48 protein-coding genes (2 of these 48 running past the window's edge) are annotated in these 57671 nt (G+C 52.0%); 7 read left to right on the forward strand and 41 right to left on the reverse strand.

The features are described from left to right. From NNL21_RS24915 to NNL21_RS24970, 12 genes are all read right to left on the reverse strand, one after another. Positions 1-115 carry the 5' portion of an ABC transporter ATP-binding protein gene (locus NNL21_RS24915; RefSeq protein WP_204820128.1) on the reverse strand. The gene continues 851 nt to the left of window position 1, outside the view, so only the first 115 of its 966 coding nucleotides appear in the window; the start codon lies at positions 113-115; its stop codon lies off the left edge, out of view. A gap of 5 nt (positions 116-120) precedes the next feature. Further along, on the reverse strand, positions 121-1116 hold the full coding sequence (locus NNL21_RS24920; protein ID WP_204820129.1) for an ABC transporter ATP-binding protein: 996 nt from the start codon (positions 1114-1116) through the stop codon (positions 121-123). A 16-nt stretch (positions 1117-1132) separates the two neighbouring features. Continuing rightward, positions 1133-2077: an ABC transporter permease gene (locus NNL21_RS24925; RefSeq protein ID WP_204820130.1), complete on the reverse strand. Its 945-nt coding sequence runs from the start codon at positions 2075-2077 to the stop codon at positions 1133-1135. Then, positions 2064-3011 carry an ABC transporter permease gene (locus NNL21_RS24930; protein ID WP_204820131.1) on the reverse strand — a complete coding sequence of 316 codons (948 nt, stop codon included), beginning with the start codon at positions 3009-3011 and terminating at the stop codon, positions 2064-2066. Before NNL21_RS24930 ends, NNL21_RS24925 begins: the two co-directional genes overlap by 14 nt. 105 nt (positions 3012-3116) lie before the next feature. Next, on the reverse strand, positions 3117-4742 hold the full coding sequence (locus tag NNL21_RS24935) for a peptide ABC transporter substrate-binding protein (protein ID WP_204820132.1): 1626 nt from the start codon (positions 4740-4742) through the stop codon (positions 3117-3119). Positions 4743-5645: 903 nt separating this feature from the next. Continuing rightward, positions 5646-6665: a LacI family DNA-binding transcriptional regulator gene (locus NNL21_RS24940; RefSeq protein ID WP_204820133.1), complete on the reverse strand. Its 1020-nt coding sequence runs from the start codon at positions 6663-6665 to the stop codon at positions 5646-5648. A gap of 35 nt (positions 6666-6700) precedes the next feature. After that, positions 6701-8815: a TIM-barrel domain-containing protein gene (locus NNL21_RS24945; protein WP_204820134.1), complete on the reverse strand. Its 2115-nt coding sequence runs from the start codon at positions 8813-8815 to the stop codon at positions 6701-6703. A 264-nt stretch (positions 8816-9079) separates the two neighbouring features. Further along, the gene (locus NNL21_RS24950) at positions 9080-9847 is read right to left on the reverse strand and encodes an SDR family NAD(P)-dependent oxidoreductase (RefSeq protein ID WP_204820135.1); all 768 of its coding nucleotides are present in this window, start codon (positions 9845-9847) and stop codon (positions 9080-9082) included. Positions 9848-9957: 110 nt separating this feature from the next. Next, the gene (locus NNL21_RS24955) at positions 9958-10635 is read right to left on the reverse strand and encodes an RraA family protein (protein ID WP_204820136.1); all 678 of its coding nucleotides are present in this window, start codon (positions 10633-10635) and stop codon (positions 9958-9960) included. Between the two features lie 62 nt (positions 10636-10697). Beyond that, positions 10698-11525, reverse strand: a complete 828-nt coding sequence (locus NNL21_RS24960; protein ID WP_256555464.1) for a carbohydrate ABC transporter permease — start codon at positions 11523-11525, stop codon at positions 10698-10700. A gap of 2 nt (positions 11526-11527) precedes the next feature. Then, the gene (locus tag NNL21_RS24965) at positions 11528-12406 is read right to left on the reverse strand and encodes a carbohydrate ABC transporter permease (protein WP_204820138.1); all 879 of its coding nucleotides are present in this window, start codon (positions 12404-12406) and stop codon (positions 11528-11530) included. Between the two features lie 83 nt (positions 12407-12489). Then, positions 12490-13794, reverse strand: a complete 1305-nt coding sequence (locus NNL21_RS24970) for an ABC transporter substrate-binding protein (protein ID WP_204820139.1) — start codon at positions 13792-13794, stop codon at positions 12490-12492. A gap of 414 nt (positions 13795-14208) precedes the next feature. Between NNL21_RS24970 and NNL21_RS24975 the strand changes: the two genes are divergently transcribed. After that, complete coding sequence (locus NNL21_RS24975) at positions 14209-14982, forward strand: IclR family transcriptional regulator (protein ID WP_204820140.1); 774 nt, start codon at positions 14209-14211, stop codon at positions 14980-14982. Between the two features lie 464 nt (positions 14983-15446). Here NNL21_RS24975 and NNL21_RS24980 read toward each other — a convergent pair whose 3' ends face one another. Beyond that, a complete protein-coding gene (locus tag NNL21_RS24980; RefSeq protein ID WP_256555465.1) occupies positions 15447-16091 on the reverse strand; it encodes a molybdenum cofactor guanylyltransferase in 645 nt (214 codons plus the stop codon). A gap of 202 nt (positions 16092-16293) precedes the next feature. Continuing rightward, positions 16294-17955: a glutamine--tRNA ligase/YqeY domain fusion protein gene (locus NNL21_RS24985; RefSeq protein WP_204820220.1), complete on the reverse strand. Its 1662-nt coding sequence runs from the start codon at positions 17953-17955 to the stop codon at positions 16294-16296. A 784-nt stretch (positions 17956-18739) separates the two neighbouring features. On the opposite strand from NNL21_RS24985, the gene NNL21_RS24990 reads away from it, so the two are divergent. The 3 genes from NNL21_RS24990 to NNL21_RS25000 are packed head-to-tail and all read left to right on the forward strand — an operon-like array spanning position 18740 to position 22888. Beyond that, positions 18740-19237, forward strand: a complete 498-nt coding sequence (locus tag NNL21_RS24990; protein WP_204820142.1) for a MarR family winged helix-turn-helix transcriptional regulator — start codon at positions 18740-18742, stop codon at positions 19235-19237. A 16-nt stretch (positions 19238-19253) separates the two neighbouring features. Then, positions 19254-20984: an ABC transporter ATP-binding protein gene (locus NNL21_RS24995; RefSeq protein ID WP_204820143.1), complete on the forward strand. Its 1731-nt coding sequence runs from the start codon at positions 19254-19256 to the stop codon at positions 20982-20984. Continuing rightward, on the forward strand, positions 20981-22888 hold the full coding sequence (locus tag NNL21_RS25000) for an ABC transporter ATP-binding protein (protein ID WP_204820144.1): 1908 nt from the start codon (positions 20981-20983) through the stop codon (positions 22886-22888). Before NNL21_RS24995 ends, NNL21_RS25000 begins: the two co-directional genes overlap by 4 nt. 388 nt (positions 22889-23276) lie before the next feature. Here the strand turns inward: NNL21_RS25000 and NNL21_RS25005 are convergent, their stop codons facing one another. The 14 genes from NNL21_RS25005 to NNL21_RS25070 all read right to left on the reverse strand — a co-directional run bounded on the left by NNL21_RS25005 (position 23277) and on the right by NNL21_RS25070 (position 38940). Next, a complete protein-coding gene (locus tag NNL21_RS25005) occupies positions 23277-24647 on the reverse strand; it encodes a sodium-dependent transporter (RefSeq protein WP_204820145.1) in 1371 nt (456 codons plus the stop codon). Between the two features lie 221 nt (positions 24648-24868). Beyond that, on the reverse strand, positions 24869-26044 hold the full coding sequence (locus NNL21_RS25010) for a GNAT family N-acetyltransferase (protein WP_204820221.1): 1176 nt from the start codon (positions 26042-26044) through the stop codon (positions 24869-24871). 115 nt (positions 26045-26159) lie between these two features. Beyond that, positions 26160-26927, reverse strand: a complete 768-nt coding sequence (locus tag NNL21_RS25015; RefSeq protein ID WP_204820146.1) for a MerR family transcriptional regulator — start codon at positions 26925-26927, stop codon at positions 26160-26162. Positions 26928-27457: 530 nt separating this feature from the next. Continuing rightward, the gene (gene glpK, locus NNL21_RS25020) at positions 27458-28951 is read right to left on the reverse strand and encodes a glycerol kinase GlpK (RefSeq protein WP_204820147.1); all 1494 of its coding nucleotides are present in this window, start codon (positions 28949-28951) and stop codon (positions 27458-27460) included. 33 nt (positions 28952-28984) lie between these two features. After that, a complete protein-coding gene (locus tag NNL21_RS25025; RefSeq protein ID WP_204820148.1) occupies positions 28985-30646 on the reverse strand; it encodes a glycerol-3-phosphate dehydrogenase/oxidase in 1662 nt (553 codons plus the stop codon). A 201-nt stretch (positions 30647-30847) separates the two neighbouring features. Beyond that, complete coding sequence (locus tag NNL21_RS25030) at positions 30848-31411, reverse strand: glycerol-3-phosphate responsive antiterminator (protein ID WP_204820149.1); 564 nt, start codon at positions 31409-31411, stop codon at positions 30848-30850. Between the two features lie 65 nt (positions 31412-31476). Next, a complete protein-coding gene (locus NNL21_RS25035; RefSeq protein ID WP_204820150.1) occupies positions 31477-32793 on the reverse strand; it encodes a deoxyguanosinetriphosphate triphosphohydrolase family protein in 1317 nt (438 codons plus the stop codon). Between the two features lie 41 nt (positions 32794-32834). After that, positions 32835-33884 (reverse strand): adenosine deaminase, encoded by a 1050-nt coding sequence (gene add / locus NNL21_RS25040; protein ID WP_204820151.1) that lies wholly within the window; start codon positions 33882-33884, stop codon positions 32835-32837. A gap of 216 nt (positions 33885-34100) precedes the next feature. Further along, a complete protein-coding gene (locus NNL21_RS25045) occupies positions 34101-34649 on the reverse strand; it encodes a glutathione peroxidase (RefSeq protein ID WP_204820152.1) in 549 nt (182 codons plus the stop codon). Between the two features lie 224 nt (positions 34650-34873). After that, positions 34874-35329, reverse strand: coding sequence for a MarR family winged helix-turn-helix transcriptional regulator (locus NNL21_RS25050; protein ID WP_204820153.1), 456 nt, complete (start codon positions 35327-35329; stop codon positions 34874-34876). A 150-nt stretch (positions 35330-35479) separates the two neighbouring features. After that, positions 35480-36235, reverse strand: coding sequence for an SDR family NAD(P)-dependent oxidoreductase (locus tag NNL21_RS25055; RefSeq protein ID WP_204820154.1), 756 nt, complete (start codon positions 36233-36235; stop codon positions 35480-35482). Next, the gene (locus NNL21_RS25060) at positions 36232-37254 is read right to left on the reverse strand and encodes a zinc-dependent alcohol dehydrogenase (protein WP_204820155.1); all 1023 of its coding nucleotides are present in this window, start codon (positions 37252-37254) and stop codon (positions 36232-36234) included. Before NNL21_RS25060 ends, NNL21_RS25055 begins: the two co-directional genes overlap by 4 nt. 48 nt (positions 37255-37302) lie before the next feature. After that, complete coding sequence (locus NNL21_RS25065) at positions 37303-38271, reverse strand: C-terminal binding protein (protein WP_204820156.1); 969 nt, start codon at positions 38269-38271, stop codon at positions 37303-37305. Positions 38272-38295: 24 nt separating this feature from the next. Further along, positions 38296-38940 (reverse strand): cyclase family protein, encoded by a 645-nt coding sequence (locus NNL21_RS25070; RefSeq protein ID WP_204820157.1) that lies wholly within the window; start codon positions 38938-38940, stop codon positions 38296-38298. A gap of 323 nt (positions 38941-39263) precedes the next feature. On the opposite strand from NNL21_RS25070, the gene NNL21_RS25075 reads away from it, so the two are divergent. Further along, positions 39264-40370: a GntR family transcriptional regulator gene (locus NNL21_RS25075; protein ID WP_204820158.1), complete on the forward strand. Its 1107-nt coding sequence runs from the start codon at positions 39264-39266 to the stop codon at positions 40368-40370. A 164-nt stretch (positions 40371-40534) separates the two neighbouring features. Here NNL21_RS25075 and NNL21_RS25080 read toward each other — a convergent pair whose 3' ends face one another. The 6 genes from NNL21_RS25080 to NNL21_RS25105 all read right to left on the reverse strand — a co-directional run bounded on the left by NNL21_RS25080 (position 40535) and on the right by NNL21_RS25105 (position 45212). Continuing rightward, positions 40535-41044: a CcdC family protein gene (locus tag NNL21_RS25080; RefSeq protein WP_204820159.1), complete on the reverse strand. Its 510-nt coding sequence runs from the start codon at positions 41042-41044 to the stop codon at positions 40535-40537. 160 nt (positions 41045-41204) lie between these two features. After that, positions 41205-42539, reverse strand: a complete 1335-nt coding sequence (locus NNL21_RS25085) for a DUF2252 domain-containing protein (RefSeq protein WP_204820160.1) — start codon at positions 42537-42539, stop codon at positions 41205-41207. A gap of 191 nt (positions 42540-42730) precedes the next feature. After that, positions 42731-43519 (reverse strand): delta-lactam-biosynthetic de-N-acetylase, encoded by a 789-nt coding sequence (gene pdaA, locus NNL21_RS25090; protein ID WP_204820161.1) that lies wholly within the window; start codon positions 43517-43519, stop codon positions 42731-42733. A gap of 182 nt (positions 43520-43701) precedes the next feature. Continuing rightward, on the reverse strand, positions 43702-44184 hold the full coding sequence (locus NNL21_RS25095; protein ID WP_204820162.1) for a NanQ anomerase/TabA/YiaL family protein: 483 nt from the start codon (positions 44182-44184) through the stop codon (positions 43702-43704). Positions 44185-44351: 167 nt separating this feature from the next. Beyond that, positions 44352-44567, reverse strand: a complete 216-nt coding sequence (locus tag NNL21_RS25100) for a YwbE family protein (RefSeq protein WP_204820163.1) — start codon at positions 44565-44567, stop codon at positions 44352-44354. Between the two features lie 129 nt (positions 44568-44696). Continuing rightward, positions 44697-45212, reverse strand: coding sequence for a GyrI-like domain-containing protein (locus NNL21_RS25105; RefSeq protein ID WP_204820164.1), 516 nt, complete (start codon positions 45210-45212; stop codon positions 44697-44699). A gap of 293 nt (positions 45213-45505) precedes the next feature. Here NNL21_RS25105 and NNL21_RS25110 point away from each other — a divergent pair, with 293 nt between their 5' ends. Continuing rightward, positions 45506-47077 carry an ABC-F family ATP-binding cassette domain-containing protein gene (locus NNL21_RS25110; RefSeq protein ID WP_204820165.1) on the forward strand — a complete coding sequence of 524 codons (1572 nt, stop codon included), beginning with the start codon at positions 45506-45508 and terminating at the stop codon, positions 47075-47077. 45 nt (positions 47078-47122) lie between these two features. After that, the gene (locus tag NNL21_RS25115; protein WP_204820166.1) at positions 47123-48268 is read left to right on the forward strand and encodes a WD40/YVTN/BNR-like repeat-containing protein; all 1146 of its coding nucleotides are present in this window, start codon (positions 47123-47125) and stop codon (positions 48266-48268) included. A gap of 81 nt (positions 48269-48349) precedes the next feature. Here NNL21_RS25115 and NNL21_RS25120 read toward each other — a convergent pair whose 3' ends face one another. The 7 genes from NNL21_RS25120 to uvrA all read right to left on the reverse strand — a co-directional run. Next, positions 48350-50479 carry a hypothetical protein gene (locus tag NNL21_RS25120; RefSeq protein WP_204820167.1) on the reverse strand — a complete coding sequence of 710 codons (2130 nt, stop codon included), beginning with the start codon at positions 50477-50479 and terminating at the stop codon, positions 48350-48352. 63 nt (positions 50480-50542) lie between these two features. Beyond that, positions 50543-51454: a carbohydrate ABC transporter permease gene (locus tag NNL21_RS25125; RefSeq protein WP_204820168.1), complete on the reverse strand. Its 912-nt coding sequence runs from the start codon at positions 51452-51454 to the stop codon at positions 50543-50545. Positions 51455-51524: 70 nt separating this feature from the next. Further along, positions 51525-52898 (reverse strand): ABC transporter substrate-binding protein, encoded by a 1374-nt coding sequence (locus tag NNL21_RS25130; protein ID WP_204820169.1) that lies wholly within the window; start codon positions 52896-52898, stop codon positions 51525-51527. Positions 52899-52960: 62 nt separating this feature from the next. After that, positions 52961-54178: a beta-galactosidase gene (locus NNL21_RS25135; RefSeq protein WP_204820170.1), complete on the reverse strand. Its 1218-nt coding sequence runs from the start codon at positions 54176-54178 to the stop codon at positions 52961-52963. Positions 54179-54219: 41 nt separating this feature from the next. Then, positions 54220-55053 carry a carbohydrate ABC transporter permease gene (locus tag NNL21_RS25140; RefSeq protein ID WP_204820171.1) on the reverse strand — a complete coding sequence of 278 codons (834 nt, stop codon included), beginning with the start codon at positions 55051-55053 and terminating at the stop codon, positions 54220-54222. Between the two features lie 119 nt (positions 55054-55172). After that, complete coding sequence (locus NNL21_RS25145; protein WP_204820172.1) at positions 55173-56399, reverse strand: ROK family transcriptional regulator; 1227 nt, start codon at positions 56397-56399, stop codon at positions 55173-55175. A 262-nt stretch (positions 56400-56661) separates the two neighbouring features. Next, positions 56662-57671, reverse strand: the 3' end of a protein-coding gene (gene uvrA, locus NNL21_RS25150) for an excinuclease ABC subunit UvrA (RefSeq protein WP_256555460.1). The gene runs 1909 nt beyond the window's last position; the window shows 1010 of its 2919 coding nt (coding positions 1910-2919); its start codon lies off the right edge, out of view; its stop codon occupies positions 56662-56664.

Genomic DNA, 57671 nt, shown 5'->3' on the forward strand with positions numbered 1-57671 from the left:
CTTTATATATGCCGAGCGTCAAATCATTAACTGCCTTAAGTGTTTGCCCATCAGCTACTTGAAAATGTTTACTTAGCCCTTCGATTTCCACCAAGGGCGCGGAGTTTCCATTCATGCCATTCACTCCTCTCTATACGAGCTATGGTGAAGCCAGCACCGGGATGCATGGGTCTCGCTGTGCGTGATCATCTTCGAATCTACTTCGGTACATATTTTCATCGCAAAGTCGCAGCGATCACAGAACGCACAGCCGATAGGCGGATTCGCCATGTTCGGCGGTGTACCGTCAATCGGAATGAGAGGCTCATCCTTCGGTTGATCCAAACGAGGAAGCGAACGGAGCAGTCCGCGCGTGTACGGATGCTTCGGATTCTTAAAGATCTCATCCTTCGTCCCTTCCTCGACTACCTTCCCTGCGTACATGACAATAACACGGTCACACATATCAGCCACAATGCCAAGGTCATGCGTAATCAAAATAATCGACGTACCCAGCCGTTCTTGCAGATCCTTCATCAATTCCAATATTTGCGCCTGAATCGTTACGTCCAAAGCCGTGGTCGGCTCATCCGCGATCAGGAGCGTAGGATCACAAGCTAGGGCAATCGCAATCATCGCCCGCTGCCGCATCCCGCCCGAGAATTCATGGGGATATTGGGAGAAGCGCTGATCCGGGCTCGGCAATCCGACTAGTCGGAGCATCTCGATCGCACGCAGACGGGCCTGTTTCTTGTCCATGTTCTGGTGCTTGATCAGGACTTCCGTAATTTGCCGGCCGATCGTCATCGTCGGATTGAGCGAGGTCATCGGATCCTGGAAGATCATCCCCATTTCTTTCCCACGGATCGCTTCCATTTCCTTCTCAGACTTCTTCAAGATATTTTGGCCGTTAAATTGGATCGTACCGCCCTTCACCATTCCAGGCGGTGAAGGAATAAGCCGCATGATCGACTGGGCGGTGACGCTCTTACCGCTGCCAGACTCGCCGACAATCGCAAGCGCCTCGCCCTTCTTCAGGTCGAACGTGACATTGCGTACCCCCTGAACCTCCCCGCTGCGCGTACGAAACGCAACCTGGAGCTCTTTAACGGATAATACTGTATCGTTATCATTCATCGACATTCACCTCCGTTTAAACCTTCATTTTCGGATCGAATGCATCCCGAAGACCGTCGCCGAAAATGTTGAAAGCCAGCATTGTGATCGTCAGCATACCGGCCGGGAATAACAACTGCCACGGGTACATCTTCCAGCTCGACAAAGCGTCGTTAATCATAACGCCCCATGATGCAGCCGGGGATTGCACGCCAAGACCGAGGAAGCTGAGGAATGCTTCAGCGAATATCGCTGATGGTACGGATAGAGCGACCGTCACGATAATCGGACCGAGCGAATTCGGGACCAAGTGACGGAGCAAAATATGAAAGCCGCCTGCGCCCATTGACCGCGAGGCGAGCACGTATTCTTGATTTTTGAGCTGCATAATTTGTCCCCGTACAATCCAGGACATGTTAATCCAGCCGGTGATGGACATCGCCAGAACGATGGTCCACATATTAGAGCCCAATACGACACTGACCAGAATAACGACCAGCAGATATGGGATCGCATAAAGCACTTCGGAGAAGCGATTAAGGAACTCATCGACTTTCCCGCCGAAGTAGCCCATGATGCCGCCCATCAAGACGCCGATCAGCAAATCGGCAAGTGCCGCTGCCAAACCGACCGTGAGCGAAATCTGCGCGCCTTTCCAAGTCCTCGAGAACATATCCCGTCCAAGGTTATCCGTACCGAACCAATACTCGGAGGACGGCGCTTGATTCGTAGCATCCAAATTCGTCGTGTAGTAATCATACTGTGAAATGAGCGGACCGATAATGGCCATTATTATAACGACTGCCAGAACATATAAGCCGAACATCGCCCAGTGATTCGTCCGCAGCCGATACCAAATCTCCTGCCCGGCCGAACGACTTCGGGTGACACCTACTTCTGTTACCTTTGCTTGCTTTTCAATACGAGCAAACTGGGCGGAATCGATGTGCCCATCCTGAGTATTCATTTCAGCCGGCTGCATGGCCTCCGCCTCCTTTTTTCATCATTTTGATCCGAGGATCGATTAATGCATAAGCGATATCGGTAAGGAACCTTGCAAACATGAGAATGGCCGCATAGAACAGCGTGATCCCCATAATGAGCGTGTAATCCCGGTTCGATACACTCATGGTAAAGAATTTGCCAAGACCCGCTATTCCGAAAATCGATTCGACAACGACGGAGCCCGTAATAATATTCGCCGTCATGGGGCCAACATAAGACACGACAGGCAGCAGCCCGTTGCGCAGGGCATGACGAATCAGGATAGTTAATGAACCGATTCCCTTCGCCTTGGCTGTCCGGATATAATCGGCCGATAACACCTCAAGCATCGTAGACCGGGTTAACCTTGCGATAAAGGCAATCGGCAGTACCGAGAGCGCAATGGTCGGCAGAACGAAGTCGGAAGGGTCATTCAAGCCTGCGACATCGAAGAACCTAAACTTATTGGCAAAATAATATTGAATAATCGTCCCTAATACGAAGTTCGGCACCGCGATCCCGAGTGTTGCAAAGAGCATAGCGAGCTTATCAATCAGCTTGCGGTGATACAGAGCCGCAATCAGGCCTACCGCGATACCTACGATAATCGATACTACGATCGCGACAAGACCAAGCTGCAGCGAGTACGTAAAAGAACGGGCAATAATATCGCTAACGCTCTGATACTGCTGCCGCATCGACATCCCCAAGTCCAAATGAATCAGATTGTTCAAATAAACGAGGTATTGCTCCCACATCGGCTTGTCAAATCCATAAAACTTGATGAGGTTCTGCCTCACCACGTCCGGTACGTTCTTTTCCTGCATGAACGGATCGCCTGGAATAGCTTTCATCAGGAAAAACGTGGCGGTCGCCAGTACGAACAGCGACAGCACGATATTGACCGTTTTTCGAAGCAAAAACCGGATCATGACCCACCACCTCCCATAAAGATATCAAAATTGAAAATACGTAGGCCGTCGTCAGACGTCACCTACGTATTTCCGTTTCACTTGTGTAAAAACCGGACCTAAAGGCTATTCCTCCATGTAGGCTCTCGTGTAGTCAATATCACCTTTATAATCCATCTCAATACCCTTCACATGAGGTTTTACCAAATGCGGGCTGGTGTAGTAGTACAGCGGGATAATCGCCATGTTGTCTTGAATCAGAATTTTCTCCGCTTTGGCCATAGCATCGACACGAGTCTTCTGATCGGAAGTCGTGCTTGCTTCTTTGATCAGCTTATCGAATTCAGCATTTTTGAAGCCAACGTCATTGTTGCCTCCGCCAGTCAACCACATGTCAAGGAAGGTCATGCCGTCATTGTAGTCCGCACCCCAGCCGGAACGCGCGATATCATAAGCAAGGGACGTACGGTTCTGCAGGAATACTTTCCATTCGACAGTCTGTGTCTTAACGGTAATACCCAAATTCTTGTTCCACATATCCGCAATGGCTTCCGCTACTTGCTTATGAAGCCCTTCATTGAAAGAAACCTCGAAGACCGGCATTGCGGTCATGCCTTCTTCTGCCAAGCCTTCAGCAAGAAGCTTCTTCGCTTCCACTGCATCTTCTTTGAACAGGTTGCCGTCTACTTCTTCACGGAAGTCTTTATCCGTACCGCGAATACCAGGCGGTACATAGGCATAAGCCGGTGTTTGACCACCTTTAACTACCTTCTCAACCAATGCTTTGCGGTCAATGGACATCGCCAGCGCCTTACGCACCTTCACGTTGTTAAATGGCTTTTTCGTGTTGTTTACCACGTAGTAATACGTGCTGGCCGTTGCCGGTGCCGAAAGCTCCGGATTTTTATCAGCCAAGAATTTAGCTAATTGCTCTGTTGGAATGTTGCCCGTCGGCAAGCCGCTCCAGTCGATCTCACCCGTTTCATACATGTTCGCTTCTGTATTCGGATCTTCAATCATAACAAAATGTACTTTCTGCAGCTTGATCTCATCTTTCAAGTAGTAGTTCTCGCTTGGTACAAGATCAATCGAATCATTGTGCTGCCAGGATTCCAGCTTGAAAGGACCGTTGGAAACGAATGACGAAGCTTCAGCAGCCCATTTCGGATTTTCCTTCACGGACTTGTGAACCGGGAAGTAGGTGTAGAATGAAGTCAGATTAAGGAAGTAAGGCGTTGGGTTCTCCAGCTCAACTTCGAGCCTGGAATCGTCAAGTGCTTTCACGCCGACCTCTTCCACTTTCACGCCGCTGTCTGGCGTGTTGTATTTCTCTGCATTCTTAATATAGTAGAGCTGGTAAGCATATGGAGCTGGCGGACTCATCACAGGGTCCAACGTACGCTTCCAGGAGTATTCAAAGTCATGGGCGGTTACAGGATCTCCGTTGGACCATTTTGCATCCTTCCGGATATGAAACGTATATTTCTTGCCGTCGTCCGAGATGTCCCATTTCTCAGCCATGCCCGCTACCGTTTCACCTTTCTCGTTACGGGTAAGACCTTCGAAGAGACCTGTCATAACAGTAGAAGACACTTGGTCTTGAATTAGTGCTGGATCCAACGTTGGCGGCTCTGCCGTCAAATTCATGCGGAAGGTTTGATCACCACCGCTTCCACCATCTGAGCCGCAGGCGCTAAGAACAGCTACCATGGCGACAACTGCAGCTAACAAGAATGTTAACTTAACTTTCATTAATATGACACCCCTCATTCAAGTTGTAGGCCGTATCAATCAGCCTAATATAATAGTCACAATATTTTTCATAAATAACAAATTAATTACCATTAATTATGAAAATTAATTGTTGCTATTTCAAATAAACTAAGCGCAGCTCGAAAAACGACGTGATCACATCGGTTTGAAACCGCTCTTTTTCCACACTCTATAATTATTATAATCCGAATTCAGCCATTTTCCCTTAGGTAATTCGAACCAACCTTTATAATATCAAATTATTAATACCTTTGAATGGAATATTGTGTAAGTGCAATCTGTGAAAACGTTTGAAATCACTGGAGATAAGCATTTATCATTCCCCATTTTTTTTCAGTTTGAAACCAAAAATTAAAACTCCCGAAAAATAAATTCAAGACTCTAGTCACTTGAAAAACAAAAATTCGTTATTATACTTTATTGCTTTTATACGTCTTTGCTTTAATGCTTTCATGCGATTATACTTTTATTTATCAGTGCTTTAGTGCTTTTATGTAATTATGCTTTTTTGTCCTCCATTTCTAACCGCTTCATTCATCAGGAACAACGTCATGATTTCTATCCCAATTTTTTCCTCCCTTACAGAGCTGCGGGTTCCGCGTGTACCGCCAAATGATTGCAATATAATTACTACACCGCCTTATAATTTGAAATAATTGGGATTTATTAATAGAAACTTTCAAATTTAATTATTATTCTAGATGATTCATCGTTTTTACACATACTCAATCATTAAACCTGATACAAGTGTGACATTTATTAGGACAAAGCGGACTGTCCGAACATAAAAAAGCAGCCCGCCCTCATTCCAGGACACGCTGCTCGTTTTTGCCTACCCGCTGCCGCTTCTCGCAATCTCGTCTGTTCTTAAACCCAGTATCATCATTGATTCCCTGTATGTACCCGCTTGCTTGTCGAGCCCCTTACAACCAATTCCGGAACGAGGATGATCCGCTGCTTCTGATTCTTGAGTCCGCGTATCTCTTGAATGAGCAGATCGATCACATGACGTCCCATGTCGCGCATCGGCTGCGCAACGGTCGTCAGCGGCGGTTCTACAATGGAGGCTAGAATCGTATTATCGAACCCTACTACCGATAAATCCCGCGGCAGCTGCATCCCGCGTTCCCGGGCTGCCTGAATCGCACCGATCGCCAGCAGATCATTGCAGGCAAATATGGCCGTTGGCGAATGGATGGAATCAAGCAGCTCTCCAGACTTCAATTTGCCGCCTTGGATGGTGAAGTCACTTTCTTTGACCAGCGCATCGTCATACTCCAGTCCATTCTCTTCAAGCGCACTCCTGTACCCCCGGACGCGCTCGCTGCTGCTCATCACATTCATATCCTCGGCTATGACAGCAATTCGCCGATGCCCCAATTCAATGAGGTGCTCCGCTGCCAGATAGCCTCCAATAAAGTCGTCGACAATAACGGTATCGACTGCGAGAGTAGGCATGTCCCGGGCAATTAACGCAACTGGAATATTGAGCTTCAGGATATCCTTCACGGTAGAATGATTAGTGGTCACAGTTGACAAGATGATTCCATCCACACTCTTCTGCTTCAACAAGGAGATATAATCAACTTCCTTAGCCGGATCATTATCTGTACTGCACATGACCAGATTGAACCCAAGCTCATGACCCCGATCTTCCGCGCTTCGCGCCACTTCCGCGAAGAAGGGATTGGCCAGATCGGGGATAAGCATCCCGATGGTGAAGGTACTCTTGCCCGTTAGCGCTGAAGCGATCACACTCGGCTGGTAACCCATTTCCTCCATCACTTCCACGACGCGCCGCCGCGTCCCTTCGCTGATCCGTCCGGTTTTGTTGAGCACCTTCGAGACGGTCGCAATTGACACGCCCGCTTTGGATGCAACATTGTATATCGTAGGCTTCACTTGGCAGCCTTCCTCTCCATCCCTATCGTGATCGACTATTTATGCATGAACTCCCAGCTGATTTCACTGTAGGCGAAGCCTTCCGTTTCCATCCCTGCACCCATCTTTACATTGGAATCCCGAACACTTCCTTGCCAGGACCCATCCTTCAACCGATTGGCTGCTAGCGTCCGCCAACGATGACCCCCCGCTTCATATGCGAAGGATTGTCCATCATCGTCATACAGCTCGAAGCGACCTTCACTATTGCCATAATGGCGTACAGTTAGCGGTACCGCCTCACCCGCAGCTGGAACATGAGGAAGCTCCGGCATTAGAGGAACAATCGCGCCGCATCGCATGAAGACCGGAATACGGTCAAGACCTGCCGTTATGAGGGCAACCCTACCCCCCTCATAAAGTTCACCCGTCTCAAAATCATACCAGTCCCCTTCAGGCAGAATGACCTCTCGCCCGCTTTCCCCCGCAAACAGCGGCGCAACAAGCATATCATCACCCACCATGAACTGATCGTCCATCTCCCGCGCCATCATCGCTTTATAGGCTATGTCATCGTCACCAGCAGCCACAGTTCTCTCACCGGATAACCCAAACGCAAGCTGCATCGAGCGAATCGGCGGCACACCTTCAAAATAATAGTTGGCAAACAACGTATACAAATAAGGAATCAACCGCATTCTCAGCTTCAAGTACTTGCGTATTATCGGCTCCACTTCCGGATACGTCCATGGCTTAACACCAGATGACCACGCATTCAACATTGCCAGCGGAGAGAAGCAAACGACCTGCATGCGCCGGACGAATTCCTCCGCACTGCGTGTTTCACGTACCTCGGGCGTCCACAATAGACCACTGAAGCCGGAATTACATAATGCACGCACGAACTGCCGATGATCATATAGATCGCTATACAGCACATAGGGCATCGGCGCACTCCCCGCATTGGATGCCCTGACGAGCCCATATGTGCGTCTCCCCCGCTGCCGATAGAGCTCGTCCGTCATTTGCTGAAACAACAGGCCGTATACTTGCCTCATCTGCTCTCCGTCCAGTCCAGACGGAAATTCAGCATGGGCCGGGAACATCCATGAGGACCCCGTCAATTCACTGCCGTCGCATTCATCCAGCTTATAGCCGGCTGCACCGGCATCCACATGCTCATCCCGGTGCTGCTCCATATAAATCTCTCTTGCTTCTTGCACCGTGTAGTCCGGCGCCACTCCACCCCATACCGTATAAGAGCCCGACAACGGCGCAAGCTTGGGATAGATATCTGCAGAAGGAGCGACATAAGGATTTTCCCATAGGTTGATTTGAAAACCGCGTAAGCTCATCTCCGCCATAAACCGGCGGGGGTCAGGGAAGCGAATCTTGGACCATTCATAGGTGACGGGGTAACTTGAAGAATGCCAGCCCGGCTCCAGTCCAATTACGTCACAAGGAAAATCCCTTAGGCGGAATTGCTCCGCCTCCTCCATCACCTGCTCAGCCGTATATCCGCTTGGCACGCGATGCCAGAAGCCCAGGCCCCATCTTGGAGGAAGTGTTCCACCGCCGCAATACAGGTTGTATCTACGCACGACATTCATCATCGTGTCCCCGGCAAACAGCAGAATCTCCACACCGTCACCCGACACGACGATTTCAGTCAAGTCAGATACCGGAGTCGCCAGCCAGTCGGCATCCGTATTGCGGTCACGTATGTACGGCGCATTCTGACTGTCGCCCCGAACGGTAGAACCGCAATGCACGGTTGCAATCCGAGCTGTATTCACCAGCACGCCATAACCGCGGCTCGATACGAAGAAGGGTACAGGTGCATGGCTCTCCCCTGTATCCTCCTTCGGATCGCTGTTCACCCGCAGATATTTGGTGCGGCCCCGATGATTCATAAGATGAAACTGCAGGCCAAACCCGTAGATTCGCTCTTCCTCGTGAAGCGGCAATGATACAATCGTCTTCCCGCTAGTCGTCCATGCCCGAACAGAGTCGCCGTCAAACGGATTGTCAGCTTCACCCATTCCACTCAATGCCTCTAATGAAGGTCCGCGATCCACAATCGATAACGGGGTCACCCGTTCAACACTCCCGATTTGACCACTCCAAACACCAGCTGCCCGTTTCACCCAACCTATGCCGTCCGCCATCATTCAAGCCCCTCCCATTGTCTCCCAAGACAATTAAGCGCTTTCTTCATCTAATAAACTATCAGGTTTCATTGATTTGTCAACACTTTACAGCAGGCGGATCATCCTCTGCCAGACCTTGCGGACGAGGCAGTGGAGGGCATGCCCACGATGTTCTGCAGCCTGCTGTCCCAGCATACGGAACTCATTCTAATCCCCCGGAAAAACAACAAGGACCCAGCACCTTGGCGATGCCGGATCCTTGCCCTTGCCCAAACCTATTACATACTAAACCTCGCTGGCATTGGCCATATGGCCTCCATCTACGGTAATCGTCGCTCCCGTTACATAAGAGGACTCCTTCGAGGCCAGGAACAGAAACACATTGGCCACTTCCTCGATGGTACCAAGGCGCTTCATCGGCGTACGCTCCGAATAAGGCGGAAGCCCCTCTTTCTCACGCAGCGCCCGGTCCAACGGCGTGTCAATGAACCCGGGAGCTACTGCGTTCACGCGAATCGCATGAGGCGCAAGCTCTACCGCTATCGACTGCGTCATTAAAATGATACCCGCTTTAGAAGCATTGTAGTGCGCCAGCATCGGGCTGCCGCCCAAGCCGTTCTTCGAGCTCATGTTGACAATACTCCCGCCCGTGCCCTGCTGGATCATCTGCCGGGCTGCGATCTGGCTTAATTGAAATACCGCGTTCAAGTTAATGTTCATCACTTTGTTCCAGTGATCAGGGGTAATGTCCATGAAAGGCTCACGGAAAGCAATGCCCGCATTATTAACGAGAATGTCTAATCCCTGCCAATAACTAATCGCTTCTGCAGCTTGGCGCTCCAATAGCTCCGGATCGCTAATGTCACATACCAGGAATCTAACGGAATCGCCATAACCGGCTTCCGCGAGCTCCGCTTGCGTTTCTTTCAAGTCCGCTTCACTGCGGTCCATCACGATAACCTTGGCTCCCTCAGCCAGATAACGCTCCACGATACCCTTGCCGATTCCCCGTGCGCCTCCAGTTACGAGCGCCCTTTGCCCTTGCAGTCTCATCACGGCTCACCCCAATTCCCCTTGTTTTCATTCGAACAGCTTAGATTTTCATCAAGAATCGCCATACGCCAGCTAGGAAGCTTCGGCGTATGGCGAGTTATGATTCATTCCTATAGTACGCCGTATTTATCGTAAACATCGCGCAGGAATTTGCCATCCAGCAGCTCTTGGCGGCTCGAGTTTTCACGCGTTGCCTTGTTCATCGACAGCTCGAACACTTGATCGAACAGAGCGTTTGGAATCACAACCACGCCGTCGCGATCACCGAAGATGATATCGCCAGGCAGAACGCTAACGCCTCCGCAGACAACCGGGCAATCATAATCGATCACCATTCCGCGTCCGCGCGAATCGACCGGCTTCGTTCCGGTTGCGAATACAGGGAAGTCAAGCTCCAAGATTTTTTTCGTATCCCGGATGAGACCATCCACGATAGCGCCATTCGCTCCGCGCATTTTGGACGCTGTAGACAACAGCTCGCCCCATAGACCGTTACGCTTCGATTCATTCGTACAGCCGATTAGCACCTCACCCGGCTTCACGCTGTCGATCGCTTCGATTTCTTTGGCATACGGATTGTCGGACTCATGGTATACATCGACGGCAAGCACGGTTTTTGCACGGCCTACCAGCACCCAATCCTTCGAGATCGGGTTGATGTCTTCACGCATCGCTTGGTTCCGGTAGCCTAGCTCGTCCAATGTGTCGCAAATGACCGCAGCGTATAACACTTCTTTCATTTGTTCGAATTTCTGTTCCTGAGTTAGTTCTTGGCTTTGTTGTGTCATGTCTGTATTCTCCCATTATTTATATTTTTTGTTAATGATTAATTTCAAAATTTTCCTACTTATTAGCCCTTAACCGCACCAGCCGACAAGCCTTTCACGAAATAGCGCTGGAAGCCGATGAACAGCGCCATAATCGGAAGCAGCGTAAGCGCAATCCCGCCGAACAACAGGCTCAAATCGGTCAAGCCCCGTCCGCCGAAAAATTTGTACAAGCTGATGCTCACCGTCGGGTTATCCGTTGAATTAAGCACAACGAGAGGCAGCAGCAGATCATTCCATACGGAGATGAACTGTACGATAATCAGCGACGCCGTTACCGGCAGCACCAACGGGAAAATAATCTGAAAAAAGGTCCTTGTCGTCGAGCACCCATCCAAGTAGGCCGATTCTTCCAACTCGTAAGGAAGCGCCCTCATGAATCCGGCATACATAAAGATACAGAATGGCGATAGTATGGCAGCATACATCAGCGAGATGCCCAGAATCGTATTCTGAAGATGCAAATCCTTTAGCAGGAACACGACAGGGATGAGCGCCGACTGAATCGGAATCAGAATGGCCGACGTATAGACCCAGTACAGGGAGCCGAAGAACTTATGCTTGATCCGAGCAACCGCATAAGCTGCGAGCGCCCCCAAGCCGACAGCAATGACGAGCGCAATCGCCCCAATGGAGAATGTGACCCCATAGGATTTGATCAGGTCCATTTTCTCGAATGCGTTCACAATGTTTTCGAAGCCAGCCTCAAAGGACGGAAACTTGAGCGGGTTTTTCACAATCTCTTTATGCGTCTTGAACGCATTGATAGCAATCAAATAGAGCGGTATCGAAACAATAAGCGCAAGGAGGATGACGGATAGTTCAACAACGAGTTTCTGAGCCCGTTTCATACTCACATCACACCCTTCTCATATTGTCTGGATATGGCAATAAAGAAGAATGTAACCACCATCGCGCATATCGTCAGAACGAAGGAGGACGCAAGTCCCAAAGACAGCTCCGTGGAGGAGAAAGCGTAACGGTAGATCTTAACAGCCAACGTTTCACTCGATCCAGCAGGTCCGCCACCCGTCAGCGCAAACGGCAAATCAAATATGCGAAGGCCGTTCGCCAAACCGATCAATACGTTAACCGTAATGCCCGGCGCGATCATCGGGAGGGTCAGACTGATGAACCTTCTCCACTTCGAAGCCCCGTCAATCATGGTCGCTTCCTTCATATCTTGTGGAATACCCTGCAATGCAGCCAAGTAGATAATCATAATCGGCCCCCACATTTGCCATACCGTGATCGCGATGATCGAGTACACAACGTAGTCCGGGGAGTCGATCCACGGGATCGCGATTCGGTCGCCAGTCAGCTTAGACAGCCATTCATTCAGCAGACCCGAGTTTGCATCCAGCATATATCTCCACACGAATGCCGCAACGACAATCGGAATAACATTCGGAATGTAAAAGAGTGCACGCAGCAAGCTCTTTGTCTTCAACGCTTGATCCAGCATCAGTGCAAATAGTAAACCGCATAAATTGGTCAGTACAGCAGCGGCAATTCCAATAAGCAGTGTTCGCTTTAACGCATTCGTGAAGCTTTCATCATTGAAAATATCCAAGTAGTTGGAGAATCCGACGAAACTGTACCCGCCAACACCTTTCCAATCCGTAAAGCTGTAATAAACCGATTGGAGAATAGGAAAAAAGAGAAAGATCGCCAAAATGATCGTAATTGGGGCTACGAAAAATATCCCCGTAATAAACATCCTCTTCTGCATAGGGATTCCCCCTCGGATCCATGAATTAATCGTGATAACCGGCTCCTAGATACAGGAACCGGCTATCGCGAGGCATCGCTTGATTACTTCGCTATCGTCTTGTTGTATTCCGCGATGAACTTGTCGATCGATTTCTCCACATCACCTTGGAAGGTAAGCTCCTGTGCAAAAGTTCCGAGCGCTACCCAAGTATTGTTCGGTACAGGTCCGGTGTTGGCAAACGATTGGATCCGATCCGTCTCAAGCCATGCCGGAACATCTGTATACGACTCATCAAGCTCGCCTACGCCAGGCATTGCAGAGAAGGAGCCCTTCGCCTTCAGAATCTTGGCATATGTCTCTTTGCTGAACATCCAGTTCAAGAAGATCTTCGTTTCTTCTGGATGAGCACTCTTCGCATTGGCAGCCAATCCATCTTCCGGAACGAAGATGTAAGCATTCTGATCTTCTGCAGCGTAAGGCATGTTCATGAAGCCAAGCTTCATATCCGGGTTAAGCTTGCGCAGCGCGCCGCCTTCCCATGTTCCGCTCATGAGTACTGCGCTGTCGCCTTCCGCGAATGCTTGTTGGGCGATCGTGAACTCATTCGTGAAGCTGCCTACACGTGTATATTGGTTGAGCTCTTTAAAACGTTCGAAGCCTTCCTTCAAGATTGCGCGATATTCCGGCTTACTCCAGTCAATCTTGTTGGACAGGTAAGCTTCCTTGAAAGCAGGATCCTTCACTGCATAAGAGCCGAATGCCCAGTGGAAGACGTTGCCCATCATCGTTTCGCCTTTACCGGCGTAGACAAACAGGTCTTTCCCCTTCTCCTTCAGCTTCTTACCGGCATCCATGAACGCTTCCCATGTCTTCGGAGGCTCGCTCAAGCCGACTTCTGCCAGCATGTCCTTGTTATATGCAAGGCCCAGAACGCCTACACCCAACGTGAAGAGCGCGGGCTTGCCGTCAATAGAGACCGCATTGCGAATCGATTCGGAGTAGCCCGCCATCGACTCATAACTGCTCAGGTCAGCCAAGTAACCGGCATCGTTCGCAAGTCCAGTCGTGATATGTCCGATGTTAACCTGATAAGCATCCGGAACCTCGTTGGTGGAGACGCGGATCCGAAGCGCATCGAAGATTCCGCTATCCGGAAGCGATTCCGCTTTAATTTTAATATTAGGATGAGCCGCTTCAAACTCTTGAATCAGCTCCGCATGAATGCCTGCGAACAAAGAATCTGCGAACAGCACGGATAGCTCTACTTTATCGCCGGACTTACCGCCTCCGCTATTCTTGGCGCCATTCTCTTCCGACCCGGTATTCGCATTGCCTCCGCAAGCACCAAGTATTCCGACCATGAGTGTCAACAGCATTACGATTGCAAGCAATTTCGTCTTGTACATGGCTGATGTTCCTCCCCTAGTTATTTCCTAATCTGCATGACTCCAGCGTTTCCGTTTAGTACGACCGCTTCCCCTTCAGCGTTAAACCGCGAGCGCCCTCCCTTTATACTTAAACACCGTTTATGAATCTACTTGATTATAAAATCCAGCTTGTAACTATGTCAAGAAATAATTACATAAGATGACATGATTCGATAAATACATGACATCGTCAGTGATAATACATAACATTTACACGATTAGAATGCGCTTTCAAAATATATAAGCAATATTTTATCAATTACTAATCACTTTTGCAATCTATTCTTGCCAATAATAATGGAATAACCTATAATAATATAGAGCCTTACGACCTGGCAAATAACCCGGCGATAACAAATATAAACAGTGTTTAAACGAGGAGGTGCTTCCCCTTTGGATACATCCAAAAAGTATACCGTTCCTTCATTGGAAAAGACGCTGTTGATGATAGAGACCATAGCTGCACACGAAACCCCGCTTGGCGTTTCAGAACTATGCAAGCTGGTGAGTATGCCTAAGACAAGCGCCTTCTTCATTCTGAATACGCTGGAGCAGCGTCATTATATTACGAAGACTGATGAGGGCAAGTATTCGCTGGGCACTCGTTTCATCAGCTTAGGGCAGAGTGTTCTCAGCAAGCTGGATATTCGTCAGCAAGCGAAGCCGTTCATGGAGGAATTGTCGCAGGAAACGAAGTTTACCGTACATCTGGCAATTCTGGATCGGGGCGAAGCCGTATATCTGGAGAAGGTAGAGAGCCCGGCATCATTCGTTAAATTCTCAACTTACATCGGACAGCGGTGGCCGCTTCATGTGTCAGGCGTCGGCAAGGCGTTGGCCAGCCATCTGAGCGATGAGGAGCTCGATGAAATAATCGATCAAACCGGGTTGTCCCTGAAGACCGAGAACACGGTAACCTCATTGAAGGAGTTCAAGTCTATCTTAGCTACTGCCCGCGAGCAAGGCTATGCGGTAGAGGATGAAGAAGGCGAGATCGGCATCCGCTGCATCGGCTCGTCCATCTTCGGCCACGACGGCAAGCAGCAGGCCGCGATCAGCATCACGGCTATAAGGAATGAGCTGCCGGTTCAGGATATCCCGATCATCGGAGCGAAGGTCCGGGAGACCGCGATGAAAATTTCCGCACATCTCGGTTATCTCTCATAGGCGGTCAATCGCAACGTATAACGGCATTAGGCGACCTCAGCGAGGTCGCCTAATGCCGTTTGTTCATTTATTAGGACCGATATTCTAGAGGCCGAGCAGGTAGAATGATTCCGAAGAAGCGTAAGCGGTCGCCTTTGTTTACGGATTTCAACCTGACATAGGGAAATCTAAGAAATCCGGGAACGACATCGATCGGAAGAACATGCTGCCTGTGCAGCGGTTTGTGTTTTATTCGATCGTGATAGAGAAGGCCCTCTCAGCTTAGAAGGTTACCTCGCACCCGGCATAAGCCGCTTCGAACCCGACGCTCCTTGCCGCTTGGTCAATCTCATCATGCACAAGAATGCCGTTATACGAGAATAGGGGTCGCAACGAATCGGGTTTGATTATCAACACAATTCGACACAAACAGCCTGACCATCACCCGTTTGTTGCATTCCCTTGTTCCTGCAGAGCGGATGCATCTACGGCCGGCTTATAAACCGTCGGATATAGCTCTCGTACACCTCCGGGCTATTCAAATTGACGAAGGCCTCTTCCTCTTCTTGCGTCGAATGAACAAACCGGGTCGGCAGCGTATCCAGCATGCGCATGACCCGGTAGTCGCCCTGCTCTAATCTTGGCCTCAGCTGCTCCGCGATACGCGAATGATAGATTGCATGGAACGGCTGTTCCGGCGTTCTTATGACATCTGGAGCGGGCATGGATTCGGCTGCCGGCTTCTGTGATGCCGCTTCTGCCATCCTCTGCAGCAGCGGTACCGACAGAACAGGCATGTCGCATGCCATGACAAAGGCAAAGCCGCCGGGCAGCTTGGACATTGCCGCATGCAATCCAGCGAGCGGCCCGCAGCCAGGATAGACATCGGGAACAAAGTCCACGTGCCCAGCCAGTTCTGCAAGGGCTCGCCTGTACTGCTCTTGCCGGCCTTCATCGCGAGCGGCAACGGTTACAGAAGGAATGCCAGCCGCCAGCATCTGCTCGGTAATTCTGCCCAGCAGCGGCTTGCCCCCAATATTCAGCAGCGCTTTATCGGTGCCCATCCTCGTACTTAATCCACCGGCCAGAATGATCCCTGCGAGCTGGGGACGGTCGTTTATATGCTCCATCACTTGTAATCGCCTCCACACGAGCCCCTATTCACACTTCAGGTACGGACGACCGTTTCTTCGACTATAGACTATATGCTGTCTACGCCCTTGCGTCAACTGACCTAAGACGGGAAAGCCCAGGGCGCAATTGTCTGTTCGAACCAAATGAAAGAGGACCAGCTCTAGAGCTGATCCTCTTGGGATTCGTCTTAGGTTACTGTTATGCTTTGGCGTCAAATGAACTCTTGAGCGAAACGATCCGGTTGAATACGATGCGGCCTTGACCGGACAGCTTCGGATCGACATTGAAGTAGCCATGACGGAAAAACTGGAATTTATCCTGTCCGGCAGCTTCCTTCATATTCGGCTCGACGAAGCCTTCCAACACCTCGACCGAATTCGGATTGATCCGCTCCAGGAACGGCTTCTCGTCGTCCTCTTCCTCCGAGTCCAGCAGCAGCGGCTCGAATAACCGGAATTCAGCCGGAACGGCTTGCGAAGCCTCGACCCAATGGATCGTCCCCTTCACTTTACGTCCTGTAAACCCGGAGCCGCTCTTCGTCTCCGGATCGTACGTACAGCGAAGCTCGGTCACTTGGCCCTCCGCGTCCTTAATGACCTCTTGGCACGTAATGAAGTAGGCATGCTTCAGACGCACCTCGTTGCCTGGGAACAAGCGGAAATACTTGCTCGGCGGGTTCTCCATAAAGTCGTCCTGCTCGATATAGATCTCTCTGGAGAACGGAATCTGGCGAACGCCCATCTCTTCGTTCTCGGCATTATTCTCTGCGTCCAGCATCTCCACTTGCCCTTCCGGATAGTTGGTGATGACGACCTTAAGCGGTTTGATGACGGCCATCGTGCGCATAGCCTTCAGCTTCAGATCCTCGCGGATAAAGTGCTCCAGCATCCGCTCGTCCACTACGCTGTAGGCCCGGGCAACGCCGATTTCGCGGCAGAAGGCACGGATCGCTTCAGCCGTGAAGCCTTTGCGGCGCAGGCCGCTTACTGTCGGCATGCGCGGATCGTCCCAGGCGTCGACGACACCTTCATCGACGAGCATTTTCAAATAGCGTTTGCTCATGATCGTGTTCGTCAGGTTCAAGCGGGCGAACTCGTACTGATGCGGCTCCGCATCCATCTCGCATTCGGCAATGACCCAGTCATAGAGCGGACGATGGTCCTCGAACTCCAGTGTACAGATGGAGTGCGTGATGCCTTCGATCGCATCGCCCAGCGGATGCGCATAGTCATACATCGGGTAGATGCACCAAGCGTCTCCTGTACGGTGATGATGCGTATGCGAAATACGGTACAGAACCGGATCGCGCAGCGTGATATTGGGCGAGCCCATATCGATCTTGGCTCGAAGCACCTTCTCCCCGTCCTTGAATTCACCTGCGCGCATGCGGGCGAACAAGTCGAGATTCTCTTCTACACTGCGGTTGCGATACGGGCTATGCTGTCCCGGCTCGGTCAGCGTGCCCCGTGTCTCGCGAATCTGCTCGGCGGATAGGTCACATACATACGCCTTGCCTTTCTTGATCAGCAGCACTGCACGGTTATACATTTCTTCGAAGTAATCGGACGCGAAGCGCAGATCATCCCATTCGAAGCCCAGCCAGCGGACGTCCTCTTGAATGGCATCTACATATTCTGTATCTTCCTTCAATGGATTCGTATCATCGAATCGCAGGTTCGTTTTGCCTTTATATTCATCAGCAAGCTCAAAGTTCAGGCAGATCGACTTGGCGTGGCCGATATGCAGATAACCGTTCGGCTCCGGCGGGAAACGGGTCACGATCTCGCTTACCTTGCCTGCCTTCAAATCGGCTTCGACGATAGTTTTGATAAAGTTTGAGGATGATGTCTTATTCTCCACAGCGACCAACCTTTCCACGAAATTGTCTATCCTACTATAATACACAATTTTCCGAGGGATTATAAGATTAATGTCTGAACAGAGGGGAACCGTGGCGGCATTCACTGCCGCTTACCGGTAGTAGCGTAAAGCCGCTCTCTCTACTTACTGCGCCGCAGGAGGGGCATTCATTAGCAGCGCTGGTTGTATTCGGCCTTCGGCTTCCTACTCCGCCGGTACGCCTATAATAGGCGTTACAGCACCCCGTTTCCTCACCGCGGAGCGCTGTAACGCCGCTTTTTACCCTTACAGCTGCTGGGGGCGCTTTCCTCTATCGACTTCTGCTTCCGTAAGTCCCATTATCGGCGTTACAACACCCCATGTCTTCGTCGCGGAGCGCTGTAACGCCGCTTTTTACCCTTACAGCTGCTGGGGGCGCTTTCCTCTGCCAGGTTCTGATTCCGTAAGTCCCATTATCGGCGTTACAGTGCCCCGTTTCCTCACCACGGAGCGCTGTAACGCCGCTTTTTACCCTTACAGATGCTGGGGGACACTTTCCACTACCGACTTCTGCTTCCGTAACTCCAATTATCGGCGTTACAGCACCCCGGTTCTTCGACGCGTAGCGCTGTAACGCCGCTTTCTACCGTTTCGAGCGCGGAACTCGGACTCCAAACAACAGAGCTCCGCCCATGCTTTTATACATGTTTTTTACCTTGACACCGCTTATTGGGTTCATTATATTTAGGTTAGCTAAGTAAATATTTTAGACGGCTTGCTATTACGACATGGAGGGTAAACCAAGATGCCAAATGACCACACTGCCTCCCACGCGCTTATGCACGCATTCCGTCAGCTGAGGCACATCCAATGGGGTGGACGCCAACAGATAGATGGCTGCACGCGCAGCGAAACCATGATGCTGCTCTGCGTCCGCAGATGCATGGGATCAAGTCCATCCGGTCTAAAAGCATCCGATCTCAGCGGCTTCCTGCGCGTAACGATGCCGACCGTCTCGCAGATGGTGAATGTACTCGCCGCGAGAGGACTGCTCGAGCGCTCTCCGGATCCGAAGGACCGCCGAATCGTACGCATTAAGCTGACTGCCGAAGGCGAGCGGCTGACGCTTGAGACTGAAGCGGCGATGCACCGCGGCATTCAAGAATTGACCGAGCATCTCGGTATACAGCGCACCCAACAGCTTATCGAAACACTCGAAGACATCTACAAGTACTATAACGATGGCTCTCCCAACACGACGCCTCCCTGCGAGGCGAACCCAACGCTAAATCCTCCGAAATGAAGGTGAACAAGAAGAGATGATTAAGCTCCTCCGTTTTTTAAAGCCTTACCGCATCCCGGTCGTCTTTGTCCTGCTGCTGGTCTTCCTGCAGTCGCTCTCGGACCTCTACCTCCCAACGCTAATGGCTGACATCATCGATAAGGGCGTCACCTTGGGCGATAGAGCTTATATCTGGAAAATAGGCGGCTTTATGCTGCTCATCGCGGCAATCGGCGGGGTCTGCTCCATCGGCGCCAGCTATTTGTCCGCCAAGGCCGCGGGCGGTTTCGGCAAAGATTTGCGCAGCCGCGTATTCAGCCATGTCGAGCGCTTCTCCTTAAACGAATTCGATAAGATCGGCACGGCTTCGCTTATCACACGGACGACCAATGACATTACGCAGGTTCAGATGGTGCTGACGATGATGATGCGCATCATGGTGATGGCTCCTCTGATGTGCTTCGGCGGCATTATCATGGCACTCTCCAAGGACGTCAAGCTGTCGTTCATCATCATTGGAATTATACCTGTCCTGGCGCTGATCATTCTCGCGATTGTCAGCCGGAGCATCCCGCTGTTCAAAGCAATGCAGGTCAAGATCGATAAGCTGAACCTAGTACTGCGCGAAAATTTGACCGGGATCCGAGTCATCCGCTCCTTCAATCGCACGGCCCATGAACAGAAGCGGTTCAACGCCGCCAACCAGGATTTGACGGACACGGCGGTTGCCGTTAACCGGCTGATGGCCATCCTGATGCCGATCATGATGCTGGTCATTAACATCGCCAGCATCGCCATTGTCTGGTTTGGCGGACTCCGTATCGACAGCGGCAATTTGATGGTCGGCGAGCTGATCGCATTTATTCAATATGCGTGGCAAATCATGTTCTCCCTGATCTTCGCCTCCATGATGTTCGTTATGGTTCCTCGCGCTTCCGCGTCAGCCATCCGCATCAACGAGGTGCTGAATATGATGCCGAATATTGAAGATCCGGCAGAAGGCGCCTCCTCCGCGCAGACCGCTTCAAGCGAGGTGGAATTCGACAACGTCACCTTCTACTATCCGGGGGCCGAAATTCCGGCGCTCTCGAATATATCCTTCACGGCAGGCCCGGGTGAAATTACAGCCATTATCGGCGGAACCGGCTCCGGCAAGTCGACGATGATCAATCTCATCCCCCGGTTCTATGACGTCAGCGAAGGGCATATCCGCATCGGCGGGTCTGACGTGCGCAGCCTCACACAAGAGACGCTCCGCGCGCGAATCGGGCTTGTTCCGCAGAAAGCGCTGCTCTTCACCGGCACCATTGCCGATAATATCCGCTTCGGCAAGGAGGGTGCGACGGAAGAGGAAATTCGCCATGCAGCCGAGATTGCCCAAGCGACCGATTTCGTGACGGCGATGCCGGATCAATTCGGGTCCGCCATCTCGCAGGGAGGGACGAATGTATCCGGCGGTCAGAAGCAGCGTCTATCGATCGCCCGCGCGCTTGTCCGCAAGCCGGATATTTACTTGTTCGACGACAGCTTCTCGGCGCTCGATTTCAAGACCGATGCGAAGCTCCGCGAAGCGCTCCGCTCCGAGACGAATGACGCCACCGTGATTATCGTCGCCCAGCGGGTCAGCACGGTCATGGACGCTGACCGGATCATCGTCCTCGACGACGGGCGGATTGCCGCGATCGGTACTCATCGCGAGCTGATGCAAACCTGCGAGATCTATCATGAAATTGTGAAGTCGCAGCTTTCAGAGGAGGAGATCGCATGAGTGAGCAGCAGAAGCAAGGACCCGCTGGCGGCCCAGGGGGCAAACCGGGCGGCCCTTCTCCGGGAGGCTTCGGCTTCGGGCCCGGACGGGGCGGACCGGGCGGTATGGGAATGCCCGTCCAGAAGGCCAAGAACTTCAAAGTAACGCTAAAGCGGCTTATCGGCTATCTGAAGCCGCACGGGTTCGCGCTTCTCATCGTGTTGGTCACAGCCGTGTTAAGCACCGTCTTCTCCATCCTCGGGCCCAAGATTATGGGTAAAGCGACGACCGAGCTGTACAGGAGCTTCGTCGAGAGAACTCCCATCGATTTCACCTACATCTGGAACATCCTGATCATTCTCGCCGGGTTGTATGTGATCAGTTCGCTGTTCAGTTATATTCAGCAGTACGTCATGGCGGGGGTCGCCCAGAAAACGGTGTACGACCTGCGCAAGGACGTGAACGAGAAGCTCGCCCGTCTGCCGCTCAAATTCTATGACTCCCGCACGCACGGCGAAATTCTAAGCCGCGCAGTGAATGACGTCGACAATATAAGCAGTACGCTGCAGCAAAGCTTGACCCAGTTTATCACCGCAGTCGTTACGCTGATCGGCGTCATCGTCATGATGCTGACCATCAGTCCGCTCTTGACGTTGATTACCGTTATAACGCTGCCGGTCAGCTTCCTGGCCATCGCCATGATCGCCAAGAAATCGCAGGCCTACTTCAAAGGCCAGCAGGCGGCGCTTGGCGAGCTCAACGGCCATGTTGAAGAGATGTATACCGGCCACCCTGTCGTCAAGGCATTCGGACATGAAGATAAATCGATCCAGAAGTTCGACGTCGTGAACGAACGATTATACGAGTCAGGCTGGCGCGCCCAATTCGTCTCTGGCATGATCATGCCGATCATGGGCTTTATCGGCAACATCGGGTACGTGCTGGTCGCTGTTGCAGGCGGTATTCTCGTCCTGCGCAAATCGATCGAGATCGGCGATGTTCAGGCGTTCATCTCCTACTCCCGCCAATTCACGATGCCGGTGACGCAAACGGCACAAATCGCCAACATCATTCAATCGACCATCGCCTCGGCAGAGCGGGTATTCGAGCTGCTTGATGAGACGGAGGAGGTTCCAGAAGCAGACAAGGACGCGAAGGTCATCCAGCTGCCGAAGGGCCATGTCCGGTTCGAACGTGTTCATTTCGGTTATTCGGACGAAGCGATGCTTATTGAGAACATGAATATTGATGTCAAAGCGGGGCAAACCATCGCCATAGTCGGACCGACGGGCGCGGGCAAGACAACGCTGATCAATCTGCTTATGCGCTTCTACGAGATCAACGATGGCCGCATTACGATCGACGGCGCCGATATTACCGAGCTGAAGCGCGGCGACCTCCGCAGCTTGTTCGGCATGGTTCTTCAAGATACATGGTTGTTTAACGGCACTATTCACGATAATATTGCTTACGGGCGCGCCGGAGCTACTGAAGAGGAAGTCGTTCAGGCCGCGAAGGCCGCCTATGCGGATCACTTCATACGGACCTTGCCGGAAGGCTATGACACCGTCCTGAATGAAGAAGCATCCAATATCTCGCAGGGACAGAAGCAGCTTCTGACGATTGCCAGAGCCATTCTGGCCGATCCGTCCATTCTTATCCTTGACGAGGCAACGAGCAGCGTCGACACTCGGACCGAGGTCCATATTCAACAAGCCATGAACGAGCTGATGCAGGGACGCACAAGCTTCGTTATTGCGCACCGGCTGTCCACAATCCGGGATGCGGATCTCATCCTCGTCATGAATCACGGAACCGTGATCGAGCAGGGCTCGCACGAGGAGCTGCTCGCCCAGGGCGGTTTCTACGCCGACTTGTACGAGAGCCAGTTCAGCGGACGAAAGCCATCTAAGCATGTGATGTAACCAGACCACCGTACGCCAATATCCGCTTGGACGGCAGGGGCTAACAATGCTCTGCCGTTTGGCATGTCATAAGACACCGGGAACGTATTACGTGCAAAGCCTCATGAGCTGTTTAACGTAAATAACTCCCCCCTGCCGTTAGCGCTCCGATAATTGGGCGATATTAGTACTGGGACTATGTTTTGGGGAGTGTGATGATCATGTTGAAACGCGTCAATTGGGGAATGCTCGGGGCGCTCGCTTTTTCCGCTTTGGTATGGCTGCTCGCCATCCTTCTGGTATTCAAGCTTTGATCCTTGATTGCAAAAGCGCCTGTCCGCCTACGGAATCCGGCCACAAGCAAGCCCGTGCAAGCAGCTGACCGGCCGCCCGCACGGGCTTGTCCTGTTCAAAAGTGTATGATCCCCGTCGAGTAGAGAAACACGAGCATAACGAGAATCGGAGCTACATAACGAAGCATGAACAGCCATACCTTGAACCATCGGGCCGTCAGACCGGCCTCCTCGGCGGCATTCTTCCAGATGTAGCCGGCGAAGATCGTCACGACCAGCCCGCCGAAGGGCAGCATGACATTCGAGGTCACAAAGTCCACCCAGTCGAATATCGATTTGCCGCCAAAGCTCAAGCCCCCTACAGCCCCGCCTACCGACAAGGCCGACGGCAAGCCTACGATAAAACAGATTATCCCCGTTATCCACACCGTCTTCGTTCGTCCCCATCGTACCCTTTCCATTAGAAAAGAGACCGACACCTCCAGCAGCGACACCGCCGACGTAAGCGCCGCAATTGCCAGCAGGATGAAGAACAGACCGCCGAACCAGGCGCCCAGCGGCATCGCCTCGAACGCAACGGGCAGAACGACGAACACAAGGCCGGGGCCCTGTGCCGGCTCCAGATTGAAGGCGAAGGTCGTCGGGAAAATAATCAGCCCGGCCAGCAGCGCATACAGCAAATCTCCTAATCCGACCGCAAAGGCCGCTCCGCTGAGCGACTGCTGTTTCTTCACGTATGCCCCGTATGTAATCATAATCCCCATCCCAAGCGAGAGGGAGAAGAAAGCATGGCCGAGAGCGGCGAGCACCGCCTCCGGCGTCAATTTGCCGAAATCGGGATTCAGGAAGAAGCTTACGCCTTCCATCGCGCCCTCCAATGTGAGCGACCGCACAACCAGAACGATCAGCAAGATGACAAGACCGGGAATGAGAATTTTATTGAAGCGCTCAATGCCTGAGGAGATACCAGCTGCGAGAACCACAACAGTCAAGAGAAGAACGGCTCCCTGCCAGAATACCGGCCAATAACTGCCGATGAAGGAATCGAACCGCCCGCCGAAGTCTGTCGAGCTGAACAACTGTCCGGTGAAAGACAACATGGCATAATGAAGGGTCCAACCTGCTACTACCGCATAATAAGAAAATATCAAGAACGATGCCAGAACGGATATGAACCCTAAACCGCCCCATGTTTTCTTGCCGCTCAGACGGGTGAAGGAAGCTGCCGCACTGCCGCGTCCCCCTCTGCCGATCGCCATCTCGGCAAGCATCACGGGCAAGCCAATGATGATCAAACAAATAATAAAGACAAGAAAAAAAGCGGCGCCTCCGTATTTTCCTGTGATATAGGGAAATTTCCACATATTGCCCAGTCCGACCGAGCTCCCGATCGCAGCCAGTATAAATCCTGTACGCGAGAACTGATCGCCCCCGCCCTTGCCGCCACCCTGCAGCTCCGAGCTTCTCTGGTTTGCCTGCATGCTCATCCATATCCACCTCTCCAGCCTTGAAGTCTTTTTGTAGTATTACCCATGGAAAGGAACGTCAATGCGATGAATTGTGAGTTTATCGATATTTGGCAAGCAAACATGTGTAAGAAGAGAAGAATGATCTTAACGGGCATTCCATTAAGGCGGTAACGAGATGATCCGCATACAGCAAGAGAGGGAGCATCCTCTGTCATGGACAGCGATGCTCCCTCTTCTATTTAGAAATAGTCCATCAAAAAGGTTTGCCCCTGCGGAACAACCCTCTCTAGAATGTCCGCTGCCTCAGCGGAACCGGTCAGCCTGCCGTAACGGCGAAGCGCTCCCGGCCGTTGATAACCCATCAGCATAGCTGTTAAGGCTTGAATATCACAGCCTGCATCAACCGTCTCACCGTCTTCCAACTCACTCTTGGTAAGCGACCCTTGACCGTCAACAGATACAGCCCATGTCCACACCCCTTCATTCCACGGGGCATGAGGATCGATTAATTGGAGCTTCAACCGGACGGACGCTCCCGTCGCATGGAACGCATACTGATCCACGAAGGAAGCGGCATCGACGATGCGTGCCATGAAATACGGGACAATCTCCTGGCCGATTCGCGGATCCGGCAGCATATACGGAAGCTCGTCATTCACCGGTGCAGTCAGGATGAGCTTCTCCACCATGGAATCATGGTTGGCCAAGAACGTCCAAAGCCCCTGCCTAGCCGTTTCATCCAGATAAACCATCTCATGGACGGTCAGCACCCGATTCTCGATCCCATACAGAAGATAGCCTCCCGGCTCTCCGTCCGGCCGATAATAAACAGCCGTGCGCCCTGCCTTTCGCGTGAATACGGTGTGCTTCCACCAATTCTGGGTACGAACCAGCGTCCCGTTGTAACGGGAGGCAAAGGCCTCATAGACGCGTTCCAGCAGTACACTATCCGGCACCACGCGCTCTACGCGTCCTTCCGTTACGACACGTGGAGGAAATTGCGAAGGTAAAATCGTATATTTTTTCAGATCCGTATACAATTCCCAGCCATATTTGCGATAGAACCCAAACGAGAATGGGGCAAGACAAGAGACAACCTGACCCTTCTCCTTCATCTCCATCAACGCGTGAGAGAGCAGCTTCGCCACATGACCCTTGCGCCTTTGCTCCGGGAAAGTCGCTACCCCTGCAACCCCGCCCATCGCCATCTGCCGACCCTGGATGTAGAGCTGAAACGGAAGAAGGGTATACATCGCTTGCAGCTGCCCGTCTTCAAAAGCACCCCATTGGTTTTCAGGCTTGAAATGTTTACGCTGCTCATCCAGCTGCTCCGGCGTGAGAGAAAATTGAAACGCGTACATGGACAGCTCTGTCCGCATATCGAAATCATCCTTGTTAAGGACCCGAATTTCCATCATACCACCTCGTTCTTGTAAGATCGCCCGGTCCCCCGGACTACTATCTCTTCCATCCCAAGGTGGCAAACTCCTGTTTCTTGGCTAAAAATTCGCAGCAGCAGGCCACTACACCTTACACGCCCAGACCCTGATTCTTACAGTACACAATCATTGCCTCGCGCAGAAACGCGGCATACCCCGGTTTATTCTTGTCAATGTTGGCTGTGAACCGGGGATCATCCACGTACAAATCGGCCAACCCGCGAAATATGTCCAGCGTACAGTCATAATAATACCGGGTAATATGCGATCGCAGCTCGCCTACACCTTCCTGTACCTGAGGATCGGATGGCCCGCGGTCCATCGCGGCAATGATCTTGGCATTGCTGGCCTCGTTCTCCGCGTGAATTCTAGCCCAGTCGTCCTTGGTATACTTATTCGTCCGCCTCTCCGTTGCTTCATAGGCATCCCCGTACTTTTGCCGCGCTTCAGCGGCATATTTGGTTTTGTGTTCTTCGATCGCTTTCATATCAAATCCGTTAAACATATCATCTCGGCTCATAGCCTTCCCTCCATCCAAGGATTGTATGGTCTGACTTACGGTTTCGATGATTTCCTCGAGCCGCCGTTTCTTCTGCTCCAGCAGCTCTTTATGTGCCGTCAAGGCATGCTTGCGGTCGAATCCCGGGCTATCCAGCACCGCCTTAATCTCCTCGAGCGAAAAACCGATCTCTTTGAAGAAGAGTACCTGCTGGAGCCGCTCCAGACTGTGTGCTGAATACAGCCGATGTCCCCCCGTCGTCACGGATTCGGGAACGACCAGCCCGATCTCATCGTAATGATGCAGCGTCCGGACGCTTACACCAGCCAATGCCGCCACATCCTTTACCTTGTACGTCACTTCATCACCTCCGTGTCTGTATCATAATTCATCACGTAACGTGAGGTTCAATAGGTATTTTCAAAAAATATGATGGAAATGGAAACGGTCCCCCACTTCAGTGATTAAACGATTCAACTGTAGCGCTTGATCGCACATAACTGCAATCGTGGGCAGGAGGCTTAGTCGAGGAACAGAGGTCATATCTGCCTGGATTAGTACAATAAGAATAAGAAATCCCTAGCCATGCGGCATTCCATCCGATTTATCATTTTAGTTGTAATCATGCAAAAAACCGATTTTATTATTCGGCATTCATCATTATCATTAACTGCACAACATGCTTCAATGTATACTGAAATACCAAAAAACATCACTAATCGTATCGAAAGAAGGAGAATCCCCTCCTATTCGACATGATTAATGATGCTTCTAGCACGTCCATATCTTTAGTTGTTTTTATACTTATTTATAAAGCCGAAAGCATGAACGCTAAGCGCCCCAGCCTGTTCCAGCTCCGTCTCCGTTGAAGGCAGCTGTTGCTTTTTGCCTTACTTAAAAGCCATAGCTGCCTTAACCGCCTTCTTCCATCCGCCGTACAACCCGGCCCGCTTCTCCTCTGTCATGGACGATGAATAGGTGCGTCCGGCTTTCCATTTCAACTGCAGCTCGGAGGTATCCTTCCAGAAGCCAACCGCAAGACCGGCCATATAAGCGGAACCAAGCGCCGTGATTTCGCGGATTTCCTGGCGTTCCACGTCTACGCCGAGCAAATCGCTCTGGAACTGCATCAACAGTGTATTATCCACTGCGCCTCCGTCAACGCGAAGCCCCGACAGGGTCAACCCGGAGTCCTCCTCCATCGCAACCAGCACATCCTTGCTCTGGTAGGCGAGCGATTCCAGCGTAGCGAGAATGAGATGCTCCTTGCTCGTGCCGCGCGTCAGTCCGAAGACCGCCCCTCTTACATCGCTATCCCAGTATGGCGTACCCAAGCCAACGAAGGCCGGCACAACGTATACACCTTCGGTCGAATCGACCCTCCGGGCATACGCCTCCGCTTCTCCAGCCGTCTTAATCATTCTCAAGCCGTCGCGGAGCCACTGTACGGCGGAGCCCGCTACGAAGACGCTGCCTTCGAGCGCATACTCTACCCGTCCGCCGATTCCCCAAGCGATTGTCGTCAGTAATCCATGCTTGGAGGCGATCGCCTGCTCGCCGGTGTTCATCAGCATGAAGCAGCCCGTCCCGTACGTGTTCTTGGCCATCCCTTTCTCGAAGCATGCCTGGCCGAACAATGCCGCCTGCTGGTCACCGATTACCCCGGCAATGGGAATACTTTTGCCGAAGAAATGGTGCTCGACTGTATTCGCATACACCTCCGAGGATGATCTAACCTCTGGAAGCATGCACGCCGGAATGCCGAGAATACGCAGCAGCTCCTCGTCCCATCGCAGCTCGTGAATGTTGTACATCAGCGTCCGCGAAGCATTCGAGTAGTCGGTCACATGCGCCTTGCCGCCACTTAATTTCCAGACGAGCCATGTATCGATCGTTCCGAACAGAAGATCCCCGCTTGCCGCCTTTTCTTGCGCGCCTTCAACGTTATCCAGAATCCACTTCACCTTCGTCCCGGAGAAATAAGGGTCGATCAGCAGCCCCGTCCGCTCCCGGAACAGGTCACCGTGCCCATCCCGCTGCAGCTGCTCGCAATATTCCGCCGTCTGCCGCGACTGCCATACGACGGCATTATGAATGGGACGGCCTGTATGGCGGTCCCACACGACAGCCGTTTCCCGTTGATTCGTAATTCCTATTGCAGCAATCTGCTCCGGTCTAATATCAGCCTCCGTCAAGGCAGCGGCCATGACGCCGAGCACTGAGACCCATATTTCATTCGCGTTATGCTCCACCCAGCCCGGCTTTGGAAAATGCTGAGTGATCTCCTGCTGGGCAATGCCCGCAATGCTGCCATCATGGTCGAACAGCACCGCTCTCGTGCTCGTTGTGCCCTGATCGATCGACAAGATGTATCTGGCGTCCATCTGCATCCCTCTTTCTGCTATAGTCGGATTCGTTTATGGGGTTGGCGTTACCGCTTCTTGAATCTGCTGCTCCAGATCAGCCTTGTAACGCTCCAGCTGCTCATGGGAGAAGCCCAGATAGTCGGACATCGCCTGGGTGACGCTCTCCTTCCACTCCTGCACCCAAGCGATGTCAAAGAACAACGCCCCAGTACGCCGGATAAAGAAGTCCGATGGCGTGGCTACCATTTCACAGTCCATGCTGTACCGCAAGGAAGCATAGATCTCCACCGGAATGCCATAACGGGCTGCATCTGCAGTCACAGCCGGAAGCAGGCTGTACACCTGTCCGACATTCGTTCCATAGCGACGCGCCAGACGCTCAGCAGCCTCGCGAGGCAAGCCCAGACGGACGCCTTCATCCGTCTTGGACGTCACGAATGAAGGATAACCCGCTGAGCCGCCCATGTCTCCGCCAGATAGCGGCATGGTCTTCGTGGAGCACGAAGCAAACCTGTCCTGTCCCGTCTTCTTGAGCTCCGATACAAGCAGATCCGTCACGGTCTCCGCCATCTTGCGATAACCCGTAAGCTTGCCGCCCGCAATCGTAATCAGTCCGGAATCCGAGCGGAAAATCTCGTCACGGCGCGAAACCTCGGACGGTGATTTACCTTCCTGGTAGATAAGCGGCCTTAGGCCCGCCCAGCTGGATTCGATATCGGCCTGGCTGAGATTGAGCTTCGGGAACATCTCCCGCGAGGCTTGCAGAACGTAATCGCGATCTGCCTTGGTCGTCGTGGGATGCGTCGTATCGCCCTTGTAATCCGTATCCGTCGTTCCGACGTACGTCTTGCCATCCCGGGGGATCGCAAACATCATTCGGCCATCCGGCGTATCAAAGTATACCGCCTGCTTCAGCGGGAATCGCTCCCCGTTGAAGACCAGATGCACGCCTTTCGTCAGCCTCAGCGTCTTGCCTTTCTTGGAATTGTCCTGTTCACGAAGTGTGTCAACCCATGGTCCTGTTGCATTCACAACTTGCCGCGCACGAATTGTATAGGTTCCGCCGCCAATCCGGTCGGTCACTTGAACGCCGATAAGCTTGCCGTTCTCGTAGAGCAGCTGCTCCGCTTTCGCATAGTTCACGGCAACGGCGCCCGCTTCCACCGCTTTCTTAAGCACCTCGATCGTCAAGCGTGCATCGTCAGTGCGGTATTCGACGTAGTAGCCACCGCCTTTGAGGCCAGTTTCATTCAACAGCGGCTCCCTGCGCAGCGTCTCGTCCCGGCTCAGCATCTTCCTGCGTTCTTCACGCTTAACGCCCGCCAGAAAATCATAGACCTTCAGCCCGATAGACGTTGTGAACGCGCCGAATGTCCCGCCTTTGTAGAAAGGCAGCAGCATCCATTCGGGTGTCGTAATATGGGGCCCGTTCTCATATACAACCGCCCGCTCCTTCCCAACCTCAGCGACAACCTTGATTTCGAGCTGTTTCAAATAACGCAGCCCGCCATGTACGAGCTTCGTCGAGCGGCTGGATGTGCCCGCTGCAAAATCCTGCATTTCGATGAGAGCCGTCTTCATCCCTCTCGTCCGTGCATCCAGCGCAATACCGGCACCTGTAATGCCGCCCCCTATAATTAACACGTCGACGACCTCTTCTTGCAAGCCATTCAATAGCGCATGCCGCTGTACAGCAGAAAATGTTCGTTCCATTTTTATTGCCTCCCTTGGAAGTTACGAGCGAGAATACAAAAAAAGAAACCACATTCCTCCCTGCATGACGTACATGCAAGGCAAATGTGGTTTCTCTGGGTTCTCCAACCGTGTATTAACTTATTGCCATCATACCACTTGCGCGTGCGGAAAGAAAGCCCCAACTCCCGGAAGCGGCGATTGGCATATGTAACGGAGCGATCAAGCACGTCCTTCAAAGTGCTTCCATAGCTCCTTGTCGGATGTCGTAACCGCACTAGCTCCGGCAGCCAAAGCCAGCTCTACATCTTGTACCGAACGAATCAGCCCTCCGGCAAAGATCGGAATGCCCGTCCGGTCGTTAACCTCTGTGATGATGCTCGGTATGACGCCGGGAAGCACCTCAATATAGTCCGGCTTCGTCCGTTCCAGAAGCGAAATGCCGTTCTCCAGCGCGCTCGTATCGAGCAGGAAGAGCCGCTGAATCGCGAGCAGCTTGTTCTGCTTCGTCTTCGTGATGACGCTTGATTTGGTTGAGATGATCCCTGCCGGCCGTACGACCTGGCACAGGTATTCCGCGGCATACTCGTCGTTCTTCAGACCTTCGATCAGGTCGGCATGAATTAGCGCTTTTTTTCCGTTAGCTCTAGCCATCCCCACAACATTCTGAACTTGGCTGATGTGGCTGTCGAGCAGAACGATATACTCGTAGTTCATGCCCAGCAGCTTCTCCAAGTCCTTCATCTTGCGGACGGCAGGAAGTATAAGCTGCCGATGAAAGACCATCGTCTATGACCCCGCTTTCCACGAACGATTGGCGATGCAAGTTACGAACAGAAGCAGTCTGCGACCTAATCCCTCTCGTAGATCGACCCGCTTCGGCTGGCGAACAGCTCGCCGTATACCTTCTCCGCATAGGTGTCCGTCATTCCCGACACATAGTCGGCAACAAGACGCGGCCAAGGCCAGTTGGACTGCTGGCGCTCATAGCTCTCAATCCAATCCGGCGGTATGATAAGACGCCCGGTCGACTCCTGGATGAAGCTTTCCCACAGCCGCTGAAGCATAATTTCACTGCGCTTCTGCAGCCGCTGCACGCGAAAATCCTTAATAAGCGTCACCCATGCGAGCTTCTTCAGGATCTCCATCGTCCGGAGCAGCTCCAAGTCTTCCTCGCCGTCGCGGACGAACGTTACCCGTTTCCATCCCGTATCAGGGTCATCGATAATGCCCACCTGCGCCGCAAATTGGCTTACCCAACGGGCCTTCATCTCCCGCCGCGCACGTGAAACCTCCCGGTCGCATGCGATATAGATCTTCTCCCACTGATCCAGATACAGATCGAATACACGACGGACCATCGCGTGAATATCCACCTGATCCCAGCCTACATTTCCGTTGCCGTAATCCTCGACGATTTCTTGCACCAGATGAGTCGCCAGCCGGTCATCCTCGAAGAAGCTCCGGTTCATCTGGATTTTACCCGCACGGATGCCGTCCTCGATGTCATGGGTGGAATAAGCGATGTCGTCGCATAAGTCCATCAGCTGGGCTTCCAGCGTGGCGCAGCCCTGCGGCATTTTCCATAGTTGGCGCAGATAGTCGATGCCTTCCCATTCACGGGGATAGACGCCTTTCATCCGGCCCGGCTCGCCTAAGCTGTATGGATATTTGTTAATGCCAAGCAGAACCGCCGCCGTCAAATCCAGCCCGCTGTCGCTGCCTGCCCGCTTCTCGAGAAACATTAGAATGCGGAAATTTTGAGCATTCCCTTCATAATTCAACCCATATTGCGAGGAAAGCAGCGTATGCAGCACTTCCTCCCCTTTATGTCCGAATGGCGGATGACCCAGATCATGGGCCAGCGAAGCACACTCGACCACCTCCGGCTCAATGACCAAGCCCGGATGCTCGCGATTAGCCAGGAAGGCTTCCGTCTTGTTCAGCCGGCGCGCCACTTCGCGTGCAATTTGGGATACCTCGATCGAATGCGTCAGCCTTGTCCGGTAATAATCGCCCGTGCCCGCACCGAATACTTGCGATTTGCCCTGCATGCGCCGAAAGGCCGGAGACTGGATCAGCCTGGCGTAGTCTTTCTCATATTCATCGCGATTCTCGCTGGAGTATACATTCTCGGTATCAAATAATCGCAATTTGCGTGTATTCATCGGCTCTCCCCTCCCCTCTTCCGGTTCATTCCATGCCTGCTTTATAACAGTATACCCTTTTCCCTGCATACATCTGCGAGCTTCTGCACGAAGGAGTCCTTTAACTCCTGCTCGGCAAAAGCCGCTTCGAACCCGCAGCGGATGACCAAGACGATCTGCCCGATATCCAACCCGCATTCATCCATCAGCATACGATACTCCCGGGTTAGCGTCGTCCCGGAGACCGTGCGGTTGTCCGTATTAATCGTCACCCTAACGCCCTGCCTGATATAGTCAAGTACCGGATAGTCGTTCCAGCCGGCAACCGCCTTCGTCTGAATATTGCTAACCGGACACAGCTCCAGCGGAATGCGGCGCTGCTTCACCAGCTCCAAGATAGCTTGATCCTCCCGCAGGCGAACGCCATGGCCGATTCGGCTTGCGCCGAGATGAACCACCGCTTCCTCAATGTTCGCCGGACCAGCCGCTTCTCCGGCGTGAATCGTCACCGGCAGCCCGTTCTCGTGAGCGAAGGCAAACAGATCCCGGAATAAGCCTGCCGGGTAGAAGGCTTCGTCTCCGGCCAGATCGACTGCGGCGACGCCCCGGTCCTTGAACCTTGCCGCAGCTTCAATGGCTGCGCGGTTCTCCGGCATGGCATGATGTCTCATGCAGATGACGATCAAGCGGGCAACGACGCCGAACCGTTCCTCGCCGCGTTTCAAGCCCGCAAGCACACTGTCCATTATAGCATCGAGCGACAGCCCCTGCTCGGTATGGAGCTGCGGCGCAAATCTCACTTCCGTGTAAATGCACCGTTCTGCCGCAGCCTGCTCGACCAGCTCATACGCGATCCGCTCAAGCGCTTCCGTATCCTGCATGAAGCCGAGCACGAATTGGAATTTACTTAAGTAGGCCTGCAAGCTCTCGCAATCGTCTTCAACCTGCATATAGGGAATCAGCCCATCCGCCTGATCCGCCGGTAAGGGGAATCCCCGGCTGTGTGCCAGCGCCAGGATCGTCTCCGGCTTCACGCTTCCATCCAGATGGATATGAAGGTCTGCCTTGGGCAGCGCGGCTAGAAGCTCATTACGTTCGTTCCTTTCATCCATGCCTCTTCCCTCCGATTAACGACTCATGTTATCTTATTCGCTTCTAGCTGCCATTGCTCTTACACAGGGTGTTTGTCCATAGATAATTTATCCCGCTAAGCGGACAGAAGAGCAGCACTAGGCCGGTCCAGCTGAACCGGCCTAGTGCTGCTCCCTATCATCATCCATCGTTATTTATGCTGCACGAGATTCGGCAGGCAGACAAAGCCTGTTCAATTACAGCAGCGCTTCGATATCGTCCTTCAGATCGGATGGCTCAACAGTCGATTCGAAACGGTTGACGACATTCCCTTCGCGGTCGACAAGGAATTTCGTGAAATTCCATTTGACCGAATTGTCCTCCATCCATTGCGGCATTTTCCCGCGCAGGAAAGCATCCATCTTCTGGCCGCCAGGCTGAGTCGTATCAAACCCCTTGAATGGCGCAGCTTCCGTCAAATATTGAAATACCGGATGAGCCGTCTCGCCGCGTACATCCGTCTTCGCAAACAATGGGAACGTTACGCCGAAATTGATTTGGCAGAAGGATTCGACTTCCTCGTTGCTCCCCGGCTCCTGCTCGCCGAATTGATTCGACGGGAATCCGATGATTTCCAAGCCTTGATCGCGATACTGCTCGTACAGCTTTTGCAGGTCGGCATACTGGCGGGTAAAGCCGCATTTGCTTGCCACGTTTAGAACGAGCAGCACCTTGCCTTTGTAATCGGAGAGCGACTTGGCTTCCCCTTTAATCGTCTCGGCCTGAAAATCATAAATGGTTGTCATAATGGAGTCCTCCTAAAAGTTTTTGCGCGGGCTTCGCCCGACGTTAGTCGAGCAAAAACTCACTTCGTAAGCATATACTTTGTTTTTGCGCGGGCTTCGCCCGACGTTAGTCGAGCAAAAACTCACTTCGTACGCATACGCTTTGTTTTTGCGCGGGCTTCGCCCGACGATAGTCGAGCAAAAACTCACTTCGTACGCATATACCTCGTTTTTGTAAAACGAAACTAACGTTTGGCTTGTTCTTCCTGCAGGCTAATCACAGCGGTCAGCTCGTGAAGCTGCTCGCGTAGTGAGGCAATCTGTTCCGGCGATAGCTTGGTCTGCTGGAACACTTGACTTGGGATACCAGAGGCGCGCTCACGGAGCGATTGCCCCTGTTCGGTCAAACGAACGATGACGCTGCGCTCGTCCTCTCGGTCCCGTTCACGGCGAATCAGGTCGGACGCCTCCAGCTTCTTAAGCAGCGGTGTAAGCGTGCCGGAATCGAGGTGCAGACGTTCGCCCAGCGTTTTGACTGCAATGTCATCCTTCTCCCACAACACGAGCATGGTGACATATTGAGTGTACGTTAATCCGAGCTCATCGAGCAGAGGCCGATAAAGCTTCGTCACCTCGCGCGCGCAGGCATACAGCGCAAAACAAAGCTGATTATCTAGATGAAGCAAGGCGTTCGGTTCCATAGTCACCTCCTGGCTGCACACCATCATTTAATTTCATAAAATTAAATTTTATACAATGTAATTATAACGAAGCGGGGTATGCATGTCAACGCCGCCCTTAACGCGGTTGATCTCGCCCATCTTATTGTACGCATATATCGCTGTATAAACTTACATCGCCAGCAACCCGCCATCGACGAATATCGTCGTTCCCGTTAAATATTCGGAATCGTCCCCCGCTAGAAAAACAGCTGTGCCGGCAATATCCTCAGGCGCGCCCATTCGTCCCCAAGGGATGCGCTGCAGCGTTGCCTCCCTCATACCCGGCTTCGCAAACTCCTCAGCGCTAATATCCGTATCGATCACACCGGCGCCTATGGCATTCACGTTAATTCTGTGTTCGGCCAATTCCAGCGCCATGCATTTGGTCATGATATTAATACCCCCCTTCGTAACGGCGTACTGCGTCAAATTAGCTGTTCCGACCTCTTGAGAAATGGAAGACAGGTTAATGATCTTACCGCCCTTGCCCTGACGGATCATCTCTTTTGCAGCCCGCTGCCCGCTGAAGAAGGTACCGAACAGGTTCACATCCCAAATCCGCCTTACAGTCTCCGGATCCACTTCAACAAAGGGCTTAAACACGGCAATTCCGGCGTTATTCACAACAATATTAATCTCGCCGAACTCTTCGATCGTCTTATCATATAGATGATCGATTTGCTCCAGCTTGGAGATGTCGCAAGGGATGCCGATCGCAGTTCCGCCTTCCTCGCGGATGATGCCCGCTGCTTCTTCGCAGAGCGCCGCATTCGTTCCCGAAACCACCACGTTCGCGCCTTCTCTGCCATAACGAATGGCAATCCCTCTGCCAATCCCCCTCGTGCTTCCCGTAACAATCGCCGTTTTGCCCGCTAATTGATTCATGTATGATTCCCTCCATTTGGGTTAATGACATATTTGCTGAACTTGGCACTGCCGTCTGCTAATGCAGCGAAGACAGAAGGTGCTTCCGCTAAACCGCATGTAGTCGCCCAATCGCTCATCGATATGCTTCCTTGGACCAACAAATTCACGGCTTGCTCGAAATCAGCGTTCGAATACGTGTATGAGCCAATCAGGCTAACCTCCTGGCGAACTACATGGTTCATCGATAATGCCGTTTGATCCTGTCCAAGTCCCACTAGAATGACGCTTCCCCCAGGGTTAATAAGCTGAATGGCTTGTTCACGCGTCGCCAGCACACCCACGCAATCGATAATGGCATCCACCCCATGACCGGAAAATACGCTGGCTAGCTTCTCATGTACCTCTTCAGGAATGGCAGCCTCCGCTCCCAGCCGCTTGGCGAATGCCAGCCGCTCCGGCTGCCGGTCAATGACGAGCACCTTCGGTGCACCCATATTCAAAGCAACCTGCAGAGTTAACAGTCCGATAGGGCCTGCTCCATAAATCATCAACCCTTCAAAAGGCTGAAGTCCCAGCTTAATCGCATGAATACAGACAGCTAACGGCTCTGCCAAGGAGGCTAGATTGGAATCCATGTCGCCGGCCACGTTGTACATGTTCTTGACGGGTACAGCCACATACTGAGCGAATGCGCCCGGCCGATGAATTCCGATAATTTGCCGGTTGCGGCAAATGTTCGGCCGGCCTCTGTCACAGCGATCACATGATCCGCAAGGAATTAACGGGTTCACAATCACTTTATCGCCAACCTGAAAACCGCTGGCATCAGGAGCCATCTCCTCAATCACGCCACAGAATTCATGTCCCATCACAAGCGGAGGAACCCGTACGCTGCTGTGTCCCAAATAGCCTTCCAGCTCGCTTCCGCAAATACCTGCCGCTTCCACGCGTATAATTGCCTCGCCGGGCAATAAATGAGGCCGCTCGCTTCGAGTCAGCTCCAGCCTTCTCGCACCTTGATAAACCAATATGTCCATTGCTTCAACAACCTCTCGTTTCTAGTTGACGGCCGCTTCGATCATCGGTCACTTGCCTACGCCATTGACGACATGCAGCGGACTCTCCCCGGTGAACAACCTCTTAATTTCCAACGCAGCATACTCCTGCAGACGAAGAAGCGCATTCTCCGAATACCAAGCGCAGTGGCTCGTTACTATACAATGATCCATACGCAGCAGAGGGCTTTCGGGCGAAATCGGTTCATGCTCCAGAACATCCAATGCCGCGCCTGCGATCTCACCTCCAGTCAAAGCGTCGATTAAGGCAGCGGTATCGATCGTTCCGCCTCTTGAGGTGTTGACAAGGAAGCTCGTTTTCTTCATTAGCCGAAAGGCATCTGCTCCGAGAATATGCTTCGTTTGTTCGGTAAGCGGCAGATGGACCGATAAGATATCGCTCCGGGAGAACAGTGTTTGCCAATCCACCTTTTCTACACCTAACTGCTTAAACACGCCTTCCTCCACGAATGGATCGTACCCAATAGCAGCCAAACCGAATGCTTGCGCTCTCTTCACCACCGCCTTGGAGATATTCCCAAAGCCGGCAACGCCGATGACTTTATTCTGCAGGCCCATGATCGGGCGGCATGGCGCAATTTCCCACACTCCGCTGCGAACCTGTTCTATGACCTGCGGAATTTTCCTGACGATGCTAAGCAGCAGCGATAAGGTGTGATCGGCAACCTCCTGAACGGCATAATCCGGAATGTTGACGACCGGTATGCCTTTACGTTTCGCCGCTTCAACATCAACGTTGTCGACGCCAATCCCGTAACGCACGATAATTTTGCAGTTATTAAGCTCCTCAATCGCATCTGCAGTAACCGGCGCCCACTGGGTCAAGATAGCGTCAGCATCCCGGCAAAGCTCTGCGACCTCCGCGCCGGTCTTGCACTGTCCGGTCACGAATTCGAAGCCTAGTGGGGTCAGAATGTTCTTTTCTTGATCTAAGTTAGGAAATCCATAATCGGTAACGGCAACTTGAAGATTTTTCACACAGCATCCTCCGCTCGTTCATTATTAATCCGTATCCACCATAGCTAACGCCCGGACAGGCGAACCGTCCCGGCCCTTAATACGCAATGGGGCAGCCATGAAGAAGAAAGCATCGGTCCCGACATCCCCCAAATTCGCCAAGCCCTCTACGATGACAATCTCCGCTCGCAGCAATATTTTGTGAATCGGGTCATAATCGGTTGGATTCGGCGTCGGCACATCCATTCCAATCATGGCGATTCTTCGATCGGCCAGCCATTGCGCCAGTTCCAAGGTCATATAAGGGAAGTCGGTAAAATAATGCTTGTGCTGGAACTGCAAGTGCCAGTCCGTCCGATAGATCAGCCGGGTCCCTTCTCCAATCCGATCCGCATAGGCAGCAAAGTCTCCCACATCAATTGGCTCCTTCGGCTGCTTATGCGATAGATCGACCAACAGGGCGTCACCAATGCATTTGTTTAGATCGAGCTTATCCACCGTTATGCCGTCATCCAGGAAGTGAAACGGAGCATCCAGATGCGTGCCCTGATGGGTACTCATAGATAGCTGAGAAATGTTATATCCAATACTGTCAATGGTGTTATGAACGATCACCTCACATTGTGGGTCCATTGGAAAGGTCGGCGCGGCATGATAAATATCCATGGATAGATCAATTAATTTTCTCACCAAAACGAATCCCTCCAGTTATAAAGATATATCCAATTTAACGTTGAACAAATGCATGTAAAGCATATCTGAAAATGATTGAAAAAGCTGCGGTTTAATCGATATTGAACTACTCGCGAGAAGAATATCACTCCGATATAGTTACGTCAATATAACCAATTATTGAAAGTTGGATATAGTCATTGTCATTTCAGGTGTAAGTGCGTAACCATCACCAATCCCGACCAATTCGTCAATATTGATATACTAGATATAATCATATATACTCTACTGTTAATGACGCATAATGACCCCTACTATCGAATGCGAGGCGACCGTACCAAATGAATGAAAACAAGCCATTATATTCTCAAATACAAGATCACATCATACAGAAGATTGAATCCGGCAGCTGGCCCGAGCAGCATCAAATTCCGCCAGAACGCCATATTGCCGAACAATTCAATGTAAGCCGCATAACGGCAAAGAATGCGGTACTCGGCTTGGTGAACGAGGGTCTGCTATACAGACATCGGGGAAAGGGGACTTTTGTCGCCGCTAGCGCGAGCAGCAAACGAATAGTGGAGGATAAGGTGCAGGCGCCGCGGCCTGCGGTTCGGTCCGGAAACAAAATAATCGGTTTTATCACACCATGGATGGAGTCTCAGTACTCTTCGCAGCTGCTCTCGGGCGTGGAACATGCACTCAGTGAGCAATCCTATCATGTTCTATATAAGCGTATTGCCGATCGTGAAGCGGAATCGGGCGCCATTCATACGTTCTTGGATATTCCCGTTGACGGCATGATCATTGTCGCCAGCCAAGGAGAGCAGCATTTCAACGATGATATCGTTCGCCTGGTCTTGAATAAGCATCATGTCGTCCTCGTTGAAAAAACGATGCGTGACATACGCACAAACGGGGTTTATTGCAATACCAAGGAAATCGGCAATCTAATGGTCGACTATCTATGTAAGCTGAAAGCGAAGCATATTGGGTTAATTACTTATCCCTCCTTATATACAATTGGAATAAGCGACCGGATCCAAAGCTTCCAAACGGCGCTGCTTAGCAAAGGAATGGAGCAGCTGTCCGATCAGCATATTCTGTCGGTCTCCTCTTCCATTCTGGAGCAAACCAGCCAGGATGAAATCCCGCCAGATATCGTCGCGTTCATCGAGAATAATACCGCTTTCGATGCTATTGCGACGGTAGACGCGCTGCTGGCGCAATACGTCGGAAGAGCATGCGCAATGCTGAACCGGACCGGCATCAAGATTATTTGCTGCGACCAGCCTTCCCTTCATCAGGATTGCATTAATCCGACCGCCTATATTGATCAATCACCGTTCCAGATGGGTATTGTGGCTGCTCAAATGATGATCGATTCCATCGAAAACCAATCCGAACCCAGAAAGCATATGATTTCTCCCCGGCTGATTGAAATATAGCAAGTGATGATCTGTGGATACACCGTGCGATTACGAAAAGGGATGCTCTGAGGAATAGTCAGCCTCAGAGCATCCCTTTGTCGATCGTGAACATACAAACCGCACTACGTGCAAATAAACGCGAAAGGAGCCCCTAAGAGGCTCCCCTGTTTCTATCCCACTCTTTACTTGCTGCCAAGCTCCTGCTTCCTCTCCCGCTGGAGTTCATTAAACTTGCGCAGCATGGCGATCCGCCAAACCAGAATCATGCCGAACGCGAGAATGAAGAACAATCCGCCTGTCTGGGGAATACTGATATACGCTTCCAATACGTCATGGAGCAGAAGCCGGATAACGAATAGGGCAAGCAATATGATGATGAAGGCCTTCGACCGCTTCAACACAATCTCTTCGCCGGAGCGCTCGAGCTTCGAGGTGCGGATGAGCGGATAAGCAAAGAGCAGCGCACCAGCGGCGAAAGCAGCCAATGCCCACAGCCACGGCACGCGTGTCATGGGCACGACAAACATGAGGAAGCCTGAGGACATCGCAAACGGCGGGATAATGATTTTGCGCATCGATGTCGGTCGGTTGGATGCACGAAGACGAAAAAATATGACCGCCGCTCCGGCGAGCAGCGATAAGAGAATCGATGCGAAATGGGGAATTTGTAACGATTGCGGGAACAGATGCATGCGTTCGCGGCTCCTTCTTCAACCAGCCCTCAATCAGGTACGGTTTTTCTTAATCCTACTGCATTCACAAACCATGTTGCAAATAATAGAGCCGAATGCTGGAAGCAATCGGCTCTATTAGAAGATTGAATCTTCCCCTTGGACAAGATCCATCATCCGTCTAGCTCTTACGCCGGCTCCCCGCCCATTCGACGAATATCTCATAGTCACGCTCCACTTGGCCCGCATAAGATAAAGCCCACTGCGCGATGGTTGCACAGAATGCTTCCTCGTCATCACCCATCGCGAGGACGATCTCGTCTTCGCTGTGGTAATCTAGCATTCCTTGCCGTACATCAATATCGGCGCGGGCATGCAGCTTGGCTGTCAGAGCCCCCATGCAGTCGACAACCGTCTCAAGCGCATCGGCGGTTTCCAGTGATGCAAGCTTAAGCCGTTTCTTGTAGGGAGAACGCTCACGCACATAGAAGTGCCGATCACCCATAGATAAGCAGCCGAGGTAAGGATCCGCCTCGTGATGCATCGCCTTCTGGGTCATGACAACCCGCTTTCCCTGGTGGCCATGAGCAGACCAGAATGAATCGTCATATGGTAGGAAGTAGGCGGGAACGGGGGCGCGAACTTCTTTTATTTCAAGGACGACATCATCCATCCCCTCGGCCGCTCCGCCTGCTTCGATCAGTACATAATACCGGTCCAACCCGATCGACGCCGTGCCCGAGCCATGCTTGACCGCCATGTCTTTGATCTCATAGTGAACGGCTTCCTCACCTTTGGATTCCACGGACGCCAAATATTGCGGCCAAGCCTCCATGAGCGCATTGCGCTCCTCTTCTGTTGGCGGCACGATCTCATCCGTCTCCGCGAACTGCCGCTTCTGCTGCATGAACGCGGTCACCTTCTCCAGAAAGTGCTGCTCCTTCCGTTTGCGCAGCTTCTTCAGCAGTTTGCGAATCTGCCCTTCCGCGCGCTCTTCATCCATCACGAACGTCTCCGGATCGTCCTTCCGCTTGGCAAACCGGCGCATCTGCCCCCCATAGCTCTTCAAAAAAGCGGCAATAGCTGCCTGCTGCGACTCGGATGTCATCAGCTTCACACGGCATACGAGCGCGATGCTGACCGACATGCGCAGCAAATCGTACAGATAGGAGCCCAGATAGCCCTCGTCAAAGTCGTTCACATCATAGACCAGCACCCCGGATTCGCTGCGGAATGCCCCGAAGTTCTCAAAGTGAAGGTCGCCTTGAATCCAAGTCGGCCGCTCCGCTCTCGTATGGTACGGGAACCATTCCCGTGTTACATCGCTATAGAACAAATATGTGCTTCCCCGAAAAAAAGAAAACGGGCTCTCCGCCATTTTGCGGTATTTCTCCGCACGCTTACGCCGGTCCAATCCCATCAACTTCCCATCGAATTCGTCGAATATGGCTGTTAACGTCTGTTTGCGCAGCTTGCGCCGGGTCTGCTGTACGCGCTCCGTCAGGTTCGATTCCATGTGGATACCGCCTCCTTATTCGTTCAAGCCGATCTATCCGTCACTACCAACGTACATCATATTCCGAATGTTTACAATTCCCGCATTCCCTCCAGAGAGACAACGGACATAAAAAAAGCTGCCACCAGGAACGAGACTTCCCGGCAGCAGCTTATGTAAATCAGATTAACAAGGCAGCCTAGCGGCTTCTTCTAGCGGTACTGCTTGACCTGCATTTGATCCAGGCTTTTGAAGGTGTAGCCTTTGCTCCGGGCATCGTCGATAATTTGCGCCAATGCTTCCGCGTTATCCTTGGACACGGAGTGCAGCAGCATGACCGCTCCCGGATGAAGCTGGGACATGACGCTGTCATACGCATACCTTGCGCCCCTCTGTGCCTTCGTATCCCAGTCCTTATAGGCAATGGACCAGAAGACGCTTATATATCCGACCTGCCGGCTAACCGCCAGCGTATGCTCGTTGAAGATGCCTCTTGGCGGCCGCAGGTAATGCATCTCCTGCTGCCCTGTCAATTCCTTCACCGCAAGCTTCACGCGGTCGAGCTCCGACTGAACCCCCTCAGCCGACAACGTCGTCATATCCGGATGGCTCCACGAATGATTGCCCACCACATGCCCTTCTGCGACCATCCGCTTCACGAGCTCGGGTTTATCCTTCACGTAATGACCTGTAATGAAGAAGGCCGCAGGCACACCCTTGCTCTTCAGGATATCAAGAATGGGCGCCGTATAGCCGTTCTCATACCCGTTGTCGAACGTCAAGTAAAGCTCCTTGTCCGACGTATTGCCCAGGAAGATGGCACCGTGCTTCTTCACGATTCCCATGAAGCCTTCCTCCGCGATGGACGGCAGCTGGCCGTTCTTGCTCTTCTTGAAGCCAAAGTGGTACGGCTGACCTCCGGAAGCCTCCACGGCTCCAGGCCCGATCAGCAAACCGCTGCACAGGAGTGCAGCCACTAGCAGATGAAGGACGCCTCGCATGAACGTCAACTCCCCCTTCGGACGATTCGCTCCAACCGTAAAAGATTGGGTTAGGGGTTATATTGCGCCACGAGCGTCATTTTATTCATCAGACTCAAGGTCTAGGTAATGTTTAGACGCTGCTCCGGCTCCGCCAACAGCCATAGATGACGCCCGAGAATATGTAGCGCCTGCGGTATTGCTTATCCCTGCTCGGCGAACAGGTCCTGATGTATTTTGACCACTGCCTTGCGAATGGGAATGTCCCCCTCAATCGAGCAATTGGGCCGGTGAATATCGGTCGGGTATAAGACGACGAATGCGCCGGGAACCAAATCCACATCAATCTCACCATTCACAGCTCCATAGAAGGCAATATCCTGAGTGGCGAGTCGATCATCTTCAGGCTGCAGCGATGCCGACAGCTTCGCAACCCCCATCCGCTCGCGGCCGGTCAGCAGCAGCTGCAGGTCCGTGTGGACGAGGTGCGACTCCGGCTTTACACGTTCCTTCGGCTGTGTCGTGACCTCGTTGAGGAGCAGGAACATGCCTGGCTCACCGAATTCGTGGCGCCCCGCCGGCAGTGTATCCAGATCCATATCGAGCAGCCGCTCGATCGCCCGGCGTACTGGTGCAGGGAAAGTCCCTTTCTCGTTCTCATAATTGGCCAAATCGCTGTAAATCATCGCTTGTCGCCTCCGCTCTCGAATTCGTACAACGTCATTATCGGACAGTCTGTAAGGGCTGTCAATGACAACGAACCAGGTACTGCAAGCTCTGGGCCTGCAGTACCTGGTTCGTTTCTTCTATGTTATTGCCATCTCGGCGGCACTAACTTGTACCGGCCGCCTTCCTACTGCTCGGAGCCGGGAGCGATGATCGACTTCACGCGGCCGACTTGTCCGCTCTGCAGCCTCACTTTGATTCCGTGCGGATGATTCGGCGAGTTAGTCAATATATCCTTCACGACGCCGCGCGTCAGCTTTCCTGTCGGTTGATCCTGCTTCAAGACGATATCCACTGTAATCCCTGGGCGTATTGACGCCCGCTGCTGTCCATTCGTGCTCATACATGGTCTCCTTTAATCATTCTAAGATGGTACTAGCGTACCATTAGAGACGCCGAATAGACAAATCTGGGCTGACTCCGTGCAACCGGAGGGGGATGCATCTTCCCCTAGCCACAGCATCCTTATTGATTATCCGTTTGCGGAATCTTCGCCCGAAATTGCGATATAAATCTCAACGACCGCATCTGCCGGATCGGTCACGCGCTCATCGTACCGTTCAAAGTCGCCCGTGAAGGTGCGGGTGCCGTTCCCTTCTGCAAAGTACGCCCAAATACGACCCCAAGCCTCGGGTACTACCTGCGTGATCGGTCCCCGTTCCGTCGTGAATACGGCATAGCGGGCTGCTGGCAGTTCAATAACTTTCAACCCCATCTCCTTCAACTCGGCCGATTCTGCATTCTCCAATAGACGATGTCCAAGCAGCACCGTGTACTCGCCGCTCGCATCGCTTTCATATTCGGCATACAGTCCATACACAACAGACGGATCTGCGGAGCTGCTTAGTGCAGCTGTCACGCCTTTCTCATAGAAGGCTCCCCATAGCTCCGGAATTAGGCCACCGGGGCCTGCTTCTGCAGCATTCGTTGTCCGCGCGGCCAAACCGCATAATTTCATCGCTTCTACGTTCTCATATCGAATCTTCATTTGTATTTCCCCTCTCAGCTAGTCCACTTGATCATACAACGGGAACACTGACAGCAGTGTGACAGTGTTTGTGAAGAAGTTTTTTTACCACTATCTCGCTCCCTCTTGTAGCGATCCCAGCCCTTGCTTGGCGAATGATGTGTTATAATCACGCTTGACCGGCCGATGCGATTCATTCGATATACATATATAAGTTGATAAGAGCATTCTCCCTGCGCAGCGGGCTGTGCTCATCATGGGCTCAATTGATATAGAACTTTTTTGAATAGATAGGGAACTGGAAGGGTGATAGCATGAGCGTAATCCGTATGGAGAATGTAACGAAGAAATATGAAGATACACTGATTATTCGTGATATTTATTTTCGTGTGAACAAAGGGGAGCGGATCGGTCTTATCGGACGCAACGGCGCCGGCAAATCGACCGTCTTCAAGCTGATTTTGGGCAAAGAGGAGCCTACCTCCGGCAAAGTGGAAGTTGACCCTCAGGTGAAGATGAGTTATTTTTCCCAATTCTCGGAATTGCATGGAGGTCTTTCTGTTCAGCAGGAGCTGGAGCTATGCTTCGAACAGGTTGGACGTATTGAACAGGAATTAAAGGAAGTCGGCGAGAAGCTGGGCAAAGTCACGGACGACGGAGAGATGGATCGACTGCTAGCGCGGCAAGCAGAGCTGTTTGAACAGATGGATCACTTGGACGGTTGGAATGTATCCGTCGAAATCGACACTGTGCTAACCAAGCTGGGGTTCGATAACCGGACGCGGAATCAGCCTGTCGATGAATTATCCGGAGGGTGGAGAAACCGCGCCGCGCTCGCCAAGATGCTTATCGAGCTGCCTGATGTCGTATTGCTCGATGAGCCGACGAACTATTTGGATATCGAAGGACTGGTATGGCTCGAGCAGTGGCTCCACCGCTTTAATGGCGCCATGATTCTGGTGTCGCATGACCGGCAGTTTATCGACCGTGTCGTTACGCGAACGATTGAAATTGAAAACTATCATTTTCAAGAATATGAGGGTAATTATACTGATTACATACGTAAAAAGAAGCTCCGCAAGAAAGAGCTGGACCGCCAGTTTGAATGGGAGGAAGAGCTGCTCATCATGGAGTCCGAAGCCATCGATAGCCGCTCGAGCAAGAAGTCCTCGAAGGACCGGCTCGCACGCAAGCTGACGGATATGAAGAAGCGGGTTGAGCCTCATCCGGTGAATGTGCTCATTACCGATATTTATGAACAGCTGCGTTTTCCCGATAAGCTATGCGAAGTGAAACAGATCGGCCAGACCTATGGTGACCGGTCGATATTCCAGAACGTGAGCTTCGACATTCAGAAGGAGGACCGCATAGCCATCGTCGGGCCCAATGGCAGCGGGAAATCCACACTGATTAAGGCGCTGACGGGACAAGACAAGCCGGATTCGGGTGAAGTTGTTTGGGAGAAGGGCGTCAGCTTTGCGTATTTCAACCGGATGTGGGATGAGCTGGATCATAAAGATACGGTTAGCCATGCGGTTAATATTTCCGGACTCGGTTTACATGCTCCACGGAAAAAAGTGAATAAATTTCTATCGATGCTTCAATTCTCGGAAATGGATCTGAGTAAAACTATTGGCCATCTATCCGGCGGACAGCAAGCCCGTGTGGCGCTGGCCAAGTGCCTTCTCTCAGGAGCGGCTGTCATTATATTGGATGAGCCTACGAATCACCTTGATCTAACAAGCATACAGGTCATGGAACAGGCATTAATCCACTTCCCCGGAGCTGTAATAACGGTAAGCCATGATCGGTTCTTCATCGACAAAATAGCAACAAAAATGCTTACCTTCGACCCGGTCTCGGGAATTAGTGAGCAGCATGTATGATCAACAACATCACTTTCCGGGTAATATACGATTGAGGTGATCGATATGAAAAAAATGATTTCAACCGCACTATGCGCGGCCCTGCTGACGGGAACCGTATTTGCGGGCTTGGCGGGTGCTTCATCCCCTGCATCTGCGGCAGGTTCATCCTCCGCATGCCCCGTGGATGACCATGGCTTGAAATTGCAAGGAACGAAGGACACCGGCGCCGCTCATTTTCAATCGATTCAATTCTTGAGCGAGAAGGTCGGACGAGCGGCAGGCAACGGCTTCATGATCGGCACATCCGATGCCGGCTGCCACTGGCAGAAGATCTACACGGGCAGCTACAATTTCATGCAGATGCAATTTCTGAACAATTCCATCGGCTACGCGCTCGCGCAGACAAATCCGCAGCAGCCGAATGTGCTGCTCCGCACGGCGAACGGCGGAACCAGCTTCAAGACCGTTAACACGGCTGGCCAGCGGTTCGAACGCATTCAGTTCCATTCGATAAGCGTCGGTTTCGGCTATACCCGCGCCTTTACCTATAAGACCACAGACGCGGGACAAACCTGGAGTAAAGTGCCTACGCCTCCGAACACGCGCTACGCCCATTTCATCACACCGGACAAGGGATGGATCGTCGTGCTGCGCAGCGGCGGCTATGAGGTGAAGCGCACGCTTGACGGCGGACGTACATGGTCGGACAAGCTGTCTGTTAATTCCGCCGCAGTCGTTGGGGGTGCTATCTACGGTACGGACAGCTCGGACATATGGGTCCTCCTGTATGGCGAGTCCGGTATGTCTCAAACCTCCTACTCCCTCTACCATACGAAGGACGGGGGTTCGCACTGGAAGCAGATGATTTCCAACTCCACCGCAGGCGGCGGCCCTGCACCTGGCAAGGCGACCGATAAGCTGCCCGGACCGCAAGGACGTCCGACCGATATGCAGGTCATTGGAAGCCAGGCCGCTTTCCTCGCAGCAGGCTCAGGCGCCCTGGACAATATTTCACTCGGACGTTCGCTGAACGATGGCGCCACTTGGTCCAACATCAAGGCTGTGCCCGGTTATGAAGCGAAGCTGTCGTTCACATCGGCTAAGAACGGCTGGATCGCCGTAACCAGCTCATCCAAGCCGGCCATCTACGCGACCAGGGACAGCGGCAAGACTTGGACGAAGAAAATTACGCTGCCCGGAGAGAAGTAGCACGTGTTGTCACTACGCCGCCCATTAGACAAGACACCCCGTACCTTATCGGTACGGGGTGTCTTGTCTGTATTCTTATATTCAGTACCCACTCGGCAGCACGAATAACTTTCCTTCGCCGGCTGCGAAGGAGGATGAAAGCGTCCCGGTTGAAGCGTTATAATTCGTATCGATTTCCGCTCCATTGACCGAAGAAATTTCTTTCACGGACGAAGGCTTGGTCGCTAATGTAAAGCTCAGCGTCCGCGCATTCACAGTATCCCGGTTAACTACCATGACATATTTTCTGCCGGAAGCGTTCTTGAAATATCCAATCACAGACGGGAGCGACGTTTGATCCAGCTGCCAGAAGAAGCCCGCCGGCAGCGCCGTCACCGAGCTCGGCAAGCTGCTGCCGGTATGGTAGACCGCTTCCGACCGAAGGCTGTTCAAGACAGGGCCCCATTGTTTCACCTTTGCATTGATGGACTGCGCCCATGTATAGGAAGCATTCTTCGTCCCATCAGGCAATATCAATCCGTTCGCGAAGCTTTCGCCTCCGCTCGAAGCAGGCGTCCAATAGGTGAAATAGATGTATCCCTTCGCCCCATAAGCCAGATTGGTGTAGATTTGATAGTTCATCTCGCTCTGTGTAGGCGTCTTCCACACACCGCTTATTCCGACCGATTGAATATAGGACCAGAAGTCAGCGTTTCCGAGCAGCGCTTGCCTGCGGATCACTTCGAGATTCGTATAGTAATCGCTCCGGATCTGGCCGCTGGCCATGAAGGGATAATGATCGAAGACGAGCACATCCGGATTGGTATACATCCATCGATAGACATAATCCTCATATGTTCCGCCCTGAATACTTTGATTAATGGTGAACCAGAAATCCCCGTTGAAGGCTGCGCCGTTAATACTGCCATTGCCGTCCGGGTACCAATCGTCACCCGTATTGGAGCGAACGACCCAGCCAACCGAGTTGTCTCCTCCTCCGTTATGCGTTAATTCCATATAATAGGAGGTATTCCCGCTTATAGTCGCGTTCAAAGCGAATTGCGGCCACTCCGTCGGCGGCGTTGTGAGCGTGCTTTGGGCAATCAACGTTTGCTTGGCCGAGGAATCCCATAGCTTCAGCGTCAAGGCCTCTCCGGCTCCCCAAGTGTTCTTATCGATCCACCACTGTACCGTATCAATCTTCGTAAGTCCTGGTTTGGTCTTGAAGGTTTGACCGATTGGCGCAGCAGAGCTGACATATAATCCGGTTAATTGGTCCAATCCCAGTTGGTTTGCGTTCGCATAGGTAGGAAATAAATTGACGAACGCGGTATGATTCGGGTCGTTCATCCGGATCCGGCGCGTCGTCTCCAGAATGCGCGTCATTTGCAGCGCAGACGGCTCATCGGTCACATGGTAACCTTGCAAGCCGGATTTATTCTTGTAATAATTCGCGATGGCGTCAATATCCGCATTGCTCGGCCGATTGCCATCGTTATATGCCCGCTGGGATACGTTCATCTCGAACCAGAAGTCGAGATTTTGCACAGTGCCGTTCATATAAGCCTGCCCACCCGGATAGACATCCGAGCTGCTGGTCACGACCCATCCAACCGGAGTGGGACTGCTGCTCGTCAGCTCGACATAATAGCTCTTGTCCGATTGGACCACCGTATGGAATTGGAATTCCGGGTAGTAGGTATTGGCTGACCCATTGATGGAGCTGGAAGCCAGCAGCGTTGCTTTGGCTGGACTATCGTACAGCTTCAAGGTCAGCGTCGTGCTCGCAGGCCAATTGGTTTTGTCCACATACAGCTTAACCGTATTCAGACCCCATCCCGTCCCGGCCGGTGTCTTGAACGTCTGACCCAAGGCCGATGAGCTGCTCACGTTTAAACCGAAGCCCGTCGCCTTCTGCTCGATCAGCTGGGACCTCCACATCAAGCGAACATCGTCCACCAATAGTCTGATCCCGTTATTGGAAGCATGCATCAGAGCCTGATCGTTCGTGGCCAACGTGCTGACGCCATTCCCGCCCACAACAAAATTGGCATTCATCTCATTGATTTCCGCATACCTTGCGGAGGTCGTTTCCGCAGGTCCAGGCGGCCAGAAGATTCCGATTGGGAAAGGCTCGATCTGCGGACTGTAAGCGTATCCATTTGCCGATATACCAAATGCCATGATTCCCGCCGCAAGCATTGCGGCTACTGCACGAACAACACGTTTCATCACTATTTCCTCCCTCAAATTATTATTGATCCTTCAAGCCTTCCACCCCAGAGAACCAGACAGTCAATATTCGACTGTCTGATTTTTGTCTAAGAAGTACTTAATCGTCCAGGTAACGATGAATCCAATAATCGCGAGAATAATACCGAATGCAGCCGCATTCCCATAATCGCCCTTCGTGACAAGAGAAACAATTTGCAAGGCAGCCGTATTCGTCGAATAGTTCGGTCCGCCGTTCGTCAACAATTTGGATTGCAGGAAGATCGTGAAGGATGCGCTTGTGCCAATGATGACCAAGGTGGATATGGTTGGCCATATCATGGGTACGACGACCTTAATCAATTCTTTGCCCGGCGTGATCCCTTCCAGCTTCCCTACTTCGTACAAATCATTCGGAATTCGGCTAATGGCCCCAAGCAGAATGGCCGCCTGGAACCCGATGCCCGCCCAGATGCAGAAGAAGAAGACCGTCCCCAGAGCAGTGCTCGGGTCCCCAAGCCATGTCCGCTGCAGGCTCTCTAATCCAAACAACCCCAGAATCGGGTTCACGATGCCCAGATTAGGACTGAACATGAAGGAGAATACCATCGTAATAATGACGATCGAAATAATGGACGGAAAGAAATAGACGATTCGGTAGAAGGTATGAAATCTCATTTTCTTCGAAAACATATAGGCCACGAAGACGGCGATCGGCGTTAACACGAGAACGTTTAACGGAATCCATAGCATTGTATTCAACATGGCATACTTGTAGGACTGGTCGGTAAACAGACGATCGATAATATTCGCGTAATTCTCGAACATGACCCAGTCGATATTGCCCGTCGCAACATTCCATCGCTTAAAGGAATATAAGATCGTTTGGAAATTAACGTAGACCGTAAATACTAAAAAATGCAAGACGGGGTACAGCGTCATGGATAACAGAAACCAAAATCGCATTCGCTTGGTCTTACTCGCAAAAATCCCCATCTCTTCCCTCCCTCGGCCGAGTCAGGAGCCAGCCGCCTTTATGCGCCAGCCCCTCCTCGGATTCTCATGATTACTTGAGGCCTAATTCTTCTTTATACTTATCCCACTTGTCTGCGGCAAACTTTACGTCCTCGTTGAACTGCTGTTCAGCCGTCTTAGAGCCAAACACGATGTTACCGTAGGCGTCACCTGCAGGATAAAGTCCCATCTTCATGAACATCGGACTCGTCGTGTTGAACGTAAATGGCTTGTTGTTCTGCATAATATCCATCACGCTCTGTGTAAATTCGGATACCTCGATGCCTTCAAGCGAGTATTTGAAAGGTCTGAAGTTGCCGGTGAGCTCCGTAAACTTCCGATTCATCGCTTCGGACGAAGCGAACGTAAGGAATTCCTTGGCTAGCTCCTGCTCCTTGGCCTTGGCAGGAATGACCGTGATGTCCCCGACCATGCTGAATTGAACGTTCGGTTCCTTCGCCCCTTCAATGGCCGGCACCTTCATCATCGCCATCCGGAAGCCTTCCGGCGTGGAAGCCTTCATCTCGGCCTCGAGCCAGTTGCCATTCGGTATCATGGCCGCTTTGCCATTCACGAACTCCATCTGGGATTCCGTATGATTAAGTCCTTCCGAGCCTTTCAGTATCCAATCATTCTTGAACAGATTCTCGAAACTTTGAAGTGCAGTCAGCTTAGCAGGATTATTCAATACATCGGGATTGTCCATCGTCAGCAGTTGATCCAAATAGTCAAATCCGCCGGCTTGTACGATCATCGGCTTCACGACAAAATCCCAGTACCCGATGACTTTGCCCGGGTATACGATTGGCGCAATGCCCTTCGCTTTGATTTTCGGCGCAAGCTCGTTGAATTCGGCCCACGTCTCAGGAACCTTCCAGCCATTCTCCTCAAACATGCCTTTATTGTACGCCATGCCCAGAACGCCGTCCGACCATGGAATCACATAGGCTTTATCTTGATAGATCGCGTATTTCTGTCCGGCTTCGTTCAGCTGGCTTTTAATCGAGCTTTCGAAGACGTCCGTAAGATCCGTTAAGTAGCCTTGTGAAGCCCACTGCTGCCAGTTCGTATTCGTCAAGAATGCGATATCCGGCAGGTTTGCTCCGGATTCGAAGCGCGGTCCCATCTTGTCCATAATGCCGGGGTCACCCTCCAGCTCGACCGTCACATTCGAATGAGCTGCTTCGAATTCCTTCTTCAGTTCCTTAAACCAGGAATCGCCGTATCCCCCTTGGAAAAAGGCGACTTTCAATACCTTCGGCTCCTCGGAAGACCCTTCCGCACCTTCTGCAGGCTTACCGCCCGTATTACCGGCGTTCGTAGAATTATTCGCTCCGTTTGATCCGGAACAAGCACTCAACACAAGTGATAATACGAAGATTACGGTGATTAAAAGGGAAAATCGGTTAAGAAGCTTTGCTTTCATGCCACACACCCCTTATTATTGTTTTTTATATAAAACAACGAGCCCTCCGAGCAGCCCATGCTTTATTCCCAGAACTCGACCAGAACACCCGCCCCGGGTGCCAGGTTTAACGTCAACCGGTTATCCTCTACGGCGGTCTCCCGAGGCTCGGCTTCGTCCCACAACGTGAGCTTGTCGATCGATGGATCCAGTGTCAGCTTTGTGACCGCTTCTTTCTCATAACTCCCGTTCACAACGATCGCTTTCTTATTGCCGTCTTCATCCTTGAAATAACCGATAATGACGGCATCGCCTGCTATGCCGGAAACAACTTGGGTGTCGGCAGACGTTGCTTCGATTAATGGCGGATTCGACGGATAATGGGTTACCCCGAGCGAAGTCCAATCAAGCAGACGGGAAGCGAATCGCGTGATGTCCGCGTTGACCGACTTCACCTCATCGTAATGCTTGGTTCGATTACCATCGAGGTCAATCATAGCCGGCCCGAACGTTTCTGCGCCCGATTGAGGCGTCCAGTACGTGAAGTACTGAATCCCCTTGGCGCCGTAAGCCAAGCTCGTATAGACCTGCCACAGTATTTCCTCACCGCTCGGGTCGCGATGCGAGTTATTGAAGGACAGCGTCTGAATAAACAACCAGAAGGGCACGCTTTGCTCCAAGGACTTTTGGCGGATCAGCTCGAGATTATAGAAATAATCCTCCGTGATGCCTGCCGTGCCGTCCTCCGCTTTCTTCAAGAACGGGTAATGATCGTACGAGAGCACCTCGGGCTTGTAGGTATCGAAATATTCATCCAGATAGCTTCGGTAATCGCCTCCCTTCTGCTCAAGTGACGCATAGGTAGGAAATAAATTCACGAAGGGTATCCCGCCCGGAACCTGTTTTCGGTACGCTTCCGCAAGTGGAGCGAGCGCCTTGTACTCATTCATGGAAGGCTCGTCGTCCACCATCTGCCCCATGTACGCCGGATGATCGCTGTACGCGCTTACAATCGAGGCGAGTTCACCCATCGTTTCTTCGGTCAGCGCGTCCAGCCTTGGATCGCGAACGAGCATCTTGATGCCATTCGCCTCTGCGTAGTCCAACGCTTGCTTAATCGCTTTCTCGCCACCCAAGTGTTCGGTGAAGCCGCTGATGAAATTAATGCCCGACTCCTTGATCTCCGCGTAACGCTCCATGGTGATTTGGTCCAGTGGAGGCGATACCCATAACCCGATCGGAAAGGTTTTCTCACTAGGGTCCACTTCTACGTTCGCATCTTTCTGACAGCCCGTTAGCATAAGCAGTACCCCTCCTATAAGCAGTAGAACGCTTCGTATCTTCAACCCTTCAACCCACCCGTCGTAAATCCGCTAATCAGCCGATCCTGAAGCCATAAATACACGATAAGGATCGGGATGGTGGAAAGGGTCAGTGCAGCGAACAAGGTGGTCCAATCCGCTGCATACTGCTGCTTCAGCACCATATCATACAGGCCGACTGAAATCGTAAACAGCTTGGAATCCTGCAGGAACAAGTACGGCATAAAGTAGTCGTTCCAGATGCCGATCATCGTGACCAGCCCTACCGCAGTCAAGCCCGGCTTGGCCAGTGGAAGCATGATGCGGAAGAAGACCTGCCAATCATTCGCGCCGTCCATATAGGCCGCTTCCGCGTACTCCCATGAGATTCCCTTGAAGAATCCGTATAAAATGATGAAGTTCATGCCCAGCCCGCCGGAGTACAGAACAAGCAAACCAAGATGCGAGTTGAATAGATGCAAATCAATCATCAATTTGTACAACGCTGCCAAGGAGCCCACTGAAGGAATGAAGAACGTAGAGACCGCAAGAAAGAAGATGACGGCGCTTCCAAAGAACTTAAATTTTGCGACGGCATAAGCCGGTGCTGCTGCGAACAATACCGCTAGCGCCGTCCCCGCCCCCGTCAGATATAGACTGTTGATAAAGTAAGTGCCGAGCCCGCTCTCCGACCAGGCTTTCCCGTAGTTGGACCATCTCCATTCCTGAGGGAGGGACCAGATGTTTTGATAAAACTCCGGTCCGGTCTTCAACGAGTTGATAAACATCCATACGAATGGATAAATGATAGATATCGCATAGATGAGAAACGCCAACTGAATGAATGCTTTGGTGATTTTATACAGGTAACCCACCTCCCTTTTTTGTTAATTCTCTCTTTCCCCATGCTAATGAACAAAACAACCATTTACTTAATTAAGTTAACTTAATAATAGGACGTGACACGATCGGTGTCAATACTTTTTCATTTCCCCTATTCGGCTTCGATAAGAATATTCTCCATCGCATCCTCTAACGCGAGTGTGAGCCCGCCATAGATGCCGGATTTCTCCCCCAGCTCTGAATAAACGATCGTCGTATCGTTCAGCGGTGTCATTCGATTTACCATTCCTCTGAGCGGATCAAGCAGAACATCTCCCAACTGCGTGGCTTCGCCCCCAATAATAATAATTTCCAGGTCTAATAATAACCCGATATTCGCCAAGACGACAGCAAGATGACGCACGAGCTCTCTCGTTTTGTTCAAACAATACGGATCCCCATTGGCAACCGCCATTCGGAAAGCATTGAAATCGATCCTATCGATATCATTCCCGCAATAGTCCACGATACTGCTGGCTTGTCCCTCGCGGAGCTCTTTCTTGATCGTTGCTAGTAGAGCAAACAGGGAAATATGCGTATCCAAATAATACGGAGTTAAATCATCCATGTCCTCCGCATGAGGGATCCCTTGAATCCAATAGCCGACTTCCCCCGCGGCCAGCCGATTGCCTTCGTACAGCTTGCCGTCGATGATGATGGCCGCACCGATCCCGATATCAATATTAATACTGACCAGGTTTTTATACCCTCTACCGGCACCTAGGCTGCTCTCACCCACTGCAACCAAGTTGATGTCATTAAACACCATAACCTTCGTATTGAATTTCTTCTCGATGAGATCATGAACATTCAAGGTTTCCCATTCTTCGAATCGGGAAGCAATCTTGAAATAACCGGTCTCCTTATTGAGGATACCAGGCGTCCCGATGCAGATGGCTTTTAATTTATCCGTGCTAATCTGGCAGTTCTCCAAGAGCTGACGCATTTTATCCGTTAAGGATTCGAACATATCGCTCTTGATCTTCGGATTCAATGGAACCATTAAGGTGGCTTCCCCTATGATCGTCCCTATTAAATTGGCCACCACGATCTTGATATTCTCGCTTGCCATATCGATCGCCATGACAGCTCCATAATCATGATCAAAATCCAGCAGCATCGGCGGTCTGCCCAGCGACGGCACGTCGTTCATGCCGATCTCGCGGATGACGCCAAAGGCAATAAGCGATTCTACGTTACTCGAAACACTAGGGGCGCTTAATTTCAATGTTTTCGCCAGATCGGCGCGCGAAATAGGACCACTCTGTCTGACCGTATCGAGAATCAGCCTTTGATTCGTAGAGCGTATTAACTTCTGATTTCCCGGGACTTGTTTCAATCCACTCTTACCTCCAGTATGACTTAATAATCTTTCCTAACAAATCATACAACAGACTTATTACCTTTGCAAAATTGCGCAAATCTCATCCTTGTACGAGGATCTGTACCCGCGAGGCACTACGATTATCCGCGCATCAGTCGCAGAAAGCCATCCGATCTGGGCGGATGGCCTTCACTGTCTTCTATTTCATCTTCACCCCATGGACAAATGGGGAGAGACCGATCTGCCGCATCGGGATTGGGACCGTAAGCGAAACCAGCTAACCGACCGGAATCGGCTGAAGCTCTCCCCGCTCCTGCAGATAAGCCTTCAAGCAGGAGCCGGTATGCGATTCCGGCACTTCCATGACCTGCTCCGGCGTCCCTTCCGCAACGACTGAACCACCGAGACGTCCTGCCTCCGGTCCAAGGTCGATGATCCAATCCGCCGTCTTCATGACGTCGAGATTGTGCTCAATGACGAGCACGGTATGACCGGCATCGACAAGCCGGCTTAAGCAGTCCAGCAGCTTCTGGATATCTGCCAGATGCAGTCCCGTCGTCGGCTCGTCGAGAATGTACAGATTATGCGCGCCGCGCTTGATCTTGCCCAGCTCAGCCGCCAGCTTGATCCGCTGCGCCTCGCCTCCCGACATAATCGTCGACGATTGCCCCAGCTGGAGATAGCCCAGACCGAGCTGATTCATAATGTTCAGCTTATGCGCGATCAGCTTCTCCTCCTGGAAGAAGCTCTCCGCATCCTCGATGGACATTTCCAGCACGTCGTTAATCGATTTGTCCTTGTACTTGATCTCCAGCACTTCGGCTGTATACCGGGCGCCCTTGCAGGTTGGACAGACCGACTCGACATCCGGCATGAACTGCAGATGCGTCGTTATCGTGCCGTAGCCCTTGCACTCCTCGCATCGGCCTCCCTTCGTGTTGAAGCTGAAGAAGGAATCGGTATATCCCCGTTCCACAGCCTCCGGCTGCGACGAGAACAACGTACGAATGCGGTCGAAGAAGCCGACATAGGTCGCCGGGTTCGAGGTGGGCATCCGGCCGATCGGCGACTGGTCGATATTGATTACGTTCGTCAGCAGCTCATGTCCTTCCAGCGCATCATGCTCGCCGGGCAATACCCGCACGTCATGAAACAGATGCGACAGCTTCTTGTACAGCACCTGATTGATCAAGCTGCTCTTGCCTGACCCGGAGACGCCTGTGGCGCATACAAACACGCCAAGCGGGATGTCGACGGTCACGTTCTTCAGCGTATTCTCTCTGGCGC

Source organism: Paenibacillus mendelii, from assembly GCF_024498075.1.
Classification (GTDB): Bacteria; Bacillota; Bacilli; order Paenibacillales; family Paenibacillaceae; genus Paenibacillus_Z; species Paenibacillus_Z mendelii.

Bases quoted from the DNA above. Each gene is read 5' to 3' on its own strand.
- NNL21_RS24920 (WP_204820129.1), bottom strand. From the start codon at position 1,116: ATGAATGATAACGATACAGTATTATCCGTTAAAGAGCTCCAGGTTGCG.
- NNL21_RS24925 (WP_204820130.1), bottom strand. From the start codon at position 2,077: ATGCAGCCGGCTGAAATGAATACTCAGGATGGGCACATCGATTCCGCC.
- NNL21_RS24930 (WP_204820131.1), bottom strand. From the start codon at position 3,011: ATGATCCGGTTTTTGCTTCGAAAAACGGTCAATATCGTGCTGTCGCTG.
- NNL21_RS24935 (WP_204820132.1), bottom strand. From the start codon at position 4,742: ATGAAAGTTAAGTTAACATTCTTGTTAGCTGCAGTTGTCGCCATGGTA.
- NNL21_RS24945 (WP_204820134.1), bottom strand. From the start codon at position 8,815: ATGATGGCGGACGGCATAGGTTGGGTGAAACGGGCAGCTGGTGTTTGG.
- NNL21_RS24950 (WP_204820135.1), bottom strand. From the start codon at position 9,847: ATGAGACTGCAAGGGCAAAGGGCGCTCGTAACTGGAGGCGCACGGGGA.
- NNL21_RS24955 (WP_204820136.1), bottom strand. From the start codon at position 10,635: ATGACACAACAAAGCCAAGAACTAACTCAGGAACAGAAATTCGAACAA.
- NNL21_RS24960 (WP_256555464.1), bottom strand. From the start codon at position 11,525: ATGAAACGGGCTCAGAAACTCGTTGTTGAACTATCCGTCATCCTCCTT.
- NNL21_RS24965 (WP_204820138.1), bottom strand. From the start codon at position 12,406: ATGCAGAAGAGGATGTTTATTACGGGGATATTTTTCGTAGCCCCAATT.
- NNL21_RS24970 (WP_204820139.1), bottom strand. From the start codon at position 13,794: ATGTACAAGACGAAATTGCTTGCAATCGTAATGCTGTTGACACTCATG.
- NNL21_RS24980 (WP_256555465.1), bottom strand. From the start codon at position 16,091: ATGGAGCATATAAACGACCGTCCCCAGCTCGCAGGGATCATTCTGGCC.
- NNL21_RS24990 (WP_204820142.1), top strand. From the start codon at position 18,740: ATGCCAAATGACCACACTGCCTCCCACGCGCTTATGCACGCATTCCGT.
- NNL21_RS24995 (WP_204820143.1), top strand. From the start codon at position 19,254: ATGATTAAGCTCCTCCGTTTTTTAAAGCCTTACCGCATCCCGGTCGTC.
- NNL21_RS25000 (WP_204820144.1), top strand. From the start codon at position 20,981: ATGAGTGAGCAGCAGAAGCAAGGACCCGCTGGCGGCCCAGGGGGCAAA.
- NNL21_RS25005 (WP_204820145.1), bottom strand. From the start codon at position 24,647: ATGAGCATGCAGGCAAACCAGAGAAGCTCGGAGCTGCAGGGTGGCGGC.
- NNL21_RS25010 (WP_204820221.1), bottom strand. From the start codon at position 26,044: ATGGAAATTCGGGTCCTTAACAAGGATGATTTCGATATGCGGACAGAG.
- glpK (WP_204820147.1), bottom strand. From the start codon at position 28,951: ATGGACGCCAGATACATCTTGTCGATCGATCAGGGCACAACGAGCACG.
- NNL21_RS25025 (WP_204820148.1), bottom strand. From the start codon at position 30,646: ATGGAACGAACATTTTCTGCTGTACAGCGGCATGCGCTATTGAATGGC.
- NNL21_RS25030 (WP_204820149.1), bottom strand. From the start codon at position 31,411: ATGGTCTTTCATCGGCAGCTTATACTTCCTGCCGTCCGCAAGATGAAG.
- NNL21_RS25035 (WP_204820150.1), bottom strand. From the start codon at position 32,793: ATGAATACACGCAAATTGCGATTATTTGATACCGAGAATGTATACTCC.
- add (WP_204820151.1), bottom strand. From the start codon at position 33,884: ATGGATGAAAGGAACGAACGTAATGAGCTTCTAGCCGCGCTGCCCAAG.
- NNL21_RS25045 (WP_204820152.1), bottom strand. From the start codon at position 34,649: ATGACAACCATTTATGATTTTCAGGCCGAGACGATTAAAGGGGAAGCC.
- NNL21_RS25050 (WP_204820153.1), bottom strand. From the start codon at position 35,329: ATGGAACCGAACGCCTTGCTTCATCTAGATAATCAGCTTTGTTTTGCG.
- NNL21_RS25055 (WP_204820154.1), bottom strand. From the start codon at position 36,235: ATGAATCAATTAGCGGGCAAAACGGCGATTGTTACGGGAAGCACGAGG.
- NNL21_RS25060 (WP_204820155.1), bottom strand. From the start codon at position 37,254: ATGGACATATTGGTTTATCAAGGTGCGAGAAGGCTGGAGCTGACTCGA.
- NNL21_RS25075 (WP_204820158.1), top strand. From the start codon at position 39,264: ATGAATGAAAACAAGCCATTATATTCTCAAATACAAGATCACATCATA.
- NNL21_RS25080 (WP_204820159.1), bottom strand. From the start codon at position 41,044: ATGCATCTGTTCCCGCAATCGTTACAAATTCCCCATTTCGCATCGATT.
- NNL21_RS25085 (WP_204820160.1), bottom strand. From the start codon at position 42,539: ATGGAATCGAACCTGACGGAGCGCGTACAGCAGACCCGGCGCAAGCTG.
- pdaA (WP_204820161.1), bottom strand. From the start codon at position 43,519: ATGCGAGGCGTCCTTCATCTGCTAGTGGCTGCACTCCTGTGCAGCGGT.
- NNL21_RS25095 (WP_204820162.1), bottom strand. From the start codon at position 44,184: ATGATTTACAGCGATTTGGCCAATTATGAGAACGAGAAAGGGACTTTC.
- NNL21_RS25100 (WP_204820163.1), bottom strand. From the start codon at position 44,567: ATGAGCACGAATGGACAGCAGCGGGCGTCAATACGCCCAGGGATTACA.
- NNL21_RS25105 (WP_204820164.1), bottom strand. From the start codon at position 45,212: ATGAAGATTCGATATGAGAACGTAGAAGCGATGAAATTATGCGGTTTG.
- NNL21_RS25110 (WP_204820165.1), top strand. From the start codon at position 45,506: ATGAGCGTAATCCGTATGGAGAATGTAACGAAGAAATATGAAGATACA.
- NNL21_RS25115 (WP_204820166.1), top strand. From the start codon at position 47,123: ATGAAAAAAATGATTTCAACCGCACTATGCGCGGCCCTGCTGACGGGA.
- NNL21_RS25120 (WP_204820167.1), bottom strand. From the start codon at position 50,479: ATGAAACGTGTTGTTCGTGCAGTAGCCGCAATGCTTGCGGCGGGAATC.
- NNL21_RS25125 (WP_204820168.1), bottom strand. From the start codon at position 51,454: ATGGGGATTTTTGCGAGTAAGACCAAGCGAATGCGATTTTGGTTTCTG.
- NNL21_RS25130 (WP_204820169.1), bottom strand. From the start codon at position 52,898: ATGAAAGCAAAGCTTCTTAACCGATTTTCCCTTTTAATCACCGTAATC.
- NNL21_RS25135 (WP_204820170.1), bottom strand. From the start codon at position 54,178: ATGCTAACGGGCTGTCAGAAAGATGCGAACGTAGAAGTGGACCCTAGT.